General features: G+C 63.3%; 51 protein-coding genes (2 of these 51 only partly in view). 22 read left to right on the top strand and 29 right to left on the bottom strand.

Annotation, left to right across the window (positions count from 1 at the left end; translation table 11 throughout):
* Window positions 1–1,020: the 3' portion of a mannonate dehydratase gene (gene uxuA, locus RN347_RS06550; RefSeq protein WP_311960612.1), read on the top strand. Its footprint begins 159 nt before the window's first position; 1,020 of the gene's 1,179 nt are visible here — the last part of the coding sequence; its start codon lies off the left edge, out of view; the stop codon is at window positions 1,018–1,020.
* An 85-nt stretch (window positions 1,021–1,105) separates the two neighbouring features.
* Here uxuA and RN347_RS06555 read toward each other — a convergent pair whose 3' ends face one another.
* Genes RN347_RS06555 through RN347_RS06570 form a run of 4 tightly spaced genes read right to left on the bottom strand, consistent with a single transcriptional unit; the run spans window position 1,106 to window position 4,776 of the window.
* Window positions 1,106–1,780, bottom strand: coding sequence for an HAD-IA family hydrolase (locus RN347_RS06555; protein ID WP_311960613.1), 675 nt, complete (start codon window positions 1,778–1,780; stop codon window positions 1,106–1,108).
* Window positions 1,777–2,751, bottom strand: a complete 975-nt coding sequence (locus tag RN347_RS06560) for a D-glycerate dehydrogenase (RefSeq protein WP_311960614.1) — start codon at window positions 2,749–2,751, stop codon at window positions 1,777–1,779. The genes RN347_RS06555 and RN347_RS06560 overlap by 4 nt, the downstream gene beginning before the upstream one ends.
* A 31-nt stretch (window positions 2,752–2,782) precedes the next feature.
* Complete coding sequence (locus RN347_RS06565; RefSeq protein ID WP_311960615.1) at window positions 2,783–3,751, bottom strand: sugar kinase; 969 nt, start codon at window positions 3,749–3,751, stop codon at window positions 2,783–2,785.
* A 17-nt stretch (window positions 3,752–3,768) separates the two neighbouring features.
* On the bottom strand, window positions 3,769–4,776 hold the full coding sequence (locus tag RN347_RS06570; protein ID WP_311960616.1) for a substrate-binding domain-containing protein: 1,008 nt from the start codon (window positions 4,774–4,776) through the stop codon (window positions 3,769–3,771).
* Window positions 4,777–4,912: 136 nt separating this feature from the next.
* Here RN347_RS06570 and RN347_RS06575 point away from each other — a divergent pair, with 136 nt between their 5' ends.
* The 4 genes from RN347_RS06575 to RN347_RS06590 all read left to right on the top strand — a co-directional run bounded on the left by RN347_RS06575 (window position 4,913) and on the right by RN347_RS06590 (window position 9,091).
* Window positions 4,913–6,430: an amidase family protein gene (locus RN347_RS06575; RefSeq protein WP_311960617.1), complete on the top strand. Its 1,518-nt coding sequence runs from the start codon at window positions 4,913–4,915 to the stop codon at window positions 6,428–6,430.
* 45 nt (window positions 6,431–6,475) lie between these two features.
* Window positions 6,476–7,297, top strand: coding sequence for a methyltransferase domain-containing protein (locus RN347_RS06580; RefSeq protein ID WP_311960618.1), 822 nt, complete (start codon window positions 6,476–6,478; stop codon window positions 7,295–7,297).
* Window positions 7,294–8,280: a class I SAM-dependent methyltransferase gene (locus RN347_RS06585; protein ID WP_311960619.1), complete on the top strand. Its 987-nt coding sequence runs from the start codon at window positions 7,294–7,296 to the stop codon at window positions 8,278–8,280. Before RN347_RS06580 ends, RN347_RS06585 begins: the two co-directional genes overlap by 4 nt.
* A gap of 85 nt (window positions 8,281–8,365) precedes the next feature.
* Window positions 8,366–9,091 (top strand): SIMPL domain-containing protein, encoded by a 726-nt coding sequence (locus RN347_RS06590; protein ID WP_311960620.1) that lies wholly within the window; start codon window positions 8,366–8,368, stop codon window positions 9,089–9,091.
* Window positions 9,092–9,094: 3 nt separating this feature from the next.
* On the opposite strand, the gene RN347_RS06595 is transcribed toward RN347_RS06590, so the two are convergent.
* The 4 genes from RN347_RS06595 to greB form a co-directional block, all read right to left on the bottom strand.
* Window positions 9,095–10,402, bottom strand: coding sequence for an arsenic transporter (locus RN347_RS06595; RefSeq protein WP_311960621.1), 1,308 nt, complete (start codon window positions 10,400–10,402; stop codon window positions 9,095–9,097).
* A 4-nt stretch (window positions 10,403–10,406) separates the two neighbouring features.
* A complete protein-coding gene (gene arsC, locus RN347_RS06600) occupies window positions 10,407–10,823 on the bottom strand; it encodes an arsenate reductase (glutaredoxin) (protein ID WP_311960622.1) in 417 nt (138 codons plus the stop codon).
* Window positions 10,820–11,179 (bottom strand): helix-turn-helix transcriptional regulator, encoded by a 360-nt coding sequence (locus tag RN347_RS06605; protein ID WP_311960623.1) that lies wholly within the window; start codon window positions 11,177–11,179, stop codon window positions 10,820–10,822. The genes arsC and RN347_RS06605 overlap by 4 nt, the downstream gene beginning before the upstream one ends.
* Window positions 11,180–11,266: 87 nt before the next feature.
* Window positions 11,267–11,800 (bottom strand): transcription elongation factor GreB, encoded by a 534-nt coding sequence (gene greB, locus RN347_RS06610; protein ID WP_263584408.1) that lies wholly within the window; start codon window positions 11,798–11,800, stop codon window positions 11,267–11,269.
* 196 nt (window positions 11,801–11,996) lie between these two features.
* Here greB and RN347_RS06615 point away from each other — a divergent pair, with 196 nt between their 5' ends.
* From RN347_RS06615 to RN347_RS06655, 9 genes are all read left to right on the top strand, one after another.
* Window positions 11,997–12,638 carry a TRAP transporter TatT component family protein gene (locus RN347_RS06615; protein WP_311960624.1) on the top strand — a complete coding sequence of 214 codons (642 nt, stop codon included), beginning with the start codon at window positions 11,997–11,999 and terminating at the stop codon, window positions 12,636–12,638.
* A gap of 80 nt (window positions 12,639–12,718) precedes the next feature.
* Window positions 12,719–13,405 carry an NUDIX domain-containing protein gene (locus RN347_RS06620; protein WP_263584406.1) on the top strand — a complete coding sequence of 229 codons (687 nt, stop codon included), beginning with the start codon at window positions 12,719–12,721 and terminating at the stop codon, window positions 13,403–13,405.
* Entirely contained in the window at window positions 13,398–13,844 is a 447-nt protein-coding gene (locus tag RN347_RS06625; protein WP_263584405.1) for a DUF1249 domain-containing protein, read from the top strand. The genes RN347_RS06620 and RN347_RS06625 overlap by 8 nt, the downstream gene beginning before the upstream one ends.
* The gene (locus tag RN347_RS06630) at window positions 13,844–14,581 is read left to right on the top strand and encodes a metallophosphoesterase (RefSeq protein WP_311960625.1); all 738 of its coding nucleotides are present in this window, start codon (window positions 13,844–13,846) and stop codon (window positions 14,579–14,581) included. The genes RN347_RS06625 and RN347_RS06630 overlap by 1 nt, the downstream gene beginning before the upstream one ends.
* A gap of 204 nt (window positions 14,582–14,785) precedes the next feature.
* A complete protein-coding gene (cysD, locus tag RN347_RS06635; protein WP_263584403.1) occupies window positions 14,786–15,748 on the top strand; it encodes a sulfate adenylyltransferase subunit CysD in 963 nt (320 codons plus the stop codon).
* A 1-nt stretch (window position 15,749) separates the two neighbouring features.
* Window positions 15,750–17,183 (top strand): sulfate adenylyltransferase subunit CysN, encoded by a 1,434-nt coding sequence (gene cysN, locus RN347_RS06640; RefSeq protein ID WP_311960626.1) that lies wholly within the window; start codon window positions 15,750–15,752, stop codon window positions 17,181–17,183.
* Between the two features lie 209 nt (window positions 17,184–17,392).
* Entirely contained in the window at window positions 17,393–17,956 is a 564-nt protein-coding gene (locus RN347_RS06645; protein WP_263584401.1) for a type 1 glutamine amidotransferase domain-containing protein, read from the top strand.
* 62 nt (window positions 17,957–18,018) lie between these two features.
* Window positions 18,019–19,089, top strand: a complete 1,071-nt coding sequence (locus RN347_RS06650) for a phosphatase domain-containing protein (RefSeq protein ID WP_311960627.1) — start codon at window positions 18,019–18,021, stop codon at window positions 19,087–19,089.
* 86 nt (window positions 19,090–19,175) lie between these two features.
* Window positions 19,176–19,850: a zinc metallopeptidase gene (locus RN347_RS06655; RefSeq protein ID WP_311960628.1), complete on the top strand. Its 675-nt coding sequence runs from the start codon at window positions 19,176–19,178 to the stop codon at window positions 19,848–19,850.
* Between the two features lie 3 nt (window positions 19,851–19,853).
* On the opposite strand, the gene cmoB is transcribed toward RN347_RS06655, so the two are convergent.
* Window positions 19,854–20,867, bottom strand: coding sequence for a tRNA 5-methoxyuridine(34)/uridine 5-oxyacetic acid(34) synthase CmoB (gene cmoB / locus RN347_RS06660; protein WP_311960629.1), 1,014 nt, complete (start codon window positions 20,865–20,867; stop codon window positions 19,854–19,856).
* 1 nt (window position 20,868) lies between these two features.
* On the bottom strand, window positions 20,869–21,612 hold the full coding sequence (cmoA, locus tag RN347_RS06665; RefSeq protein ID WP_311960630.1) for a carboxy-S-adenosyl-L-methionine synthase CmoA: 744 nt from the start codon (window positions 21,610–21,612) through the stop codon (window positions 20,869–20,871).
* Window positions 21,613–21,715: 103 nt separating this feature from the next.
* Between cmoA and pgi the strand changes: the two genes are divergently transcribed.
* The 4 genes from pgi (at window position 21,716) to serB (ending at window position 28,643) form a co-directional block, all read left to right on the top strand.
* A complete protein-coding gene (gene pgi, locus RN347_RS06670; protein WP_311960631.1) occupies window positions 21,716–23,407 on the top strand; it encodes a glucose-6-phosphate isomerase in 1,692 nt (563 codons plus the stop codon).
* A 147-nt stretch (window positions 23,408–23,554) separates the two neighbouring features.
* Window positions 23,555–25,450, top strand: coding sequence for a DNA topoisomerase IV subunit B (parE, locus tag RN347_RS06675; RefSeq protein ID WP_311960632.1), 1,896 nt, complete (start codon window positions 23,555–23,557; stop codon window positions 25,448–25,450).
* Between the two features lie 6 nt (window positions 25,451–25,456).
* Window positions 25,457–27,709, top strand: a complete 2,253-nt coding sequence (gene parC / locus RN347_RS06680; protein WP_311960633.1) for a DNA topoisomerase IV subunit A — start codon at window positions 25,457–25,459, stop codon at window positions 27,707–27,709.
* 4 nt (window positions 27,710–27,713) lie between these two features.
* On the top strand, window positions 27,714–28,643 hold the full coding sequence (serB, locus tag RN347_RS06685) for a phosphoserine phosphatase SerB (RefSeq protein WP_311960634.1): 930 nt from the start codon (window positions 27,714–27,716) through the stop codon (window positions 28,641–28,643).
* A gap of 101 nt (window positions 28,644–28,744) precedes the next feature.
* Here the strand turns inward: serB and RN347_RS06690 are convergent, their stop codons facing one another.
* From RN347_RS06690 to RN347_RS06720, 7 genes are all read right to left on the bottom strand, one after another.
* Window positions 28,745–29,131 carry a Na+/H+ antiporter subunit G gene (locus RN347_RS06690; protein WP_263584391.1) on the bottom strand — a complete coding sequence of 129 codons (387 nt, stop codon included), beginning with the start codon at window positions 29,129–29,131 and terminating at the stop codon, window positions 28,745–28,747.
* 31 nt (window positions 29,132–29,162) lie between these two features.
* Window positions 29,163–29,432 (bottom strand): K+/H+ antiporter subunit F, encoded by a 270-nt coding sequence (locus RN347_RS06695; RefSeq protein WP_263584390.1) that lies wholly within the window; start codon window positions 29,430–29,432, stop codon window positions 29,163–29,165.
* Entirely contained in the window at window positions 29,426–29,923 is a 498-nt protein-coding gene (locus tag RN347_RS06700; protein WP_311960635.1) for a Na+/H+ antiporter subunit E, read from the bottom strand. The genes RN347_RS06695 and RN347_RS06700 overlap by 7 nt, the downstream gene beginning before the upstream one ends.
* Window positions 29,920–31,431 (bottom strand): monovalent cation/H+ antiporter subunit D, encoded by a 1,512-nt coding sequence (locus RN347_RS06705; protein ID WP_311960636.1) that lies wholly within the window; start codon window positions 31,429–31,431, stop codon window positions 29,920–29,922. The genes RN347_RS06700 and RN347_RS06705 overlap by 4 nt, the downstream gene beginning before the upstream one ends.
* Window positions 31,428–31,760, bottom strand: coding sequence for a Na+/H+ antiporter subunit C (locus RN347_RS06710; RefSeq protein ID WP_263584387.1), 333 nt, complete (start codon window positions 31,758–31,760; stop codon window positions 31,428–31,430). The genes RN347_RS06705 and RN347_RS06710 overlap by 4 nt, the downstream gene beginning before the upstream one ends.
* 1 nt (window position 31,761) lies before the next feature.
* On the bottom strand, window positions 31,762–34,587 hold the full coding sequence (locus RN347_RS06715) for a monovalent cation/H+ antiporter subunit A (RefSeq protein ID WP_311960637.1): 2,826 nt from the start codon (window positions 34,585–34,587) through the stop codon (window positions 31,762–31,764).
* A 208-nt stretch (window positions 34,588–34,795) separates the two neighbouring features.
* The gene (locus RN347_RS06720; protein WP_311960638.1) at window positions 34,796–35,011 is read right to left on the bottom strand and encodes a hypothetical protein; all 216 of its coding nucleotides are present in this window, start codon (window positions 35,009–35,011) and stop codon (window positions 34,796–34,798) included.
* A gap of 506 nt (window positions 35,012–35,517) precedes the next feature.
* Here RN347_RS06720 and RN347_RS06725 point away from each other — a divergent pair.
* Window positions 35,518–36,381: an ion transporter gene (locus RN347_RS06725; protein ID WP_263584384.1), complete on the top strand. Its 864-nt coding sequence runs from the start codon at window positions 35,518–35,520 to the stop codon at window positions 36,379–36,381.
* Between the two features lie 59 nt (window positions 36,382–36,440).
* Here the strand turns inward: RN347_RS06725 and RN347_RS06730 are convergent, their stop codons facing one another.
* From RN347_RS06730 to RN347_RS06745, 4 genes are all read right to left on the bottom strand, one after another.
* Window positions 36,441–37,343 (bottom strand): ParB/Srx family N-terminal domain-containing protein, encoded by a 903-nt coding sequence (locus RN347_RS06730; protein WP_311960639.1) that lies wholly within the window; start codon window positions 37,341–37,343, stop codon window positions 36,441–36,443.
* A gap of 154 nt (window positions 37,344–37,497) precedes the next feature.
* Window positions 37,498–39,519, bottom strand: coding sequence for a pyrroloquinoline quinone-dependent dehydrogenase (locus tag RN347_RS06735; protein WP_311960640.1), 2,022 nt, complete (start codon window positions 39,517–39,519; stop codon window positions 37,498–37,500).
* Window positions 39,520–39,527: 8 nt separating this feature from the next.
* On the bottom strand, window positions 39,528–39,893 hold the full coding sequence (locus RN347_RS06740) for a hypothetical protein (protein WP_311960641.1): 366 nt from the start codon (window positions 39,891–39,893) through the stop codon (window positions 39,528–39,530).
* A gap of 87 nt (window positions 39,894–39,980) precedes the next feature.
* A complete protein-coding gene (locus tag RN347_RS06745) occupies window positions 39,981–40,940 on the bottom strand; it encodes an AraC family transcriptional regulator (RefSeq protein WP_311960642.1) in 960 nt (319 codons plus the stop codon).
* Between the two features lie 239 nt (window positions 40,941–41,179).
* On the opposite strand from RN347_RS06745, the gene RN347_RS06750 reads away from it, so the two are divergent.
* A complete protein-coding gene (locus RN347_RS06750; protein ID WP_311960643.1) occupies window positions 41,180–43,342 on the top strand; it encodes a TonB-dependent siderophore receptor in 2,163 nt (720 codons plus the stop codon).
* Between the two features lie 103 nt (window positions 43,343–43,445).
* Window positions 43,446–44,525, top strand: a complete 1,080-nt coding sequence (locus RN347_RS06755; RefSeq protein ID WP_311960644.1) for a hypothetical protein — start codon at window positions 43,446–43,448, stop codon at window positions 44,523–44,525.
* On the opposite strand, the gene RN347_RS06760 is transcribed toward RN347_RS06755, so the two are convergent.
* The 6 genes from RN347_RS06760 to RN347_RS06785 are packed head-to-tail and all read right to left on the bottom strand — an operon-like array spanning window position 44,475 to window position 50,266.
* Window positions 44,475–45,692, bottom strand: a complete 1,218-nt coding sequence (locus tag RN347_RS06760; RefSeq protein ID WP_311960645.1) for a four-carbon acid sugar kinase family protein — start codon at window positions 45,690–45,692, stop codon at window positions 44,475–44,477. The two genes, RN347_RS06755 and RN347_RS06760, sit on opposite strands and share 51 nt — an antisense overlap.
* A gap of 2 nt (window positions 45,693–45,694) precedes the next feature.
* Window positions 45,695–46,942, bottom strand: a complete 1,248-nt coding sequence (locus RN347_RS06765; RefSeq protein ID WP_311960646.1) for a RuBisCO large subunit C-terminal-like domain-containing protein — start codon at window positions 46,940–46,942, stop codon at window positions 45,695–45,697.
* Complete coding sequence (locus tag RN347_RS06770; protein WP_311960647.1) at window positions 46,939–47,484, bottom strand: VOC family protein; 546 nt, start codon at window positions 47,482–47,484, stop codon at window positions 46,939–46,941. The genes RN347_RS06765 and RN347_RS06770 overlap by 4 nt, the downstream gene beginning before the upstream one ends.
* Before the next feature lie 8 nt (window positions 47,485–47,492).
* The gene (locus tag RN347_RS06775; RefSeq protein ID WP_311960648.1) at window positions 47,493–48,767 is read right to left on the bottom strand and encodes a TRAP transporter large permease; all 1,275 of its coding nucleotides are present in this window, start codon (window positions 48,765–48,767) and stop codon (window positions 47,493–47,495) included.
* Window positions 48,758–49,258 (bottom strand): TRAP transporter small permease, encoded by a 501-nt coding sequence (locus tag RN347_RS06780; RefSeq protein ID WP_263584373.1) that lies wholly within the window; start codon window positions 49,256–49,258, stop codon window positions 48,758–48,760. Before RN347_RS06780 ends, RN347_RS06775 begins: the two co-directional genes overlap by 10 nt.
* 3 nt (window positions 49,259–49,261) lie before the next feature.
* Window positions 49,262–50,266 (bottom strand): TRAP transporter substrate-binding protein, encoded by a 1,005-nt coding sequence (locus tag RN347_RS06785; RefSeq protein ID WP_311960649.1) that lies wholly within the window; start codon window positions 50,264–50,266, stop codon window positions 49,262–49,264.
* A gap of 108 nt (window positions 50,267–50,374) precedes the next feature.
* Here RN347_RS06785 and RN347_RS06790 point away from each other — a divergent pair, with 108 nt between their 5' ends.
* Window positions 50,375–51,406, top strand: a complete 1,032-nt coding sequence (locus RN347_RS06790) for a LacI family DNA-binding transcriptional regulator (protein ID WP_311960650.1) — start codon at window positions 50,375–50,377, stop codon at window positions 51,404–51,406.
* A 109-nt stretch (window positions 51,407–51,515) separates the two neighbouring features.
* Here RN347_RS06790 and atzF read toward each other — a convergent pair whose 3' ends face one another.
* Both atzF and uca read right to left on the bottom strand, forming a co-directional pair.
* Entirely contained in the window at window positions 51,516–53,336 is a 1,821-nt protein-coding gene (gene atzF, locus RN347_RS06795) for an allophanate hydrolase (protein WP_311960651.1), read from the bottom strand.
* Window positions 53,337–53,391: 55 nt separating this feature from the next.
* Window positions 53,392–56,401, bottom strand: the 3' portion of a protein-coding gene (gene uca, locus RN347_RS06800) for an urea carboxylase (RefSeq protein ID WP_311960652.1). 614 nt of this gene lie beyond the right edge of the window; the window shows 3,010 of its 3,624 coding nt (coding positions 615–3,624); its start codon lies beyond the right edge, outside the window — the gene reads right to left on this strand; the stop codon is at window positions 53,392–53,394.

The raw sequence follows: 56,401 nt of genomic DNA on the forward strand, positions 1-56,401 counted from the left end.
GCCGCGGGGCTTGGCTGGTCGGTGGTCGAAAGCGTGCCGGTGCCCGAGGCGGTCAAGAAGGGCCTGCCCGAGCGCGACGCGCTGATCGATACCTACTGTCAGACGCTGAGGAACCTGGCCGCCTGCGGGATCGACGTCGTTTGCTACAACTTCATGCCGATTCTCGATTGGACGCGCACCGACCTGACCTACGCGCTTGCCGACGGTGCCCGGGCACTGCGCTTCGACCAGACCGCTTTCGCCGCCTTCGATCTCTACCTGCTCGAGCGCCCCGGCGCACTCGACGAGTACTCCGAGGCCGACAAACTGGAGGCCAAGCGCTACCTCGAGACGCTCGATGACGCCGCACGTTCGAAACTTATCGACACGCTGATCGCCGGGCTTCCCGGCGCCGAGGAGCACTACACGCTGGCGCAGTTTCGTCAGGCGCTCGAAGGCTACGCGAAAATCGACGCCAAAACGCTGCGCGACAACCTCGGCTATTTCTTGCGTGCGATTATTCCCGTGGCGCAAGAGGTCGGCATTCGCATGGCGATCCACCCGGACGACCCGCCTCGCGGACTTCTGGGGCTTCCCCGGGTGGTATCGACCCGTGACGATGCCCAGTGGGTGATCGACTGCGCGCCGAGCCCGGCCAACGGCATCACCTTCTGCACCGGCTCGTTTGGGGTGCGCGAGGACAACGACCTGGTGGCCATGGCGCGCCACTTCGGCCCGCATATTCACTTCGCTCACCTGCGCTCGACAAGGCGCGAGAGTGACCCGCGCTCGTTTCACGAGGCGCCACACCTGGCCGGCGATGTCGATATGGTCGGCGTCATACAGGCACTGGTCGAGGAGGAGCGCCGGCGCGAAATGGATGGCGGCGCGCGCCTGCCGATCCGCCCGGACCACGGCCACCATATGCTCGACGACCAGCAGCGCCAGACAGCGCCGGGCTATCCGCTTTATGGGCGGCTGCGGGGGTTGGCCGAGCTTCGCGGCGTGGAGGTCGCGGTGAAAGCGCTCACGACACGCTAGGCTTCCCGGTACCATGGAAAAGCCCCGTCGGAACTCGCTCCGGCGGGGCTTTTATGTTTCTGCGCGCGGCTTTCAAGACGGCGTGCTAAACCGCGATGGCCTCGCGAAGTCGGTGAACGGCGTCGGCAAGCTCGCTGGCATGGCGAATCTCGACCGCGCCTTGCGGCGTTTTCTCCTCATCGGGAAAGTGGTTGAGGTGAATCACCTGCATGCCGGCGGCCAGGCCGGCCTCGACACCGACCGCTGCATCGTCGATCACGATGCAGTGCTGTGGGGCGAACCCCATGGCCGTGGCGGCCTGGCGGTAAAGCTCCGGGTCCGGCTTCCAGACGTTAAGGGTGTAGGCGCTGAAAAGTCGGCCTTCGAAGTGGTGCTCAAGGCCGGTGCTCTCCAGCGCGCAGCGGATCTTGCGCTCCGGACCGTTGGACACCACCGCCTTGGGGTAGCTTGCCAGCAAATCGAGCGCGGCCGGCATCCCGGCCACGGGCGCAAGCTCGGCGCGCATGCGCGCTTCCATGCGCGCGCGCATGTCCGCCTCGAGCGCCTCAAACCGGTCCGGGGTGAGCGGCGTAAAGCGCGTCTCCAGCTCGTTGACGATGGTCTGAAAGCGCACGCCGCGAAACTCCTCCATGTACTGGTTTGCGGAGAAGGGCAGGCCGAACTCGGGCAACAGCTCGCCCATGACCTCGGCCAGCAGAATCTCGCTATCCACCAGCGTGCCGTCGGAATCGAACAGCAGGCAAAGGGCCGACTCGCTCATGTCAGCACCTCTTCGTTGACTGGGCTCAGCGGGCGCTCGCCGGTCAGCGCCAGGCGCATATTGTCCACGGCGCGCTGGGCCATGGCGGTGCGCGTTTCATGGGTGGCGGAGCCGATGTGGGGCAGGGCGACGACGTTGGCCATGCCGGGTAGCGGCGAGGTGTCGCCAAGCGGCTCGCTTTCGAACACGTCGAGCCCGGCACCTCTGATAACACCGCGCTCCAGCGCGTCGATCAGCGCGCCTTCATCGACCACCTTGCCGCGGGCGATGTTGACCAGAATGGCCGACGACTTCATCTGCTCGAGCTCCCTGGTGCCGATCAGCTTTTCGGTCTGATCGGTCAACGGCACGGTGAGGCAAACGAAGTCGGATTCGCTCAGAAGTTGATCGAGCTCGCGGCGCTCGGCGCCGAGCTCACGTTCGACCTCGGGCTTGGGCGAGGCGTTGGAGTAGAGCACCTTCATGTTGAAACCGAGCGCCCCGCGCCGGGCTACGGCCTGGCCGATACGCCCAAAGCCCACCATGCCGAGCGTCTTGCCGTTGACGTCGCTGCCGTAAAGATCGGGGCCGATGCTCGCCTCCCAGGCGCCGGCCTTGACCCAGGTCGCCAGCTCCACCACCCGGCGGGCGGTCGCCATCAGCAGCGTGAAGCCGGTATCGGCGGTGGTTTCGGTCAGCACGTCCGGCGTGTTGCACAAAAGAATGCCGCGCCGGGTCAGCTCATCGACGGGCACAGTATCGTAACCGACCGAGATCAGCGCGATGACCTCAAGATTGGGCGCGGCATCGAGCAGCTCGCTTGAAATCGGCAGCCCCGAGCCGATGATGCCGTACGCCTGGCCCAGTGCGGTTTGCACATGCTCATCGGTAATGTCGAAAGATTTCAATGGGTCGAGCAGTTCGAAATGTTGCTCCAGCTCCGCGCGTTGGTCGGCGTTCAATCGGCCCTGTACGATGATGCGTTTTTTCATACTCTCTCTCCTGTCGTGCGTTCGTTATGGATTAGTTCTGCTCGAGGGTTTGCAGTCGCTCGCGAGAGGGTAGCCCCTCCATATCCCCGACCACCTGCACCGCTTGGGCGCCGACCAGGTTGCCGCGCGCCAGCGCCTTGGCCGGGGGCAAGCCCTCGAGCAGCGCGCTGATCAAACCCACGGCAAATCCATCCCCCGCGCCGACCGTATCGACCACGTGGGCTACCGGCTGGCTGGGCACGTCCAGGCTTTCGAGCGCCCCGCCCAGGCGGCCACGATAGTAGCTGCCCTGCGGCCCGAGCTTGATGACCACCGCGCTGGCGCCGCGCGCCAGGTAGAAATCCGCAATACCCTCCGGCGTCTGTTCACCGGTGAGGCGCTCGCCTTCGGCCAGGCCTGGCAGTATCCAGTCGGCCAGGCTCGCCAGCTCGTTGAGCGTATCACGCATCTGCGCCTCGCTTTGCCAAAGCGTTGGGCGCAAATTCGGGTCGAACGAGATGGTGGCGCCGTTGGCGCGAGCGCGCTCCATCAGCCGGCGGGTGAGTGACAGGGCGCTGTCCGAGAGCGCCGGGGTGATGCCGGTCACGTGTAGATGGTCGAGCTCTGCGAAATCCACCGCGTCGGCGTCGGCGGTGCTTAGATGACTTGCCGCACTGCCGCGGCGGAAGTACTCCACCCGCGGGTCGGCGCCGTGCTCGGCGCGCTCCTTGAACATCAGCCCGGTCGGGTGCTCCGGGTCGGTGACGATATAGCGATCGTCGATGCCCTCGGCGGTCAGCGTCTGGCGCACGAACTCGCCGACGCTGTCGCGGCCGACCCGGCTTAGCCAGCTGACCCGAAAGCCGAGCCGCGACAGGCCGATGGCGACGTTGTTATCGGCACCGGCCAGCCGGCGGTGAAACTGCTCGACACCGGCAAGCGGGCCGGGCGCGTCAGCCACGAGCATGCCCATGGCCTCGCCAAAGGTGAGAACACAGAGCGCAGAGGGTTGAGTCGACATGGGGGTTCTCCAAAGGATCAGATGAGAGGGAAATCGGGATGGATCGTGCTGCCTCGCGCGAGCAGATGCGGCGCGTGGCGGTCGGTAATGCGCGTGTCAGGCGGGTCGAGCAGGCGCGCGATCGCCGCCTCGCCGATGGCATCAAACGGCTGCGCGAGGGTCGTGACGCCTGGGCCGACCAGAGCGCACCAGTCGAGCTCGTCGATTCCCATCAGGCCCACGGCGCCCAGGGGGAGGCCTTGCGCCTGAAAGCCCTGCACTGCGCTGAGCGTGGCGGTGCCGTTGGCGCAAAGCACCGCGACGGGCGCGTGGAATGAAGGCGTTTTGAGCGCCTCCAGTGCCGGGTAAAGGCTTGCGGGATCGAGACTCGACTGAACGTGCGCGGTCAGCTGGCGCGCAGCGCTTTGGTCGATGAAACGCTCCAAGCGCTCTCGGCGGGCGCTGGCGGTGGCCGGGTCGTTGGTGACGTAGAGCACCTGGCGGTAGCCTCGCGCGACCAGGTGATCCAGGGCAGTGTCGATGGCAAGCGCGTTGTCCAGCCCGACCACGGCGCGGCTGACGCTGGGGATTTCCCGGTCCAGCAGCACCACCGGCACGCCGGTATGGGTGAGCGAGTCGAGCGCCTGGTGAGGGGCGCCCACGGCGTTGACCACCAAGCCTTCGACCTGGTAGGCCGTTAAAAGCGCCAGGTGGCGCTGCTCCTGGCTCGGGTCGTTTCCGGTATTGCAGACGATGAGCGAGTAGCCACGAGCGCGCGCGGCCTGCTCGACGGCGTGCACGGCGGCCACGGAAAACGGGTTTCGAATGTCCGCGACGAGCATGCCCAAAAGCTGAGTGCCGCCACCTTTTAGCCCGCGCGCCATCAGGTTGGGCTGATAGCCAAGCGTTCGCGCGGCGGTGTCGATACGCGCCTTGAGCGCTGGGGAAAGCTTGTCGCGCTCCGGGCCGAAAAAACGCGAAACGCTGGTTTTCGAGGTGTTCGCCTCTCGGGCGACTTCAATGAGCGTCGCGCGGGAAATCGTCATTAACGGGCCACCATAAGGTGTTTGGGAACGTTCCCATTGGGAGCGCTAACGTTATCGCGTTCGGCCGCCCTGGGCAATATCGCCAATGGTGGTAGAGTAGGCTTTCGTGAGAGTGGGCCGGTTGGGGAGGCGTTCGATGAAGGTGGAGGAGTACCAGACATTCGATGCCACGGGGCTTTCCGAGCTCGTGCGCCGGGGCGAGGTGAGCCGTGACGCGCTTTGTGAGGTAGCCATCGAGGCGATCGAGCGGTTCAATCCGGCGCTTCACGCGGTGGTGCGTACCCGCTTCGAGCAGGCGCGCCGCGAAAGCCGCGTCGTGGATCAGAACGCTTGTTTTGCGGGCGTGCCGACGCTTGCCAAGGATTTATTGATGGCGATCGCCGGTGAACCGCTGGCGGCGGGGAGCGCTTCGCTCGCCGAGTGGCGCCCCCTTGAAGATTCGCCGCTCATCACCCGAGCGCGGCAGGCGGGGCTCGTGGTATTGGGTCAAACCGCGACGCCGGAGTTTGGCTTGATGGCCATTACCGAGCCGAAAGCGTTTCCCCATCCGCACAATCCCTGGCGTTTGGGTCATTCGCCGGGCGGCTCCAGCGGTGGCGCCGCGGCGGCGGTGGCTGGTGGCCTGGTGCCGCTGGCGCTGGCCGCCGATGGCGGTGGCTCGATCCGCATTCCGGCAAGCTACTGCGGTCTGTTCGGTTTCAAGCCGACCCGCGGGCGCACGCCGCTCCCACCCGCTCAGGCCGAGGTGTGGCAGGGCGCAGTAGTCGAGCACGCTATCACCAAAAGCGTGCGCGATAGTGCCGCGCTGTTGGAGCACATCAACGGTGCCGGCCCCAGCGGCCCGTATCCGGTTGCTCGGGAAACCGGCTATCTGAGCGCGCTGTCATCACCGGGCCCAAAACGGCGCATCGCGGTGTCGCTTGGCGAGCCGCTAAGCCAAAGCCTTGGCACGACGCTCGATCCAGAAACGCGCAAGGCCGTCGAACACGCCGCGAAAACATTGGCCGATATGGGCCACGAGGTGAGCTGGTGCGACCCGCCGGTCGACGGTGCCCACCTGGCCAGCAGCTACCTGACGCTCTATCTCGGCCAGGTCGCCGCGGATCTTTCGTGGGTTAGCCGGAAAACCGGTATCTCTCGTCGCCGTCTCGATATCGAACCGGCCACGCGGGCCATCGGTCGACTCGGCGCCAGGCTTTCGGCCAGAGAGTACGAGCTGGGCCGGCGCGAATGGTTCGTGGCGGCAGAACAAATGAGCGCGTTTCATCGGCGGTTTGACGCACTGGTGATGCCGGTGACGGCGTCAAGCGCCCCGCGTATTGGTGAGCTATACCCTTGCCGTACCAGAGAGCGGCTTTTGTCGCTGCTGGCGGTGCCCGGGCTTTCCCGACTGGCGCTGCGGGCCGGGGCGTTGAAGCACCTGGCGATGGAGGCGCTCGCGCGCACACCCTTTACTCAGCTGGCGAATTTGACCGGCCAGCCCGCCATGTCGCTGCCGCTTCATCGCGATGCCGCGGGCCTGCCGATCGGCGTGCAAATCGTCGGGCGCTTTGGTGAGGACAGAGCACTTTTACAGCTCGCCCATGAGCTGGAGCAGCGCGACAACTGGCAGCATCATCTGCCATTGCAGGCGTTTTCGGCGCAACACGCGTAAACTACACCGCTTTGATTCGGCTCGTCGGACGTATGCACGCACACCATGCACTCACATTATGAATTGACCGGGGCGGGCGATCGCTACTTCGACGGCATGACCGAGAAGTTCTCCCGCGCGCTTTACCACGCCCCCCGCGGCGAGCTGCGCTTGAAAATGCTCGATTACCTGCTGCCGCAAATGCTCGCCCTCGAAGCCCAGCCGGTGCTCGATATCGGCGGCGGCCTGGGCCAGCAGGCGGCCTGGTTCGCCGAGCGCGGCCATGCGGTGACGCTGGCCGAGCCTTCCGGCGACATGCTCGACTACGCCCGGCGCTGGCACGCCGAGCGCGATGCGATTCCGGACGACGCCATTACGTACCTTCAGGCTCCGCTTCAGGCGCTGGCTTGTGAGGCCCCCGGCCCCTGGCCGTTGATTACCTGCCACGCCGTGCTCGAGTGGCTGGGCGAGCCGCGTGGCGCGGTCAAGACGCTGGCCGGGCTGCTTGCTCCGGGCGGCCAGCTGAGTCTCATGGTGTTCAACCGCGATGCGCTGCGCTTTTCCAACGCCGTAAAGGGGAACCTGGAAAAGGCGCTCAGCGACCGGCTCGAAGGCCAGGGCAGGCGCCAGCGGCTGACGCCGATCTCGCCGGTGACGCATGATCAGATCAGTGCCTGGGCCGAGGAGAACGGCCTTGCGCTCTCTCAGGCGGCGGGCATCCGCATTTTTCAGGACTACCTGCGCAAGCCCCCGGCGAGCGCGGCCGAAGAAGCCACACTCCTGGCGCTGGAAAAAGCCTACTGCCGCGCTGAGCCGCACTGGCGGCTGGGGCGCTACCTTCTGTACACCTTGACCAAACCATTGACCCAACCCGAGACTGATTCATGAGTGCCCAACTTCCCGCCTGCCAGCTGTTACAACGCTACTACGGCGATCACACCGCGCTGTGCCCGGTTGCCCCCGGGCGCGACGAGTGGCTCGTTCACCACAGCGCTAGCATGGTCAGCGACAGCGTCGCTCTGCGCGATGTTTGGCAGACCCACCAGAAGGCGGCGTTCAGCCCGTTCGAGCCGACCATCGAACTCGAAGGCCAGGTAGTGCTGTTCTGGCCCAAGGCACATCAGCTCGGCCTCTGGTGGCTCGACTGGCTCTGCCAGGTGCTGCCCGAAGGCACGAGTGTCGATATCGTCGGCGAGCATCAGGGCGGCATCAAGCGCGTGCCCAAGTGGCTCGACGAGCGCGGCCTTAAGTGGGACAAGCTCGACAACGCCCGGCGCTGCACGCTTTACTCTACGCGCACCCGGGCGCTTGGTGATCCGGACGCCGCCTGGACGACCTTCACCGCCGGTGAGCTGACGCTTGCCAGCCACCCGGGCGTATTCGGCCACGGCAAGGTGGACGAGGGCACCACGCTGCTGATCGAAGCCCTCGATTCGCGCGGTCTCAAAACGCCGCTGCGCGTGCTCGACATGGGCTGCGGTGACGGCATCATCAGCGCCTGGCTTGCCAAGCGCGGCCATGAGGTGAGTGCCGTCGATGTCAGCGCCTTCGCCGTCCAGGCGACCGAGCGGACGCTGGCGGCCAACGCGCTCTCGGCGCGGGTGCTCGAAAGCGACGTCTACTCGAAACTCGACGGCGAGCGTTTCGATCTGATCGTCAGCAACCCGCCGTTTCACCAGGAGCGTGATATCAGTTTTGGGCCGAGCGCGCGGCTGATCGAAAAGGCTCGCGAGCATCTGACCCCACGCGGTGAGCTCGTGCTGGTGGCCAACGGCTTTCTGCCCTACCCGGAGCTTTTAAAGCGCGCGATGGGCGAGTTCGAGACGCTGGCGGATAACCGTCGCTTCAGAGTCTACCGCGCGGGGGCGTGATTGTTTTAGCGCCTGCGCGGCGCTTTTGGATCGCGCCGCGGTCCAAAAGCGATCAAGACGTGTTGAATCCTGTGAGGAGAGACGTATGGCCGTGAAAACGCGCGGTATCGGGGCGCTGGCAAGCGCGGTGGCGCTGGGCGGGCTCGTGGCCCTGGGGCTTGGCTGGGGCGGAAGCTACCTGAAAAGCGCCGCCGAGGTGTGGCAGCACTCGTCGCGCAGCGTCACCGTGCGCGGGCTCGCCGAGCGGGAGGTGGCCGCCGACCTGGTGCTCTGGCCGCTCAACTATACGGTCACCGCCGACACGTTGGCCGAGCTTGAACGGCATCTTTCCGACGACGAAGCACGAGTGCGCGATTTTCTCGCCGAGCGCGGCTTCGAGGCCAGCGAGATCAGCATGACGCCGGCACGCATCACCGACCAGTACGCCAACACCTACGGCGGCGAGCGCCCGGACGAGCGCTTTCGCGCCGAGGCGACGCTTTTGCTGCGCACCGATCGGGTAGAAGAGGTCATCGAGGCGGTACCTCAGGCTACGCGGCTGGTGCGCGACGGCGTGCTGCTCTCGCCAAGCTACGAGTACCGCACCGAGTTCCTGTTTACCGGGCTCGATGCGATCAAGCCGGAGATGATCGCCGCGGCCACGGCGGATGCCAGAAGCGCCGCCCAGCAGTTTGCCGAGGACTCCCAAAGCGCGGTGGGCGGGATCACCAGCGCCACCCAGGGCTACTTTTCGATCGAGGATCTCGACAGCTACACGCCGCAGATCAAGCGTGTGCGGGTAGTCACCACCGTCGACTACGCTCTCGAGTAGGCGCTACGGCGATACCCGCGGCAGCCAAAAGACCAGCGCTAAAAGCGTTGCCAGCAAGACCGGTGGGGTGATCAGAAGCCCCACCTTCATGTACTGCCCCCAGCCGATGCGCACCCCCTTGCGTGCCAGTACGTGCAGCCAGAGAAGTGTGGCCAGACTGCCGATGGGCGTGAATTTCGGCCCCAGGTCGTTGCCGATGACGCTGGCGTAGATCATCAGCTCCCGGGTCAGCTCTGGAAGCTGGGCTTGGTCGATGGCCAGCGCCGCCACCAGCGTCGACGGCATGTTGTTCATGATCGAGGCGACCGCCGCAACGAGAAAGCCGGTGCCGACGGTGGCAACCACGCTCCCCTGGCCCGCAAGCCACTCAAGCGCCCGCGCCGCGTAGTCGGTGAGCCCGGCGTTGCCCAGCCCATACACCACCAGGTACATGCCCAGCGAGAACAGCACGATCTGCCAGGGCGCGCCGTGTAGCGCTTGAGAGACTGACACTTTGCTTTCGCGACCGCCGCGCCACCACCGCCCGGCGAGTGCCATCAGCGAAAGCGCGGCGGCGCCGGTGACCAGCGCGATGGGAACGCCCAGCGGAGCGGTCACGAAATAAGCCACCATCAGCAGCGCCAGAAGCGGAAAGGCGGCGCGAAATACCAGCGGGTCCTTTATCGCCGAACGCGGCGCTTCGAGCTTTTCAATCGGATAGCGGGCGGGGATGCGACGCCCGAACGCGAGCCAGAGCACGCCGAGCGTAGCGGCAAGCGATACCAGGTTGACCGGCACCATGACCTGGGCATAGCGGTCGAAACCGATGCCAAAGTAGTTGGCGGTGACGATATTGACCAGGTTGGAAATCACCAGCGGGAGGCTCGTGGTATCTGCAACGAACCCGGTGGCGATGATGAAGGCCAGCGCCGCTGGCGGCGTGAACTCCAGGCGCAGCAGAATGGCGAGCACGATCGGCGTGAGCAGAAGCGCAGCGCCGTCGTTGGCAAAAAAGGCGGCGATCACTGCGCCCAGCAAAACGACCAGCGGAAACAGCAGATGCCCGCGGCCGCCGCCCCAGCGTGCCACGTGCAGCGCCGCCCAGGCGAAGAAGCCCGCTTCATCCAGAATCAGCGAAATGACGATCAGCGCCACGAAGGTGAAGGTGGCGTCCCAAACGATATGCCACACCACCGCCACGTCCGCCAGCGCAACGACCCCAGTGACGAGCGCGACCAGTGCGCCGCCCAGCGCGCTCCAGCCAATGCCAAGCCCCCTGGGCTGCCAGATCACCAGCACTAGGGTAGCGATGAAAATCGACAGTGCCAGCATGGTGTCAGTTATTCGCCTGGGAGGCGGGCGCCACGCGTTCGCCATCCTCCTTGGTGAATGACGCCACTGGGTTGTCCAGCAGCTCGAACACCTGCTCCGAGGGCCGGCAAAGCCGCGCGCCCTTGTCGGTCACAACGATTGGGCGGTTGATCAGAATCGGGTGATCGAGCATGGCATCGATAATGGCCTGGTCATCCACGGTGGGGTCTTCAAGGCCGAGCTCGCGATAGGGCGCTTCCTTCTGGCGCAGCAGCGCCCGCGGCGTAATTTTCATCAGTTTGATCAATTCGATCAGCCGCTCCCGGCTCGGCGGGGTCTCCAGGTACTCGATCACCTCCGGCTCTTCACCCGAGGCGCGCAGGATGGCCAGCGTATTGCGCGAGGTGCCGCAGCGTGGGTTGTGATAGATCAATGGGGTCATGAGGAAGGCTCCTGCGGGGAGGATGAGTGGCAAGGGGAAAGCGTGTCGATCAGCGGCGCGCAGAGCGCGGGGTCGCCGTTACAACAGTCGCTGATCAAATAGGCGATGACCTGTTGCATGTGCCCGGGGCTTGCGTGATAGATGATCGAGCGGCTCTCGCGGTGCGAACTTACCCAGCCTGCTCGACCAAGTACCGCGAGGTGGGCCGATAGCGTGTTGTGAGGCACGTTCAGCCGCCGGGCCAGTTCTCCCGCCGCCAGCCCCTCGGGCTCGTGGCGTAGCAGCAGGCGTAAAGCCTCCAGGCGAGTGGGCTGGGCGAGCGCGCTAAAACTTAAGGTGGCATCGTTTATTTCCATATGTCTAGTATTATGGACATATTATTCGTTGGCAAGTGTTTCATTGAATGTTCATGAACTGGCGGCGGTGCGGATCGCGTTGTGCGGTCAGGGGTTGGCGTAGCGAACGTCAGTCACGGTATAGAAGGCCTCGCCGGTCGGCGTTTGTACGGTGATCTCGTCGTCCACTTCCTTACCCAGCAGCGCTTTCGCCATGGGCGCGTCGACGCTGATCCAGCGCTTGTCGGTGTCGATCTCATCGTGGCCGACGATACGAATGTCGAGCGCTTCGCCGTCGTCGTCCTCGAGGCTTACGAACGCGCCGAAAAAGATCTTGTCGGTATCCGCCGGCAGGCGGTCGACCACCTGCAGCTCGTCGAGCCGCTTGGTCAGGTAGCGGATGCGCGCGATCACCCGGTTGAGCTCTTTCTTGTTGTAGGTGTAGTCGGCGTTCTCCGAGCGGTCGCCAAGCGCGGCGGCTTCGCCCACTTTGGTCGAAAGCGCCGGGCGCTTTACCCGTGAAAGGTGGTCGAGAATGCCGCGCAGCCGCTCGGCACCCTGGGCGGTGATCAGGTTGCTCTTGGGCTCCTGGCGCGGGTCCTTGGCCGGGTCACGCCAGCGTGTCATATTGCGGCCTTTCATGCGGTGTCACTCCTTGCGTTCGAGTGCCCAAGCTTAATCGAAAGCGCCGGCGCGCCCAATGGCATTATTCTGGGCAAAGCGCTGGCGAGTCATTCAAACGTTCGTTACATTATTTGGCAGGGCCCCCGTTGGGCCGCCCGATGGCTGCCTCGATCGGGCAATAAAAACATTCACAAAAACAACCAAGGAGCTTTTCATGCGCACGTACACTTCTCGCTGGCTGTTGGCAGTGACCCTCGGCGGGGCGCTCGCGCTTTCGCCGCTCGCCGCTAGCGCCTACCAGGACGAACTCTTTTCGCTCAAAAACCGCTGGGAACATACGGTGACGGAGCTTCCGGCCAATCAGCGTCAGGGGACGCTTGAGGCGCTGAGTGATGAGGCCGAAGCGCTTGCAAGTCAAAACCCAAACGAGGCGGACGTGCTGGTGTGGCAGGGCATCATTTTAGCGTCTTACGCGCGCGAGCGCGGCGGGCTGGGGGCGCTGGCCAGCGCGAAAGAGGCGCGTGCCGTGCTCGAGCGCGCCATCGAGCTCGACCCGCAGGGCAGCAACGCCTCGGCCTACGTGACGCTGGGCGCGCTCTATGACCGCGCACCGGGCAGACCGCTCGGTTTCGGCAACAGCGATACCGCCGAGCGCATGTTTCAGCGCGCGCTCGAGATCCGCCCGAACGGGATCGACGTCAATTTCTACTACGCAGCGTTTCTGAAGGAGGAGGGCGATATCCAGGGCGCCCGCGAGTACGCCACCCGCGCCGTCGAGGGCACTGCGCGTGAAAACCGTCAGCTGTCAGACGAGGCGCTGCGCCGCGAAGCCCAGGCCTTTCTTCAGGCGCTCTAAGCCCGCGCTCAAGCGCTCAAATTGGCATTCCCGGCACCGAGCATTGATAATAGAGCGATTGTGCCAACCGGGAGTGCCTTATGGCGTCCAGCCTTACGTCGCCGCAGGCGAGCAAGCTTGCGGCCCCCGAACTCACGCGTGCCGATGTCGAGCTCGAGACGCGGGAAACGCTCTATCAGGGCTTTTTCCGGCTCGAGGCGCTGACGCTACGCCACCGTCTTTTCGAGGGCGGCTACAGCAGCTCCATGCGCCGCGAGATTCATAGCCGTTTCGACGCGGTGGGCGTGCTGCTTTATGACCCGCATCGCGATGCGCTGGTGCTGGTCGAGCAGTTTCGCGCCGGCGCCATCGATGACCCGCGCTCGCCCTGGAAGCTCGAACTGGTGGCGGGGCTGGTCGAGGAGAACGAATCCCTCGAGGACGTGGCCCGGCGTGAATCCCGGGAGGAGGCGGGTTGCAAAGTGGGCGCGCTGACCAAACTTCACACCTACTACCCGAGCCCCGGTGCCTGCAACGAGCGGGTAACGCTTTTTTGCGGGCTGGTCGACACCGCCGGCATGGGCGGTATTCATGGCCTCGATGAAGAGCACGAGGATATTCGCGTTCACGTGGTCAGCTTTACCGATGCCTTTGCGCTTTTGGAGCAGGGGCGCCTCGATAACGCCATGTGCTTGATCGGGCTTCACTGGTTGAACGGCCAGCGCGCCTCACTGCGCGCCACCGCCAGGGCCCCTGTTTCCCCATTCGAAAGGAGCGAAGATGGCTAGAGCCGCCTACGTCACCGACCTGAAATCCCTGCAAGGGGAGTGCAGCGCCAACTACGCGCGCCTGCTGCGGCTGGTGAGCGATATGGACGCCGGTCAGCAGCGCGATATCACCCTACACAGCAAAGGGCGGGAGCTTGGCGCGCTTCACCTGGCCGTGCTGGAGCAGGCGCCCTACACCACCATGGTCGAGGTCACCCAAAGTGGGCCGCTGGACGGCGTGCTGGAAGGACCCAAAATGCGCGTGCACCTGTATCACGATGTGCGCATGGCAGAGGTGACCGACTTTCAGCGCCAGCGCCACTTCAATGGCCGCTACCGCTATCCCAACGCCAAAATGCACCAGCCCGATGAAAAGCTGCAGCTCAATCGCTTTCTGGGCGAGTGGCTGGCTCATGGGTTGACCCACGGTCACGCCTACGATATTCCCGAGTATCCTTGATGCGCCTGATTCAGATCACCGACGCCCACCTCTACGCCGATAAACACGCGCGCTCGCGCACCGGCGTCCCCTGGCGTCAGTTCGAGCGCGTGCTGGAGGCGGTCATCCAGGAGCGCCCGGACGTGGTGCTGCTGAGTGGCGACGTTAGCCAGGACGAAACCCTGGTCTCCTATCAGCACGCCTGTCAGGCACTGGCGCGCCTGCCGTGCCCTTGGTTCTGGATTCCCGGCAACCACGATCAAGTCGAGTTCATGGCCGAGTGCCACCCGCTTTTGAGCGAAGTCGATCTCGGCGAGTGGCGCCTGCTCCTGCTCGATACCCGAGTCGAGGGCAAACCGCACGGGGAGTTGGGCGCTGAGCAGCTCGAAGCGCTCGTCGAGCGGCTCGAATCGAGCGAGCAGCCTACCGTCGTTGGCCTGCACCACCCGCCGGTCGACGTGGGCGCCGCGTGGATGGACGCTATTGGCCTGCTCGATCGCGACGCCTTTTGGCAGGTGCTCGAGCGCTTTCCCCTGGCTTGCGTCGTGCTGTTTGGCCATGCTCACCAGGCCTTCGCGCAGACGCTTGCTCTCGGCGATCATGAGGTGTCGGTATATGGCTGCCCGGCGCTGGCGGATCAGTTCATGCCCGGCGCCCTCGAGTTCGCCGTCGATCAAGCCTCAAGACCCGGGTATCGGGTAGTGGAGCTTCGCAGCGGCGGCGAGTGGCAGACCTGGATCGAGCGGGTCGGCATGTAGATCGCCTTTTTCGCGCTCCTCATTGCGTGCGCTCTGGTTCTTATAGAAGAACTTCTATAGTTTTTTAAAGAATAAAAAGATAGTTATTAATTCTTTCAGGTTATTACTTTTCGGCGTTACCCTACTTGCAGTGACGATCATCAGGCAAACACCGTTTGCAGGCACCGTTAGTCAGCACCCCGGTGCTTTGAGAGGGAGTAGGCAATGACCCAGATTACCGCTGCGCCGGTCGATGAACGGCGCGAGCCCACCGTGGCGATCGACGGTGCGCGCCAGACGCACCTCAAACAGCTCGAAGCCGAATCGATTCATATCATCCGTGAAGTCGCCGCCGAGTTCAGCAATCCGGTGATGATGTACTCCATCGGCAAGGACTCCTCGGTCATGCTGCACCTGGCGCGCAAGGCCTTCTACCCGGGGCCGCCGCCGTTCCCGCTTTTGCACGTCGATACTACCTGGAAGTTTCGCGAGATGATCGAGTTTCGCAACCGCATGGCGAGTGAAGCGGGCATGGAGCTTCTGGTGCACACCAACGAAGAGGGGCGCGCGGCGAACATCAATCCCTTCGATCACGGCAGCGCCAAGTACACCGATATCATGAAGACCCAAGCGCTCAAGCAGGCGCTGGACAAGTACGGCTTCGATGCCGCCTTCGGCGGGGCGCGCCGCGATGAAGAAGCGTCGCGCGCAAAAGAGCGAGTTTACTCCTTTCGCGACAAGTACCACCGCTGGGATCCCAAGAGCCAGCGCCCGGAGCTTTGGAACACTTATAACGCCAAGGTCAACAAGGGCGAGTCGATTCGCGTATTTCCGCTCTCCAACTGGACCGAACTCGATATCTGGCAGTACATCTATCTGGAGTCGATCCCGATCGTGCCGCTTTACTACTCCGCCCCGCGCCCGATCGTCGAGCGCGACGGCATGCAGGTAATGGTCGATGACGAGCGCCTGCCGCTGGCGCCCGGTGAGGTCCCGGAGCAAAAATCCGTGCGTTTCAGAACGCTTGGCTGTTACCCGCTTACGGGGGCTGTCGAGTCTACGGCGGCCACGCTCCCCGAGATCATCCAGGAGATGCTGCTGACGCGCACCAGTGAGCGTAGTGGGCGTGCCATCGACCGCGACCAGGTCGGGTCGATGGAGAAGAAAAAGCGCGAGGGGTACTTCTAACATGGCACACCAGTCGAATTTGATCGCCGACAACATCGAGCAGTACCTGCAGGAGCACGAAAACAAGGATCTTTTGCGCTTCATCACCTGCGGCAGCGTCGATGACGGCAAGTCCACGCTGATCGGGCGAATGCTTCACGACTCGAAGATGATTTTCGAGGACCAGCTCGCCGCGATCACCCAAGCGTCCAAAACCAGCGGCACCACCGGGGACACGGTTGATTTGGCGCTTCTGGTCGACGGGCTGCAGTCCGAGCGCGAGCAGGGCATTACCATCGACGTCGCGTACCGCTTTTTCTCCACCGACAAGCGCAAGTTCATCATCGCCGACACGCCGGGTCATGAGCAGTACACCCGCAACATGGCCACCGGCGCCTCCACGGCGAGCCTGGCGGTGATTTTGATCGACGCCCGCTATGGCGTGCAGACCCAGACCAAACGCCACAGCTTCATCGCCGACCTGCTCGGTATTCAGCATTTGGTGATCGCGGTCAACAAGATGGATCTGGTCGAGTTTTCAGAGGCGCGCTTCAACGAGATCAAGCGCGAGTACCAGCAGTTCGCCACCAATCTGAACGCGCCGGACATTCGTTTCGTGCCGCTGTCGGCGTTGACCGGCGACAACGTGGTCAATAAAAGCGAGCGTACGCCCTGGTACTTCGGCCCCGGCTATGAATCCCGCACGCTGATCGAGCTTCTTGAAAGCGTCGAGCTGACCCAGGACCAGAACCTCACTGATCTGCGCCTGCCGGTGCAGTACGTCAATCGGCCGAATCTCGATTTTCGCGGCTATTGTGGCACGCTCGCCGCGGGCATTCTGCGCCCGGGCCACCGCGTGAAGGTGCTGCCCTCGGGCAAGACCTCGACGGTCGAGCGCATCGTCACCTTCGATGGCGACCTGAGCGCCGCCTACCCGGGCCAGGCGATCACCGTGACGCTCGATGACGAGATCGATATCTCCCGCGGCGACTGGCTGGTCGATGCGCACGCCGATATCGCGCTTTCCAACGCCTTCAAGGCGGACATCGTGTGGATGCACGAAGACGCGCTCATGCCGGGCAAGCTTTATGACTTCAAGCTCGCCACCCGCGATCTCTCGGGGCAGGTGCGCGCCATCGATTACCAGGTCGATGTGAACACGCTGGCGCAGTATCCGGCCGAGCAGCTCGAGCTCAACGCGATCGCCCGCTGCGAGGTCGAACTTACCGCAAGCATCCCGCTGGACGACTACCGCTCAAGCCCGGGGACGGGGAGCTTCATCATCATCGACCGGCTGACCAACGTCACCGTGGGGGCCGGCATGATTCGCGGCGTCGCCGCTCAAGGCGAGCAGGAGCAGGGCACCGACTGGGCTGCCTTCGAGCGCGATTTGAACGCGCTGGTGCGTAAGCATTTCCCGCACTGGGACGCCCGCGACATCAGCAAGCTGTTCTAAAGCAAGCCTGCGCTCGTTTCAGGCGCTCGAGCCGGCCCCGTTTTCGGACGGGGCCGGCTTTTTTGTACAACTTATAACGAGATGGTAGCGGGGGTTTAAGTGGTTTGACTGCTTGACGATTGTACAGGATGAGCCACACTTGTTAGGCGTTGTAGGAGATGAAGCAACGTATGTTTAAAGCACATGTTCATCACGAAAAGGATAGCACGATGAGTCAAGCACTGAATGGTAAACGCGTTGCGATTCTGGCCGCGGACGGTTTTGAAGAGTCCGAGCTCAGCGTGCCGCGCGCGTCGCTGCAAAAAAATGGCGTCGAGGTTCACATCGTGACGCCCGATGGAAAGGGTATTCGTGCCTGGGCCGAAACCGAGTGGGGCGATACCTACGACGCCGACAAGGCGTTATCAGACGTATCCGAGTCCGACTACCATGCGCTAATGCTGCCGGGCGGTCTGTTCAACCCGGATGAGCTTCGCACCAACGACGATGCGCTGAGCTTCGTCAAGGCGTTCTTCCAGGCCGGTAAACCGGTCGGCGCAATCTGCCACGCGCCCTGGATTCTGATCAACGCAGGCGTGGTCGACGGTCGCAAGATGACCTCGGTACACAGCATCGCGCAGGATCTGAAAAACGCCGGCGTGAACTGGGTCGACGAAGCCGTGGTCTGCGACGAAGCGCTTGTCACCAGCCGTACGCCGAAAGACCTCGATGCTTTCTGCTCCAAGCTTCTTGAAGAAATTCAGGAAGGCAAGCACTCGGGTCAGCACGCCTGATGCCATGGTATAGCCCGTGGGCAAGCTTCGTTAAGCGGCTTGTCCACGTTGTCGCCAAGCCCATGAAGCGTGACAGCGGCCGCGGAGGGATGGTGGTGCATCCCTACCGCGGCTACGGGTCGCAAAAGGAAGTTTTCGTCATGGGCCGCGTCTTTCGACAGGCGGCACTCGGCCGCGCCATTCCCCGGCGCGGCATTTTACGTGATACCGCGGACGTGGCTCGACGCATCTTTCGCCGCGGCTTCAAGGAGGCGCAGGTCGAAATTCGTATCGGTGAAAACAAATTGTCGCTGATTACCGACCGTGACGGCTACTTCGACGCCCATATTCCCATCGAGCGCGATTTACCCATCGATGTGTCCTGGCATCGCGCCGATATTCTCGTGCGCGCCGACGGGCACCCGCCCATGCGTACCAACGCGGAGGTGTACGTGCCGCCGCCGGAGGCGGATCTGTTGGTGATCAGCGATATCGACGATACCGTCATGTTCACTGGCGTGGCGGAAAAGCTGAAAATGCTCTATCGGCTGTTCGTGCGCAAACCCCATCGTCGTACCGCGTTTCCAGGCGTCGCCTCGCTTTATCAGTCGCTTTACCGCGGCAAAAACGACAAGGCCGAGCGGCCCATCCTGTACGTTTCCCGCGGGCCCTGGGCGATTTACGAAATGCTCGAAACCTTTTTCCAGCTCAACCGCATTCCGGTCGGGCCGATTCTTTTTTTGCGTGAGTGGGGTATCTCCTGGCGCAAACCCTGGCCGCGCAAGGCCGAGGATCACAAGCGCGACTTGATCGACCGGATGCTGACACTCTACGACGACATGCCCTGTGTGCTGATCGGCGACAGCGGCCAGCACGACCCGGAGGTCTACACCGAGGTGGTCAAGGCTTATCCCGGGCGCATCAAGGCGGTCTATATTCGTCGGGTGGACAAGGACCCCAAGCGTCAGGAGGCCATTCAGCGTTTGCGCGACGAGCTCAAGGGCAGCGACTGCGACCTGATTCTCGCCGCCGATAGCGTGCTGATGGCCGAACACGCTTACGAGCAGGGCCGCATTTCTGCCCGCGGGCTCGAAGCGGTCAAGCGCGACGTGCGAGAGCATCGCCAGGAAGAGGCGCAAGAAGCGAGTCTCTAACCCTCATCAGTCACCCCGCCAGTGCACGCAAGGTGCGGTCGTGGTACAACGGTCAGTCATCCGGCGACTGCCCTGGACACTTGACCATGATCGTACTGCTGATCGCGCTGGCGCTGGCTATTTTTCTTCTGCCCAATCTCTGGGCGCAGTGGGTATTGAAGCGCCACACCAAAGGGCGTGACGACTACCCCGGCACCGGGGCCGAGCTGGCAAGTCACTTGCTGCGCCGCTTCGATTTGAAAAATGTCGGTGTGGAAGTGAGCGAGCAGGGCGACCACTACGATCCGATCGACCGCGTGGTGCGACTCTCGCCGGATCACTTCAACGGCCGCTCGCTCACCGCCGTAACGGTGGCCGCGCACGAAGTGGGACACGCTCTCCAGCACGCTGAAGGCTACGCGCCGCTGATTGCCCGAAGCCGCATGGTGGGCGTGGCGCAAAAAGCCGAGAAACTCGGCGCGCTTTTGATGATGGCCGCGCCGTTTCTGTTCCTTCTCACCCGCCTACCTGGCGGGCTGGCCGCGGTGATCGCCGTGGCGGTGATCAGCTTTGGTACCGCTGCGGTGGTTCATCTGGTCACGCTACCGGTGGAGTTCGATGCCAGCTTCAACCGGGCACTGCCGCTTTTAAAAGAGTACGTACCGCCTTCTGACATGACCGGCGCCCGCCACGTGCTCACTGCCTGCGCGTTCACCTACGTGGCGGCTTCGCTTGCCAGCATCCTAAATCTGGGCCGTTGGCTAATGATTCTGCGCCGCTGAGCGTTAACCCGGTTTGTTCGCTATCACCACCGCGCGGCGCGGCGCCGGGTAGCCTTCGATGGTGCGCGACCTGTCCTCGGGGTCGAGAAAATCCGCAAGCGACTGATAGGTCATCCACTCGGTGGAGCGCTGCTCATCGAGCGTCGTTGGGGCTTCATCGACCACGCGCACATTGGTGAACCCGCAGCGTTCCAGCCAGTGGCAAAGCGCTTTCGAGGAGGGCAGAAAATAGACGTTGGGCATTGCCGCGTAGCGCTCGCCGGGGACGAACACCGTCTGCTCGTCGCCTTCGACCACCAGCGTTTCCAGCACCAGCTCGCCGCCGGGTGCCAGCGCGGCTTTTAGCTGATTAAAGTGCTCGAAAGGCGAGGCGCGGTGATACAGCACGCCCATGGAAAACACGGTGTCGAAAAACCCCAGGTTCTCCGGCACGTCCTCGATGCCCACCGGTAGAAAGTGGGTGCGGTTGCCATCGGCGTCGCCAACGAAGTGGCGCACCGCCTGAAACTGCCAGTAAAACCGCGGTGACGGGTCGATCACCAGCACAAACGCCGCCCCCGCGCCGGCCATGCGCCAGGCGTGGTAGCCGCTGCCGCCGCCCACATCGAGTACCTTGCGATATTTCAAATCGGACAGGTGCGGCGCCACGCGCTGCCACTTCCAGTCCGAGCGCCACTCGGTATCGATCTCGATGCCGCTCAGGTTGAATGGACCCTTGCGCCAGGGCGCGAGTTTTTTGAGCAGGTTAAAACACTGGCGGCGCTGGCTCTCATCGAGTGCGACGTCCACGCGAACGGTGTCACTTTCAAGCTCGACCGTTCGTGACTGGGGCAGAGTCGGCAGCTTTCTCGCCGCTTTTTCCCAAGCGGAGAGGTCGCCGTGGCGTTTTTTATCCAGGCCCTGGTTGAGCTGCTCGGGCAGGCGCGCAAGCCAGGCAAGCAGGGCGTCGTTGTGTGCGGCCTGATCGAGAAACGCACGGTAGAGCGCCTGATGGTCGTCGGGTAGCTGGGTCGCCACGTTAGCTCTCCTTGAACGCGATCAAGGAGGCGAAGTTCAGGTACTGAAACCAGGTCATCGCGCGGGGAAAGCCGGCACCGCTCAGCCGCTCGTGCAGGCCGTCGAGGCTGTCGGGAATCAGCACGTTTTCGAGTGCGGTGCGCTTTTGACTGATTTCCAGATCCGAGTAGCCGTTGGCGCGCTTGAAGTCATGATAGCGCTCGACCCGCCAGGCGTTGTCGCGCTCGTCCGGGTCCACGGTTTTTTCGGACAGTATGAGCACGCCGCCGGGTTCGAGCGCCGAATAGAGGCGCGCCAGCAGCGCGTCGCGATCCCTGGGCGGCAGAAACTGCAGCGTGAAGTTCAGGATGATCATGCCTGAGCCTGTATACTCGAGGGTTCGAATATCCGCTTCAATCACCGACATGGCGTGCTCGGGGCATTCGGTAGTGAGTGTTTGGCGCGCTTGTTCCACCATCGCCGGCGATACGTCGACGCCGGTATAGCGAAACGCATCGGCGGGCAGGGCGCCGGCGAGCGCCAGGCCCGAGGCGCCCAGCGAGCAGCCCAGATCATATACGTGGGCGCCGTGACGCAGGTGGCGCTTTGCAATCACGCCCATCATTCCCAGAATCTGGCCGTACCCCGGCACTGACCGGCGAATCATGTCGGGAAAACAGGCCACTACCTGTTCGTCGAAAGAGAAGCGCGCCACGCGGTCAAGGGGTGTCGAAAAGATGGCGTCACGGTAAGATGCGGTACTCATGGGCAAGCCAGGATCAAAAGTGGAAGGGGCGTAGTTTACGCCCCCGCGCTTTGAGGCGACAGTCCTGGGCTTTCGGATACCCGCCAAAAAGAGGGAAACGGCTTTGGCACAACACGACACACCCGATACGCTGCCCGCCTGGCAAACGCTCCAGCAGCACGCGCAAACGCTGAAAACGATGCACCTGAAGGACCTTTTCGGCGACCCGGACCGCTTCGAGACGTTTAGCCACGAGGTGCACGGGCTCACGCTCGATCTCTCGAAACAGCGCTTTGACGACGATACGCTGGTGCACCTGCTGGCGTTGGCCGAGGAGGCGGGCGTACCCGGTGCCATCGAGGCGCTGTTGAGCGGCAAGCGGGTCAACATCAGCGAAAATCGCCCGGCGCTTCATACCGCGCTGCGCCTGCCGGTGGAGGCCACGCTCGACGTCGAGGGCGAAGACGTCGTGGCCTGTGTTCATGAAAGCCTGAATCAGATGGAGCGACTGGTAGAGCGTCTGCACGCCGGCCAGTGGCGCGGGGCAACCGGCAAGCCGATTCGCCACGTGGTGAACCTGGGCGTGGGCGGCTCGGATCTCGGCCCCTTGATGGTCACCCACGCGCTGGCGGATTACCGGCCCGCGGACATCCATCCGATGGACGTGCACTTCGCCTCCACCATGGACGGCTCGCAGCTGGCCGACTACCTGGCGCGCTTCAATCCGGAAACCACGCTGTTCATTCTGTCGTCGAAATCGTTCACCACCATCGATACGCTTTCCAACGCCAATACGGCGAAGGATTGGCTACTAGGGCGGCTCTCCGAGCACGATGATATGGCCGGTGCCAAACCGGTGAGCGCAAAGCTCATCGTTCGCCAGCACTTCATCGGCGTGTCGGCGAGCCCGGAGAAGATGTGCGAGTGGGGGATCGCCCCGGATCATCAGCTGATGTTCTGGGAGTGGGTGGGTGGGCGCTATTCCCTTTGGGGCACCATTGGCCTGCCGATCGCGCTGATCGTCGGCATGAAGCACTTTCGCGCGCTGCTGGCCGGGGCGCATGCGATGGACAACCACTTTCGCCAGGCGCCGCTCGAGCAGAACCTGCCGGTGCTGCTGGGTCTGGCCGGCATCTGGAACGTCAATTTTCTCGACATTCGCGCCCACTCGATTCTGCCCTACGACGGGCGCCTTGAGTACTTCGCCGCGTATCTCGAGCAGCTCGAAATGGAGTCCAACGGCAAGTCGGTCACCGGGCGGGGCGAGCGCGTGAACTACTCGACCTGCCCGGTGCTTTGGGGGCAGCTCGGACCTAACGCTCAGCACGCGTTTTATCAGCTTCTCCATCAGGGCACTCAGCCGGTGGTGTGCGACTTTATCGCCCCGCTCAAACGCTACGACGATGTCGAGGACCCGGACACCCAGCGCCATCTCAAGGCGCAGCACCGGCTGTCGCTGGCTAACTGCTTTGCCCAGTCGCGGGTGCTTATGCTTGGCGATGACGCCGTCGACGAAGAGGGCGCGCCGCCGGCACACAAGCGCTATCGCGGTAACCAGCCTTCGACCACGGTGCTGATGGACGAGCTCACTCCGCATACCCTCGGTGCGCTGATCGCGCTATACGAGCACAAGGTGTTCGTGCAGGCAGTGATCTGGGACATCAACCCGTTCGATCAGTGGGGGGTGGAGCTTGGCAAGGAGATCGCCAAGGAGACCCGCGCGCTGATGGAAGGCAAGGGGGACGTGAGCCGTCTGGACGCCTCGAGCCAGGGGTTGATTCGCGCGTTCTGGGCCGCCGAGCAGAGCGAACCCTGATCCATTTTATCGCGAACGTGGCCGGCGAGGTGTCGGTCACTCATGGCTGGATATACAGTAGTTTGCATTTGCGCTATCCTGTGCCTTTTTCGCCGCGCCGTTCACCCTTGCGCGGCCCAAGTACCGTTTTCCAGGAATTGATGCACCATGACCCAGTTTGACGGCTCCCAGTACGGCGCGAGTTCGATCGAGGTTCTCTCCGGACTCGAGCCGGTACGCAAGCGCCCCGGTATGTACACCGATACCTCGCGACCCAACCACCTGGCCCAGGAAGTCATCGACAATAGCGTCGACGAGGCGCTGGCGGGTCACGCCACGGCCATCGAAGTGGTGCTTTCAGGCGACGGCGCCATCGAGGTCAAGGATAACGGCCGCGGTATGCCCATCGACATCCACCCGGAGCACGGCGTCTCCGGGGTCGAGCTGATCCTCACCAAGCTCCACGCCGGCGGCAAATTCTCGGCGTCGAGCTACCGCTTTTCCGGCGGTTTGCACGGCGTTGGGGTGTCGGTGGTCAACGCGCTATCGCGCCGTTTGGAGGTCGAGGTCACCCGCGACGGCGCCCGCCACGCCATCGCTTTCGAACACGGCGAAAAGGCCGAAGAGCTTCATGAGATCGGCAAGGCCGCCAAGCGCGCTACCGGCACGCTCGTGCGCTTCTGGCCCGACGAGAGCTATTTCGATAGCCCCAAGCTCGCGCTTGGCCGCTTGAAACATCTTTTACGTGCCAAGGCGGTGCTCTGCCCGGGGCTTGCAGTGACGCTGGTCGAGCCCGACGGTACCAAAACCGAGTGGGCCTACGCCGACGGGCTGCGTGATTATCTTGCCCAGGCCACCGACGGCTATGACGTGCTGCCGTCCGAGCCCTTCGTCGGCCACTTCAGCGACGACGAACACGGCGTCGACTGGGCGATCCAGTGGCTGCCGGAAGGCGGCGAGGCGCTGCTGGAAAGCTACGTCAACCTGATTCCCACGCCCCAGGGTGGCACCCACGTCAACGGCTTTCGTTCCGGGCTGCTGGACGCGCTGCGCGAGTTCTGCGAGTACCGAAGCCTCTTGCCTCGCGGCATCAAGCTCACCGCCGACGATCTCTGGGAGCGCGCCTCGTTCGTGCTGTCAGTCAAGATGCTCGACCCGCAGTTCGCCGGGCAGACCAAGGAGCGGCTCTCCTCGCGCACCATCGCAGCCTTCGTCTCCAACGTGCTCAAGGACGCCTTCTCACTGTGGCTCAACCACCACGTCGACCAGGCCGAGCAGCTCGCGGAACTCGTCATCAGCGCGGCGCAAAGCCGCCAGAAAAAGGCCAAGAAGGTCGCGCGCAAGAAGGTCACCTCGGGCCCGGCGCTGCCCGGCAAGCTCGCCGACTGCTCCGGCCAGGACCCCTCTCAAAGCGAGCTGTTTCTGGTCGAGGGTGACTCCGCCGGCGGCAGCGCCAAACAGGCGCGCAACCGCGAAACCCAGGCGATCCTACCGCTGCGCGGCAAGATCCTGAACACCTGGGAGGTCGAAACCCACGACATCTACGGCTCCCAGGAGGTGCACGACATTGCGGTCGCGATCGGCGCCGACCCGGGCAGCGCCGATCTCGAGAAGCTGCGCTACCACAAGATCTGCATTCTCGCCGACGCCGACTCCGACGGCCTGCATATCGCCACGCTCCTGTGCGCGCTGTTCGTTCGGCACTTCCCGTCCCTGGTGGACGCCGGTCACGTCTTCGTTGCCATGCCGCCGCTTTACCGTATCGACTTGGGCAAGGAGGTACACTACGCCCTGGACGAGAGCGAAAAGGCGGCCATTCTCAAAAGCCTCGCCAAAAAGCGCGGCACCCCCAACGTTCAGCGCTTCAAGGGCCTGGGTGAAATGAGCCCCTTGCAGCTCAGGGAAACCACCATGGCGGTGGAGACGCGCCGGCTAGTGCAGCTCACTTTGAATGATGGCGACGGCACCATGGAAATGATGGACATGCTGCTGGCCAAGAAACGCGCCGGCGACCGCAAGAAGTGGCTGGAAGATTACGGCAACCTCGCAGACATTGAGGTATAACCCCCGATGACCATGGATATTCAGGTAGCGGAAGGCGACGTCGAGCGCCTCTCCCTTCGCGACTACACCGAAAAGGCGTACCTCGACTACTCGATGTACGTCATTCTTGACCGCGCGCTGCCCAACATCGGCGACGGCATGAAGCCCGTGCAGCGGCGCATCATCTATGCCATGCGCGAGCTATCTCTCAACGCCAATGCCAAGTACAAGAAGTCCGCGCGCACCGTCGGCGACGTACTGGGCAAGTTCCACCCCCACGGCGACAGCGCCTGTTACGAAGCCATGGTGCTCATGGCGCAGTCGTTCAGCTACCGCTACCCGCTGGTGGACGGCCAGGGTAACTGGGGTAGCCCCGATGACCCCAAATCCTTCGCCGCGATGCGCTACACCGAGGCGAAGCTTTCGAAATTCGCCGACGTGCTGCTGTCAGAGCTTGGCCAGGGCACCGTCGAGTGGGCGCCGAACTTCGATGGCACCATGCAAGAGCCGGTGGTGCTCCCGGCGCGCCTGCCCCACGTGCTGTTAAATGGCGGCACCGGCATCGCCGTGGGCATGGCCACCGACATTCCGCCGCATAACGTTAGTGAAGTGGTCGAGGCGACTTGCCATCTGCTGCGCAATCCGAAAGCGACTACGACGGATTTGATGGAATTCATCCCCGCGCCGGATTTTCCCACCGACGCCGAGATCATCACCCCGGCGGCGGATTTGCGAAAGCTTTATGAGGCCGGCCGGGGCTCGGTGAAGCTGCGCGCCCGTTATGTGCGTGAAGAGGCCAATATCGTCATCACCGCGGTGCCGTATCAGGTCAGCGGCGCCAAGGTGCTCGAGCAGATTGCCGCCCAGATGCAGGCCAAAAAACTGCCCATGGTGGCGGATCTGCGCGATGAGTCGACCCACGAGGAACCCACGCGCCTGGTGATCGAGCCGCGCTCGAGCCGGGTCGACGTCGAATCCTTGATGGCGCACCTGTTCGCCACCACGGATCTCGAGAAGAACGTGCGGGTGAACATGAACGTGATCGGCTTGGATGGCCGCCCGCGGGTGATGCCGCTGCCGGACATGCTTGGCGAGTGGCTGACCTTTCGCCGCGCCACCGTGAGACGGCGCCTCGAGCACCGTCTGGGCAAGGTGGAAGAGCGCCTGCATATTCTCGAAGGGCTTTTGACCGCGTATCTGAACCTGGACGAAGTGATTCGTATCATCCGCGAGGAGGACGAGCCCAAGGCCGCGCTGATCGAGGCGTTCGCGCTTTCTGAGCGCCAGGCCGAGGCGATTCTGGAGCTTCGCCTGCGCCACCTGGCCAAGCTCGAGGAGATGAAGATTCGCGGCGAGCAGGACGCGCTTGAAAAAGAGCGCAAGACGCTCACCGGCGTGCTGGGTAGCGACGCCAGAATGACCACGCTGATCGAAAAGGAGATTCGCGCCGCTGGCAAGGAGCACGGCGACGCCCGCCGATCAACGCTGGTCGAGCGAGCCGAGGCGAAAGCGCTCTCGGAGGTGGAGCTTTTGGGCGCTGACCCGATCACCGTGGTGGTGTCCGAGAAGGGCTGGATTCGCGCCGCCAAGGGCCACGACATCGACCCCGCCGGGCTCTCGTTCAAGGCCGGCGACCGCTACCAGCTGGCAAGCCGCGGTAAGACCAACCAGCCGCTGGTGCTGCTCGACGATACCGGGCGCGCCTATACGCTATCCGCCCACAACCTGCCAAGCGCTCGCGGTCAGGGCGAGCCGATCACCGGGCGCGCCAACGTCGCCGCCGGCGCGCAAATGGCCGGCATGATGCTCGCCCCGCCGAGCCAGCGCTACGTGCTCGCAAGCGACGGCGGCTATGGCTTCGTGGCAACGCTTGGTGATCTCACCGGCAAGAACAAGGCCGGTAAGGCGGTGCTCAGCCTGCCCAAGGGCTGCGCCGTCATGCCGCCGGTCGCGGTGCCGGAAGGCGAGGCGCTGTGGGTGGCGCTGGTGTCCAATGAAGGGCGGCTGCTGCTGTTCCCGCTGGAGCAGCTGCCACAGATGAGCAAGGGCAAGGGCAATAAGCTCCTTGATATTCCCGGCGCCCGCGCCGCGCGGCGCGAAGAGTTCGTGCGCGATATGGTGGTGCTTGCCGAGTCCGCCGAGCTCGTCATCCACGCCGGCAAGCGCAAGCTCACCCTGAAGAGCGCCGATCTGGCATACTACCGCGGCGAACGCGGGCGCCGGGGCAGCAAGCTCCCGCGCGGTTTTCAGAAAGTGGATCGGCTAGAGGCTGGAGAGTAGCCACATGGCACGTAGCGAAAAACGCCTGACCGTACTGGCGCCGGTACTGACACCGGCCATCGAATCGGAAGTGGCCGCACTGATGGGGCGCTTCGACCTTACCGAGCAGCGCGCCACCCGCCTGGCAAGCCGCGGCGAGGGCGCGGCGCTGGACGCCATCGAATACGTGGTGAGCGCCCCGGTTGCGCAGGACGACCCGCAGTGGCAGGCGCTTCGTCACGCCGCGCTCGAGGTCAGCGAAGCGCACCCGGTGGATATCGTTTTGATGGAGGCCGGCGAGCGCGCGTTCGAGCTCGTCTGCTTCGATATGGATTCGACCCTGATCAAGGCCGAGGTGATCGATGAGCTGGCCAAGCGCCACGGCGTGGGTGAGCTGGTCGCCGAGGTCACCGAGCGCGCCATGCGCGGCGAGCTCGACTTCAAGGCGAGCTTTCGCGAGCGCATGGCCAAGCTCGAGGGGCTGTCCGAAACCGTGCTCGAAAGCATCGCGTTGGAGCTTCCGCTCATGGACGGCGCCGAGCGGCTGATGAAGAACTTGAAGCGCCTGGGCTATCGTACCGCGATTCTCTCCGGCGGCTTTACGTACTTCGCCCGTCATCTGCAAACGCGCTTGGGCTTTGACGAGATTCACGCCAACGAGCTGGTGATCCGCGATGGCCTGGTTACGGGCGAGACGAGCGAGCCGATCGTCGATGCCGAACGCAAAGCGCTGCTTCTGGAGGAGATCGCCCACCGCGAAGGGCTATCGCTTGCCCACACCGTGGCGGTAGGGGATGGCGCCAACGACCTGAAGATGCTCGCCAAAGCCGGCATGGGCGTGGCCTATCATGCCAAACCGTTGGTGCGCGCGAAGGCGCAGCTGGCGGTGTCGACTGTGGGTCTCGACGGGCTTTTATACCTTCTGGGCCACGCGGAAGACGCGCTTTCGCGCTAAAACGTGGATCGACTCATGAAAAAAGCGGCGCCTAGAGCGCCGCTTTTTCGTATCTGTCGTTTTCGTACCTGTCTTTTCCGTAACGGTGAAAGGGAAAGGCTCTAGCCGTGGCCCTTGTCCGGGTGCGGTACCGGCTTTTTGCCCACTTCCTCGTCGCGCAGCTCGAAAGGCACGCCGCCGGTCTTTTTGGCGTGCTTCAAGCGCAGGTGCAGGCCGGTCTTGGCCAGCAGGTGGGCGCTGACCGGCGCGGTGATGAACAGGAACAGCGTAATCAGCATCTCCTGAATGTCGATGTGGCCATCCACGCTCCAGAAGTAGCCCATCGAGGCGACCAGCATACACCCGATACCCAGCGTCGAGGCCTTGGTCGGCCCGTGCAGGCGCATGTAGAAGTCTCGCAGGTGCGCCATGCCAAGCGAGCCAATGAACACGAACACGCCGCCGGTCACCAGCATGAGCGACACCAGCGCTTCGATTAGAAAGGCCATGGCCGCGCTCCTTGTAACGTCGAAAGAAGACTCATTCGATGATATCCCCCCGCAGAATGTATTTGCACACCGCGACGGTGCTGATGAAGCCGAGCATGGCGATCAATAGCGCCGACTCGAAGTAGGTCTTGCCGCCGAGCCACAGCCCGAGTAGCACGATCAGCGCGATGGAGTTGACGTACATGGTGTCCAGCGCCAGCACGCGATCCGGCAAATCCGGCCCTATCACCAAACGGTACAGGTTCAAAATCAGGGCGATCACCACCAGCGTCGAGGTGATGTACAAGGCCACGCTCAGCATTCGTAAATCTCCTTGAGAGGGCGCTCGTAGCGCTCGCGAATCTGCTCGATCAGCGCCTGCTCGTCCTCCACGTCCAGCACATGGATCAACAGCGACTTGCCGTCCAGGCGCAGGTTGGCGGACACCGTGCCCGGCGTCAGGCTGATGGTGCTGGCCAGCACCGTGATGGTGAAGCGCTCCTCCAGCATCAAGGGGTACTCGATGAAGTGCGGGTTGAGCCGCTTCCACGGGTTGATCAGAAGCTTGGCCACCTCGAAGTTGGCGATCACGATGTCCTTGAGTACGCGCAGGATAAAGCGCGCCAGAAGCCGCGGCTTCTTGATCTGCATGTGGCCATCCCAGAAGCGGTAGGTCACCAGAGGTATGAGGATGGCCAGCGTACCTCCGAGCAGTATCTGCCCCGGGGCGTAGCTGCGCGCCATCAACAGCCACACGATCAGCAGTAGAAGTGACAGAACCGGCGTGGGCAGCCATTTACGCGGGGTAATCATAGTTGGCCTCGCGACGGTGAAAGAAGCGTTTCGGTCAAGCGCTCGGGGTTGGCGAGCTGCTCGGCGGTGGCCTGGGTATAGACGCTGACCGGGTGGGCGAACACCACCAGCAGGGGGGCGGCGCTCAAAAGCCAGATCACACCGAACCACTGCAGCGCCGGAAGCCTGGTGCCGGAAGGGTTACCGTGGGCGCTGCGCCAGAAAAGCGTCGAGCCCGCCCGGGAAAGCGCGATCATCGACGCAAGACTTGCAAGCAAAAGCGTTGGCCAGAGCCACAGCCTCTGGGTGCTGTCGGCGGCGGCCAGCACCAGCGCCTTGCCGATCGCCCCGGAAAGCGGTGGCACGCCGACCACGGCAATCGCGCCGATAAAGAACAGAAGCGCCAGTGCCTTGCCCTGTACCAGCGGGCGCGCCTTGACCAGCCGCGTGCCTGCCTTGCCGCGCTGCACGCCGATCATCTCGGCGAGCAAAAAGAGCCCGCCGGTGATCAGGGTGGTGTGAACCAGATAATAGAGCAGCGCCGAGGCGGACACCTCGCTTCGCATGCCGGCGCTCACCAGTAATGTGCCCACCGACAAAAGCACCAGATAGGCGATGAGCATACGCAGATCGCGCGACGACAGAATGCCCACGGCGGAGGCGGCCAGTGTGGCCAAACCCAGCCACCACACCCAGGCCTGTTCGAGGGCGGCCAGAGGGCCGGCGGCGTCGCCAAAGATCAACAGATAAACGCGCAGGATGGCGTAGATGCCCACCTTGGTCATGATCGCAAAAAGCGCCGCCACCGGCGCAGGCGCTGCGGCGTAGGCCCGCGGCAGCCAGAAATAGAGCGGCAGGATCGCGGATTTGAGCCCGAACACCACCAGCAGAATCAGCCCTCCGGCGGTCACCAGCCCCTGACGGTCGGCGGGAAGCTCGGCCACGCGAAGCGCCATGTCCGCCATGTTCAGGGTGCCCAACGCGCCGTAGAGAATGCCCGCGGCGATCAAAAACAGCGACGAGCCGGCCAGGTTCATCACCACGTAGTAGACGCCGGACTGAATGCGTGCCTTGCCGCCGCCGTGAAGCAGCAGGGCGTAGGAGGCGAGCAGCAGCACCTCGAAGAAAACGAACAGGTTGAACAAATCGCCGGTCAAAAAGGCGCCGTTGATCCCTAACAGCTGCCACTGAAAAAGCCCGTGAAAGTTGCTGCCCTTTTCGTCGTCGCCGGCGCAGGCGAACACCACCGCGCCCAGGGCAAGCACGGAAGTGAGCAGCAGCATCAGCGCGGAGAGGCGGTCCAGCACCAGCACGATGCCGAACGGCGGCTGCCAGTCGCCCAGCGCGTAATAGAGAATCTCGCCGCTTGACGCGCGCCCGACCAGCGCCATGGACACCGCCAAAAGCATGAGCGTAGCCACGACGCTGACCGCACGCTTGAAACGGACCAAGCCTTCACGGCGGTAGAGCAGCAGAATACCAGCGACCAGCGGTACCACGATGGGAAAAACTACAAGGTGTTGCATCATTCGCGGTCTTCCTTCTTGCCGTCGACCTGGTCGTTACCCAGCTCGCTTCGCGCGCGCATGGCGAGAATCACCACGAAGGCCGTCATGGCGAAGCCGATGACGATGGCGGTCAGCACCAGCGCCTGGGGCAGCGGGTCGGCGTAGACCCCTTCACCGTGCACCAGCGCTGCGCCGTCGGTGGTGAGCCCGCCCATCGAAAACAGAAACAGATTCACTGCATAAGAGAGTAACGTTAGCCCCACTACTACCGGGAAGGTGCGCCCCCTGAGTGTGAGATAGAGACCGCAGGCGCTGAGCACGCCGGTGGTCACAGCGTAAAGCGTTTCCATGTCAGAGGCTCTCCTTGTTCGTGCCGGCGTCGTCGGATTTGGTCGCGTTCACCACCGGGCGGTGGGCGGTCGTGACCTTACCCAGGTTCGCGAGAATCATCAGCGTGGCGCCGACCACGGCCAGATACACCCCGAGATCGAACAACAGCGCCGTGGCCAGCTCGAACTTGCCCACCACCGGCAGGCTAAAGTAGCCAAACGCCGAGGTCAGGAAGGGATGGCCGAAGAGCCAGCTGCCAAGCCCGGTCAGCGTGGCCACGGCCACACCTACGACGGCTATCGGCTGGAAAGGGAAGTCCAGTCGGCTTTGGGCCCACTCCACGCCACGGGCCATATAAAGAAGAATCAGGGCCACCGCGGTGATCAGCCCGGCAATGAAGCCGCCGCCGGGTTCGTTGTGCCCGCGCAGGAAGATGAACGCCGACACCAGCAGCGCCAGCGGCAAAAGCGCCAGCGAGATCGAGGTGAGAATCGCCGGGTAACGGTCCGGCGACCAGATCCGGCCTTCACTGTCGCTGTGAGGGATGAACAGCCGTAGCCGGTTCAGAAGCTTGAAGATGGCAAGCCCGGCCAGCGCCAGCACGGTAATCTCGCCCAGCGTATCGAAGCCGCGGAAGTCGACCAGAATGACGTTGACCACGTTATGGCCACCACCGCCGGGCACGCTGTTGTCCATGAAAAACTGCGAAATCGAAAACGATTCGCGGGTCATGACGGCGTAGTTGAGACTCGCCACCACGCCGCCGAGCCCGCCGGCCAGTACGATATCGCGCAAGTTACGCTTGGCGCTCGACTCCGGCGGGGTCTTTTGCGGCAGGAAAAACAGCGCCAGCATCAGCAGAATCATCGTGACGACCTCGACCGAAAGCTGAGTCAGGGCCAGATCCGGCGCCGAGAAGCGCGCGAAGGTCAGCGCCACGAAAAGCCCCACCACCGACAGCATTAAAAGCGAGATCAGACGGTAGCGGTGGGTGATGGCCGTGGCCAAGCCCCCGAAGATCAGCATGACCGCGCCCAGCACCACGATGCCATCCACCGGCTGATTGCCAAGCTCCCCGGTCAGCTCGGTCATTTGGGCAAGGCCGATGGCGCCCATGACAAACGTCGCCAGCAGCAGCCAGCCCATGTAGCGCTGCAGCGACTGGCCATCCCAGACGGCGATCAGCTGCTCGCAGCGCTGACCCAGACTCACCAGCGCGCGTTCGAACACGCGGGTGGCATCGACCGGCGCGAAGGACTCCTTGAAGCGGCGCAGGTGCGCGTGCTGCCAGTAAAGCGCGCCGCCGATGACGAAGGCGACCACGCTCATCAGTAGTGGCAGATTGAAGCCGTGCCAGATCGAAAGATAGAAATCGAACGGCTCCTGCAGTACTGCCTGGCTTGCAAGCGATAAAAGGCCCGTTGCCATGAACGCGGGAAGAATGCCGATCAGCAAGCACAGCCCCACCAGAATCTCCACCGGAAGACGCATCATCCGCGGTGGCTCGTGGGGCGCCTTGGGCGACGGCTGGCGAGGCTCTTTGACGCACACCGCGATGACCAGACGCACGGAGTAGCCGACCGACAGGATGCTGGCGATGGTCGCCAGCACCGGTATCAGCCAGCTCAACCCGCCCAGCAGCGATGATTCGAGCGTTTCGGTGAGAAACATCTCCTTGGAGAGAAAGCCGTTGAACAGCGGCACCCCGGCCATGGATGCGGCGGCCAGTGTCAGCAGAAGGGCGGTGATCGGCATGCTCTTTCTGAGCCGGCCGAGCATTTTGAGTTCGCGAGTGCCCGCTTCGTGATCGATGATGCCGGAAATCATGAACAGCGCCGCCTTGAAGGTGGCGTGGTTGAGAATATGGAAAAGCGCTGCCAGCACCGCCATGGGGGTGCCTATGCCCAACAGAACCGTGATCAGCCCCAGGTGACTCACGGTCGAAAACGCGAGAATGCCCTTGAGGTCGGTCTTCAAGAACGCGAACCAGGCGCCGTAAAGCAGCGTGATCATGCCAACGATGGGCACCACGAGCTGCCAAAGCGCGCTATCGGAAAGTGCCGGATGCAGGCGCGCCATCAAAAAAATGCCCGCCTTGACCATGGTCGCCGAGTGCAGATACGCGGACACCGGCGTGGGGGCGGCCATGGCGTTGGGTAGCCAGAACTGAAACGGAAACTGGGCGGATTTCGTGAACGCGCCCAACAGCACCAACGTGAGCATGACCGGGTAGCGTGCATCCTCGACGATCAGCGCTCCGCTTGCCAGCACCTGGTCCATGTCGAAGCTGCCGACGATATCGCCTAACAGCAAAACCCCCGCCAATAGCGCAAGGCCGCCGGCGCCGGTCACGGTCAGCGCCATGCGCGCGCCCTTGCGCGCGTCGTTCTGGTGCGACCAAAAGCCGATCAGCAGAAACGACGAAAGGCTCGTCAGTTCCCAGAAAAGCCACAGCAAGAGCAGGTTGTTGGACAGCGATATACCGACCATGGAAGCCATGAACAGCATCAAAAAGCTGTAAAAACGCCCCACCGGCTCCTCTTCGGAGAGATAGAAGTGGGCGTAAAGCAGAATCAAAAGCCCGATGCCGAGAATCAAGAGGTTGAACAGCAGCGACAGGCCGTCCAGGCGAAAGGCCAGCGCAAGGCCAAGCTCAGGTAGCCAGTCGGCGAAAAACCGAAGCGACTCCCCCGCGTTGAGCGAAGGAATCTGCCAGAGCGTCAGGCCCAGGGCGATCGCGGGCGCGACCATGGTGGCGAGCGAACACGTCAAGCGGGAGCGCCGTCCCGCCATGAGAGGCACCAACACTCCCAAAAGCGGAAGTAAAGCAATCCAGAGCAATGTCATCGGGGCATCCAGCACAGGTGTAATCGTGGCGAGCGCCTTTAGCGCTTTCGAACGAATTCGGGCTTTAAAGCCAGCTCAGCGTAAACAAACCGAAAGAGGATACCACTAACGGGAAGGCTTGCGGCTTTGGTCTGAGACGCACACTTAAAATGACCGCCTACGTTGGTGTCAATTTCGTCCATTCAACCGCGGCGGGGACAAGAGCGCTTTAAAGCGTGCCGATGACTCTGAATCTGTAGTCGCTTTCGTCGACCTCGAGTACTTCGACGGAGTAGCCGCCGCAGCCGTGGGCACGGTCGACGGGGAAAAGCCCGGTGGGAATCGCCACGACATCGCCCATGCTTATACGGTCGTTGACGAGAACTTCGAGATCCTTGCGAGGTATTCGTTGCGTGGTATCGATCACGTCGCGGTGCCTGGTCATGGGGCTTTCCTTAGCCAAAGCATGATGTTAGATGAACGGATGAGCATCATTTAAACGATCGAGGCGGATTATAGTAATCGAACGCCCATTCGCCAACGCGTTTTTTACGCCATTCGTTTGCACATTTTCTTGCATTCTGTACATGGCTGGTATAACTTTAAGTCGTTCGCGGCAGGACGCCGCTTCTGGATACGGATATCGCGTTCACGGATGAATGCATGATGCCATGATGGCAGCCCGTCGCCCCCGCAAGGGGGCTTTTTTTTGCCCGCTTCAAGGCCATTTCAGCGGCTACTGAACGCCGCCGCCTGCACGCCTTACGCTCCTGTTTCTTCTCTGCCCCATTCTGGCGCTTTTTCGTTGCGTTTTTGCGACACGAAAAGCCGTAACTTCCAACGTCGGATCAATATCGTCTGCTCTATCGAACGCGTATTTTAGGGTAGAATGCCAGCGCTCGCGCCCGGCGCGTGCTCTTTCTTCCCTGGCTTAAAGGCGTATAGGTTTAGATGAGTGCTTCCCTGAGTACCTGGCAGGCGCGCTTCGAGAAGCTGCGCAGTAACAAGGTCTTCGAAACCTTCGTGATCTCGATCATCGTGCTGTCGGCACTGGTGATCGGTGCGCGCACCTACGACGAGGTGAGCCGATTCGAGCGGTGGCTGGGCTATCTGGACGTAGCGGTCACGCTGTTCTTTCTGGTCGAGGTGCTGATTCGCATGGCCGCCGAGCCGCGCTTGCGCGACTTCTTCAAAAAGGGCTGGAACGTCTTCGACTTTTTGATCGTCACGGCAAGTTTGATCCCGATGGATGAGTCGGAGATGGTGCTGCTGGCCAGGCTTCTGCGCATTTTCCGCGTGCTGCGACTGGTGTCGATGATTCCCGAGCTTCAAATGCTGCTCTCGGCGCTGGTGAAGTCGATTCCACGAATGGGCTACGTCGCGCTTTTGATGTTCATCATCTTCTACATCTACGCCGCGATCGGAAGCTTTCTGTTTCATACGGTGGACGAGCAGCTTTGGGGCAACATTGCGCTGGCCATGCTCACGCTTTTCCAGGTCGCCACCTTCGAGAGCTGGGCGACGGCCGTGCTGTATCCCACCATGGAGCAGTTTCCCTACGCCTGGATCTACTTTCTGACGTTCATCTTCCTCAACGCCTTCGTATTTCTGAACATGATGATCGGCATCGTGCTGGATGTGATGCAAAAGGAGAGCGCCCAGATGGCGCTGGATAACGGCGAGGGCGAAGAGGCGGAGATATCGATGCTACGCGGCGACGTCAAAAAACTTCAGGCGCAGCTCGACCGTATGGAGGCGGCGATGACTGGCCAGCGCGACGGCTCGAATGCCGACCGGCCGGTGTCCGGGCAGTAACGCCGTTCATTTTGCGTCACCGATGCGCCGCGCCTCGGCACCCGCCGAGGCGCGGCTTTTTACTCGGTAAAAAACGCGTAGGTGAGCTTGCCACGAGGGGAGAGCAGCTTGTCGAGCGCCGGCTGGTCGAAGGCGTCGAGCCGGCCCATCTGCTCGGCGGTCAGGGGGCCGCTGGCCGTCTCGGCGATAACCGTGTCTGCAGGGGCGTTCACCATCAGGCGCGCCGCGTGCTCCACCGCCTCGGCGTAGCCATCAAGGCTCTCCAGATCAAAATTCGCCAGCGCCATGCGCTCTTCGAGCCACTGCCCCCAGTAGAATTCGAGAAACGGCGGCGGCGTCTCCGGCTTGTCGTAACCCACACCGCGAGTGAAATAGACCAGCGACCGGTAAGCGTCGTCGACCTGATGCGCGCGACCGAGCCGTTTGGGCAGCTCATCGACGGTAATAGGGCCAGAGGGGCTTTCGAGCCATACCTGGCGCTCGGCCTGCAGGGTGTTCCAGAACGTCTGCCTATCCGCAAGGTCGCTGTAGTCGTCGGTGATCAGCACTGGCATGCGAAAGGCATCGCCCTGCAAGGTAATGAAGTTGCTGAACGTGTGGTGGCCATCGGTCAGGTAGAACTCGCCGCCTGGGGCGATCACGGCCGTCTTCATGTCTTCGGGGTGGCTGCCTGGCGCGTCGACGCAGTCGAAGCTCGCGAGATCTTCAAGCGTTGAGGCGTCGTCGAAGCGCGCGATTTCGCTCTGGCCGGCGGTTTCGCAGTACTCGTCGAAGAGTTTTTCCCGGTCCTGGGCGAAGCGGCCCTGCTTGTAATCCATCTGGCGGTAGCCAAGCGCCGGCTGGGTAGGGCGCAGCTCGCCCAGGGTGACTGTTTCGATACGCACGGCCTCATTTTGTGCAAGGGCCGAGGCGGCTATCGGGGCAAGAGCGACGAGGGCCAGAAGTGGCAGCGTTGTCTTCATTTTTTCTCCACGTGAAAGGCGATGCGCGCCCATTGTGGTGATCGAAGATGACACTGCGTTGACGGTCAGCCGTTTTATCCTGTTTTGGCTGGTTTTTTTGGCGTTCTTATAAAAAAAGGGCGACCCGCAGGCCGCCCTTTGATGAATGCCGGCGTTACTCCGGCAGCGCGTAAACCACGACCTGGTCGCCCACGTGATCCTTCAGGATGGTGTTACCGCCGGCCACGAAGGCCACGTACTGGCGGCCCTCATACTCGTAGACCGCCGGGTTGGCGACCACGGGGGCCTGCGCCTGGTCGGACCAGAGCTGCTCGCCGGTCTCGAGCGAGTAGGCACGCACCTTGGCATCCATGGAGGCACCGATGAAGATCAGGCCACCGGCGGTGACCGCCGGGCCGCCAATGGTCGGCGAGCCCCAGCTTTCGGGCATGAAGAAGCCGAACTGCTGAGAGGCGCCGACCGGGCCGCGCCATTTCACCTCACCGGTGGTCATGTCGATGGCCACCAGTTCGCCGAAGGGCGGCTCCCAGCAGGGCATGCCCAGCCAGTTGCGCGCTACTTCAAGACGCATACCGTAGGGTGCGCCCTGTTGAGGCGCGAAGCCGCTCTCGTTACCCGAGCCGCTGTCGGCTTCTTCATACGCCTCGCGATCGAAGAGCTTGACGTACTGCACGATGTGCGAGGTGTTGACCACCGCTGTCTGGCTTGCCGGGTCGAAGGCCACGCCGCCCCACTGAACGCCGCCGGCGCTGTCCGGGTAGGCAAGCGTGCCTTCGCCCTCGGTGGTCGGTGGGGTATACATGCCCTCGTACCAGAGATCGTCCCAGAGCGCGGAGCACTGTCCGAAACTCACCGCGTCCGCCAGCGCCCAGATGTCGGGCTTCTCGGACTGATCGAGCAGTGGGGCGGGCAGCGTCGGGAAGGGCTGGGTAGGCGCGTAGACTTCGCCTTCCACGTTGCCATCGCCGCGGGGCACCTCGCGCTCCTCGATCGGCCAGACGTCCTCGCCGGTTTCGCGGTTGACCACGAACAGAAAGCCCATCTTGGTGGCCTGCACCAGCGCGGGAATCTCTTCGCCGTCGACGGTGATGTCCATCAGCGTGGGGGCAGAGTTGATGTCGTAGTCCCAGATGTCGTGGTGCACCCACTGGCGCGACCAGACCACTTCGCCGGTGTCGATATCGAGCGCGGTGGTCGAGGTGGCAAGCGGCACTTCCTCGGTGCGGTTGCCGCCCCAGAAGTTGGGCGAAGGCGAGGCCACGGGCAGATACACGAGCCCCAGCTCCTCGTCGGCGCTCATGTGCGTCCAGACATTGGTGGTGCCACTTCGCTCGCGCATTTCATCAGAAAGTGCCTCAAACGTCCATTCGCGCTCGCCGGTGCGCGCGTTGATGCCAAACACCGTGCCCGCAGGCGCCACGCTCTCGGCCCAATCCTTGCCCGCCCAGCCGAGAATCAGCCGGTCACCCACCACCGTGGGTGGCTGCAGTAGCGACAGCGGCCAGTTTTCCGGCATGTTGTTCCAGCTGTTGACGTTCAATACGCCGCCGTCGGCGAAATCCTCGCACAGCTCGCCGGTATCGGCATCGAGGGCGAAGAGCTGAGCATCCATGGTGCCAAAATAAACGATCTTCTGGCAGGCCTCGCCTTCGGCCGGGTCGTCGGCCTCCCAGTAGGCCACGCCGCGGCTTTTCAGCGCCGGCTGGGTCAGCGCCTCTTGAGACGACTGGGTGTCGAACTGCCAGCGCTCTTCGCCGGTGGCCGGGTCCAGGGCAAAGACGCGATACATGGGCGTGCCGATGTAAACCGTGTCGTTGGCGAACACCGGCGTGGCGGACCAGACCGAGGGCGCGGTATCGCCGGAGCCGTCCGAGACGTCGCCGGTATGAAACTCCCAGGCCTTTTCGAGATCACCCACGTTTTCGACGTTGATCTGGTCCAGCGGGCTGTATTTCTGGGCGTTTAGCTGGCCGTGAAAGCCATCCCACACCGCACCTTCTGGTACCAGAGGAATCGGAGAGGCGGCAGCTTCACTGGCCTGTGCTTCACCGTCGGCGGGCGGCGACGGCTGGGCGAACAGCGGGAGTGGCAGCAAAAGGGTGGCAAGGCCGAGCCGGGGCAGGCTTTTCGATAACGCGTCGGTCGGGCGCAAACGATGACTATTCGTGGTCGACATAAAGCGGCTCACCGGCGGTCAGAAGTGGAAGATGACGATCGAGAAAACGTGTCGATCAAAAGCCCCAGAAGGCCCAGAATCAGCACCGCGCAGAGCCACCACTGATGTAGCAGCAGCGCGGCGAACCCGGTGCCTAAAAGCCCGATCAGCGCCAGCACGCGAAGCGCGATGGCACCGGCTCCCCGGCGCCACTTGAAAAGTAAAAGCGCGGCCACGGCAAGTGCAATACAGCCAAAAAGCGCTGTCAGCGCCCCCAGCGTTCCGGTCACGCCGGTCAGCGGCGTCAGGTAGGCGTACAGGGCAAGGCCCGCGCCCACCAGGCTTGCCACCAGTAAAATTCTAACGCCCGGGCGGCGTTTCGATGCGTCATCCATCGCGCGTGCAACTCCTGAATTGATCAATGGGTAGGCCCATGAGGCTGCCTTAGCTTAGCAAAGGTCTGGTCGAGTGTTCGGAAAAAATCAGCGGCCGCGTTGCGCCATGGCAAGCGCGCGGCGTCGATAGCCGTTCGGGGAGGCGCCGAATTCGCGCTTGAATGCCGTGGCGAAGTTGGTGGCGCTGCTGTAGCCGGCAAGGGTCGCGGCCGCTTCCACATCCGCGGCACCGCGCTCCAGCGCCTCGCGGGCAAGCGTCAGATGGTGGCGGCGCAGAAACTGCCCCAGTGCCTCGCCGTGGGCTTGATAAAAGCGCCGCTGCAGAGTGCTCAGGCTCATGCCAAGGCGTTTGGCCAGGGCTTTTTGATCGAGCCCGCGCGCCTCGCCCCGGTCGATGAGGGCCATGAGGGGGTCGAGCCGGCGCTGACGCGGCGCGGGGGCCTCGACAGGCGCAAGCGAAAGCGCCTCACCGGCCAGAAGCCGGGCAAACCCGCCAAGCATCAAACGCGTCGCCGGCGTCATGGCATCGAACCGTTGGGCGAAGAGCGCATCGCCCAGCGCCAGAAGCCCCGGTGAGGGCGTCCAGCGGCGAAGCTCGCAGGTGACCGACGACGACGCGTAGCCGTGGCGGGAAAGCCAGTGAGGTGAGAGCGACAGTGTCAAGGTGCGCTCGCGCGCGCCCACACGCCCGGACCGCGTGAAGGCGGTTTTATCCGGCAACGCGACGATGAGCGCGCGCTGGGGCTCATCAGGCCCAAGGCGTGCATCGCACTCGCCGTAGCGCACCTGGGCGCCCCCCTCCATGACCAGCGCGATCTTCACGCCCGCCGGTAGCAGCGCCTGGCTCTTGAGACCGAAGCGGTCCTCGACATCCGCCAGGCGCAGCTTCATGCCTGGCTCAAGCTCGCTGATCCACAGGCGCCCGAGTAGCGGCGGCGCGCGCTGGTCCCAGCTGGGCGCTTCGAAGCGCGGGCGTTTGACGAGCTGCACCGAGTGTTCGTGCAGCTCGGTGGTGCTGATTTGTCCTTTATCGCCTTCGCTATCCACGTCCCTGGTCCTGTTGGTAAGCCCGCTTACCGGGTTGGCTGTTTCTGCATGGCACCGTTTACGCGTAGCAACGTTTATGCATAGCAACGTTTTCGCATAGCAATGTGACGCGCCTGCAAAGGTTAAAGGCGTTGCGAGCTGCCATAATCCGCTGCCTCGAATTTTATTGCAACGTATTCTCATTCGCAAAGAAAGCGCCGGTTGCGTGACCAATTTCAAGGGATCAAGAGAGAGCTGACATGACGTTCGATAGAGCGCGTATTTATCAAGGTGTGGCCGCCGCGGGCAGCGCTGCGCTGCTGCTGGGATGGGCACCGAATGCACTGGCCCAGGCGAGCGCCGAAGCCACACGGCTTGAGACCGTCACGGTTCAGGGCAATCACCTTTACCAGATGCTGCCCTCGGAAGTGACCGGCGGTTATAGCGTCGATGCCGCCACGGTAGGCACCAAAACGCCGGCATCGCTGCGCGACATTCCGCAGTCGGTCAGCGTCGTCACCCGTGAGGCGATCGAGGATCAGAACTTCACCACCCTCGATGAGCTTGGCCGGCGCACGCCAGGGCTTCGCGTGCTCTCCAACGACAACGGCCGCTCTTCGATCTATGCCCGCGGCTTCGAGTATGACGAGTACAACATCGATGGGCTGCCCGCGCCGATGACCAGCATTACAGGGTCGGTGCCAACGCTTGCGGCGTTTGACCGGGTCGAGATCATGCGCGGGCCGTCCGGGCTTTTCAACAGCACCAGCGAGATGGGCGGGATCGTCAACCTGGTGCGCAAGCGGCCCACCCATGACCCGCAAGGGCGTATCAGCGTCGGCGCCGGCACCGACCAGCAGCGCGCCGCCCAGGTGGACGTCTCCGGCCCCATCGACGGCGATGACGGCCGCGTGCGCGGGCGGCTGGTGATCGATCGGACCCACCACGGCGAGTTCGTCGACCGCAACACCAATCGCCAGAACGATATCTACGCGGCGATCGATGTCGACCTGGATGACGCGACCACTTTCGGGCTTGGCTACATTCACAACAGCAAGGACATCCGCGTCAACAACGGCCACCCGGTCGGGCCCAGCGGCGAACTGCTCTACGGCTCGCGTTCGGATTTCTATGGCGCAAACTGGAATGATTTCGACAGCTATGCCAACGACTGGATCGCCGAGCTGACCCACCGCTTCGACGGCGGCGGCTTCGGGCGCTTCGCGGCGCGCTACTCCGATCGTAACGCCGGCTATAACTACGCCTTCGGCGGCAGCGCCCTGGACCAGAACGAGCGCCTGACGGTCGCCGGCATCGGCAGTCGTATCGACCAGCAGGCGGTCGCGCTGGACGCCAGCTACAGCCAACCCTTCGCCGCTTTCGATAGCGTCAGCGAGTTCGTGCTCGGCGCCGACTACAAGCGCTTCGATACCGATACCGAATCCGGGCGTTCGCGTAGCCTGACCGGCAGCCGCGTGACCCGAGGCGAGCTCAACGAGATAAGCTACGTCGACGTGCTGGGCGCCGCGCGTGCCACCGGCAGAGGCTACGCCCATACCGATACCCGGCTGGAGGAGAGCGGCCTCTACGGCAAGCTGACGCTGCGCCCGGTGGACCCGCTCGCGCTGATCGCCGGCACCCGAGTGAGCCACTACGCCGTCGATTTCGAAGACCTGGCCGCCGACAATGACCAGGATCGCAGCGGCACCGAAGCCACGCCCTACGCCGGGGTGGTGTTCGACGTCGACGCCAATCACTCGCTCTACGCCAGCTACTCCCAGGTGTTCAAGCCGCAGACCGCCGAGGGCCCGGACGGCAACCTGATCGAGCCGCGCGAAGGCGATCAGTACGAAGTCGGCGTAAAGGGTAGCTACCTGGGCGGCGATCTCAACGCCCGACTCAGCGCCTTCCGGCTGTATGACGACAACCGCGCAGGCACCCCGCCAGATACCGGCGCAAGCTACGCAGTGCCGATCGGCAAGATGCGCATCCAGGGCGCCGAGTTCGAAGTCACCGGCAGCGTCACCGACCAGTGGGATGTGATCGCCGGCTACACCTATCTCGACACCGAGGTGCAGCAAAGCGGTGATGACCGCGAGGACGCCATCTTTCTGCTGATGCCGCAAAACGTCGTCAACCTCTGGACCCAGTACGATTTTGCCGGCGAGACGCTTGGCGGACTGCGCGTGGGCGCCGGCATGACGGCGATGAGCGACTTCAACTCGAGCAGCGGCGTCGAGGCGCCGGGCTACGCCGTGTTCGACGCGATGATTGGCTACGATTTCAACGACAACGTCAGCGGCCAGCTGAACTTCAACAATATCTTCGATCGCGAGTACTACAACCGGGTCGGCGGCGTGAACACCTTCAACATGCCGGGCGCGCCCGCCAACGTCATGGCGACCCTGAGCTACGACTTCTAACGCCCGCCCGTCAAGGCGGCTCGCTCCCGCGCGCCGCCTTTCATCTTGAGTTTTCGCCGCGTTCGTCTTTAATGGGCGCTTTGGCCACCCTGGAGGAGCGCCCATGAACCCGGCACGCATCACTCTTGCACTGGCCGTGGGGCTTGCCGGGTTTCTGACCGCGCTGGCCTCGAGTGAGGCCTTCGAACCGCGCCTGGTACGGCTGGAGGCGCAGCGCGCGCTGCCCTCGATCGACTCGTCACTCGTCCAGGAGAGCGCCGAGATCAACGCGGTGTTTCTGCACTACGCCGACACCCCCGCGCTCTGGATGAACGCGCACCTGGCGCTGGAGCGTTTTGGCTCCGCCGCCCGTGAGGCGCTGCTCGCCTATGCCTATCTTCCCGCTTTTCAGGACGTGCTGGCACGTTTCGGGGCGCAGGCGCTGTTGCCGATTGCCTACTATCGCGAACACGATGTCGCAACGCTCAAAGCCCGGCACTGGCTGGGCGAGCGCTACCGCGAGGCGAGCCGCTGGTGGAACGAAGCCGATGACACGCCGGTCGAGACCGCCGAGTGGAGCGCGGATCAGCGCGGACTGATGGGCATTGCGCTACTTGGTGAAGATGGCCACGCGCTGTTGAACCAGTTCGCGGTGGACTCGAGCGGTGACATCCACTGGCTGCAAGGCGAGCGTATCGTCACCGGAGTGGGGGACTTCTTCACTGGCGGCGTGCGCGGGCTGGAAGGGCAGTGGCGCCGCGATGAGGCGATCGGCGCGGCGGACGTCGGCTGGGCCGGGGTCGATCTCTTGCTGATGGCGAGCACGGTGAAGGTGCTGCGCGCCGGTCGCTTGGCCCGCGGTGCCCGGGTAGGCAGCGTGGAAGCCCGCGGCGCCCAAGTGGGCGCGCGCTCCGGCGCGTTTGCCGGCACCGCCCGCTTTGCCACGCTCCCACGAGTGGCGAAAGTAGCTGCCTTCACCGCCACCGCCGTGGTGGTGATCCGCCACCCGTCGCTGGTCAGCGCGCTGGGCGCCAACCTGGCGAAATGGCTGGGCCTGCCCGCCTGGCTTGGACAGTTCGCGATCTGGCTGGTCGTGCTGCTGCCTTTATTGATCGCGGTGCGGTTTGTGTGGCGGTGGGTGCTGGCGCCGCTTTTATGGAGCCTCGCCCTGCTGATGCGTCATTCGAAACGCCCGATCAAATAGCTTCACCGCGCCCATCTGGCCGCCTTTCATGATGACGGGAAGCGTACGCCCGTCCGCCAGGTTCGCCACGCAGATGGGAACGCCGGTATCGAAAGGGCCGAGATAATCGATGCTTTTCGGCGCTATCTGGCGAAGCGCCAAACTCGAGGTATCGCCCCCGGCAATCAGCAGCGTGCCGACCGGCGTGGCCGCCACCAGCGAGGCGATCAGTTCGGCGCAGCGCTTTGCTACCTCAAGCGGGCTCATGGCGTGGGTGGTGTCGGCGTCCAGGGCGACCAGCACGCTTTGGCCTTCCTGCAAACGGCGCGCGATGCGTTCGCGATCGGGCTTTTCATTATCTGCCAGGCTGCGCGTCGAAATCGAAAGGCATTCAAACTGCCGAACGGCGGCGACCTGCTCGGCGGTCACGGCGGAGCGGCTGCCGGCAAATACGAGCAGCGGGCCGGGCAGCTGGGTGGGGGAAGGCAGCGTCCGTTGCTCGGGGTACAACGCCTGGGCGACGCTACTTGCCCCGACCCAGAGCTGGGGCATGGGCTCGGAGCTAAAACGTTGGCCGATCCGCTCGAGATCCCGCTGCTCCAGAGCGTCGCAAAGAAGTGGGCCGGCGGGCAGCGCCTGATCGCTTTCAAGGCTCGCGCGATCGAGCAGCGTGACATTTGCAAGCCCCATGGCGTCGAAATGACGGCGCAGGTCCGCCTCGTTCATGGGCGTGACCGGATGGCGGTGCATGACCGGGTGACGGTCGATGCGGTAGGTGTGGCCGTCGCTTGCCCTGGCGAAAAGAGTCCCGAAGACGCAATAGCGTCCCAGGCTCGGCTGGCCGCCGATGATCAGCGTCGTCGCGGGCTTGAGCTCGGCGCTCAGCACTCTGATCGCAACGGCGATGTTGCCGGTCGTTTCGCTGCTGTCGAAGGTGGAGCACACCTTCAGATGAAGAATATCCGGGCGGTGAGGACGCAGCTGTTCGCCCAAACGGCGCATCTTTTGGGCAAGGCGCGATTGATCCATGCTGCGTGCCGAGGTGGCGATGCCGAAGGCGTCCAGGTCGGCCACCTCGTCCACTGTGGGGGGGGCGAGATAGAGCCGTGCTCGCAGCCCCGCGCGGCACAGAGTGGCCAGCGTATCCGAGGCGCCGGTAAAGTCATCGGCGATGAAGACGTAGCGCATGGCTAGCGGCTGCCGAAAAAGTCGAGCGCCTCGGCCAGCGCCGGACGGTGAGTGTAGGACAGCGGCTCACCGGCCTCGATGCTCTGCCAGGCTTCTTTAAGGCTTGCGACTCCCGCCGCCGCACCGCCGGGGTGGGCTAGAATGCCGCCACCGGCAAGAAACATGAAGTCGGCACTTTGGGTCTTGTCGACGGTGAAGGGCAGCGTGCCCGCCCACTGGCCCGAGGAGAACACCGGCATCACGCGATCGTCGGTGGCACCGAGAGGCATGAGCGACAGTTTGGCCGCTTGGGCTACCTCCTCGGTGGCGTCGGCGAACTTGCCGTTCATGCCGTGCACGTGCATGTGATCGATCCCGGTCAGGCGGTAAAGCGTCTGGTAGGCGTTGAAGTCGATGCCCAGCGCCGGGTGGCGGGCGAAAGCGCCGAAACCGTTGCGGTGGCCGTGAATGGCGAGCTCCGTCGAGGCGCGCAGGGTCTGCATCGCCGAGAGCCCGCACCAGTTGAGGCTCGCCATCACGCAGTGGCCGCCCTCTCTTTGGACGTGGTCGGCGTGGCGGCGCATGGCGTCTAGCTCGTCGGTGATGTTGAACGCCACCATGACGTTGCGCCCGCTGCGCTCCTGGTAGCGTTTGAGGCGCGGCATCACCGCGCTAACCCGCGCCTCGACCGGGGCGTGAGGAAGATTGCCGGCGATTTCGTCATCCTTGATGAAATCCACCCCCGCTTCGCAAAGCCGCTCGACCAGATCGGCGGTCTCCTCCGGGGTCATGCCGATATTGGGCTTGAGGATGGTGCCAAAGAGCGGGCGCTCGAACGCCCCCACGGCCTCGCGAGTACCCGCCACCCCCAGCACCGGCCGCGGGTAGCGGTCGCGGTACTCAGGGGTGAGCGCAATCGCCATCAGACGAAGCCCGGTCAGCTCGCCCAGATCGAACAGATTGCCGGCCACCGTTGCCGCCAGGGTCGGCAGGTTCACCCCGACGTTGTCCTCGGGGTACTCGATGTCGACCGCTACCTTCTTCCAGGGGCCGCGCACGTTTTTGCGCGCCAGATAGGCGCTGTAAAGCGTGGGCGCCTCCCGTTCCTCGAGCACTTCGAGCCTCGTCACGCGCGCCCGGAAGCGTTCACGTAGGGCGTCGGTTTCGCTCTCGAGCCTGACGAAAGTGGCGCAGCTCTGTTCGCCGGCCATCATGTCTGCCACCTGGTGCGGGTCGAGGGGCGTTTCCAGATGATAGGTGGCGCGAATCATTTCCGGGGCTCCGAAAGATCGGGGAAAGGACGTATTGGGTCGCTACCGTCCCAGTTTTCTGACGCCTCACGAATCATCTCGAACATCCGTCCCTTGGGGCCGAGCACTTCGGAAAGCTCGATGACGGTGCCCGGGTGGTACTCGCGGTCGAAATAGACGAAACGGCCGTTACGGCCCACTTCGCCGCTCATCTTGACGCGATAGCCGCGAGCCTGCATGGCGGCCAGATCCGCATCAAAGGTTTCGGTCCAGAACGCAACGTGCTGCAGGCCCGTGTTACCCGCTTCAAGAAAATCGCGGTACATCGAGGGGGCATCGTTGCGCGCCTGGATCAGCTCTACCTGAATGAAGCCGGCGTTGGCCAACGCCACCGAGTTGTGCACCTCGTAATGTTCTCCTTCGTAGAGATAGTTTTCGATGGGCACGCGAGGGTTGTAGAAGAAGGGCCCCACGCCCATCACATCGGTCCAGTAGGCCATGGCTTTTTCGATATCGGTGACCACGTAACCCAGTTGGCGAAGCGCTCCAAGATATTGGCTCATGACGTTTCCTACATGACAAGGTTGGGCAACCAGGTGGACAGGGCGGGCACCAGAGTGACCAGCGCCAGGGCTGCGAAAAGTGAGAGATAAAAGGGGGCCACGCCGCGAATGATCTCCGAAAGCGGCATTTTGGTGATGATCGACACCATGTAGAGGCTCATGCCCACCGGCGGCGTCAAGAGTCCGAGCATCAGGTTGAGCACGAACACCACCCCAAGCTGCTCTGGCGCCACCCCCGCCTGCAAAAGTGCCGGGGTGACGATCGGTGCGATGATCAATATGGCCACGATCGCCTCCAGAAACATGCCCACGACCAGCAGTAGAAGATTCAATAGCAGCAGCAAGACGAGCGGGTTATCCGATACGTTCAAAAGCCACTCGCCGGCCAGGGCCGGGATGCGGTCCATGGTCAGCACCCAGGCAAACAGCGCCGCCGAGGCCACCACGAACAGCACGTTCGCCGTCGACAGCACGGTTTCACGGGTACATTCCAGAAACGAGCGCACACTTAACGAGCGGTAGACGAGCACGCCGATCAGCAGGGCATAGGCCGTCGTGACTCCCGCCGCTTCCGTTGGCCCGAAGTAGCCGCTGATCATGCCGCCCACCAGCAGCACCGGTGCCAGAAGCGCAGGCAGCGAAATCAGCGTTTTTCTACCCAGCGCCTCGAGACTCGGCTGCACGTCGTCCCGGGGGAGCTTGTAGTGCCTTGCCATGAGGCCGATCTGCACCATCAGCGCGATCGCCACGACAATGGCCGGAAGCACCCCGGCCAGCAGCGCCCGAATGGTCGATACCTCCGCTGCCGTTGCGAAGATGATCAGCGGTATCGAGGGTGGAAAGATCGGGCCAATCGTCGCCGCGGCGATGGTCAGGCCCGCAGCGAACCGTTTGGTATAGCCCTGTTGCTCCATCTGGCGAATCTGGATGCCGCCAAGCGCGCCGATGTCCGCCAGCGCCGCGCCGGACATGCCGGAAAAGATCAGGCTGGTGAGCACGTTGACGTGGGCCATTCCGCCGCGAATGCGCCCGACCACCATGCGCATCAGCTCGAATAGATGCGTAGTGACGCCGGTCGCGCCCAATAGAGACGCTGCAAGTATGAATAGCGGTACCGCCAGAAGCGGCGTGCTGTCCAGGGTATTGATCGCTCGCTGAGCCATCACCGTGAACGGCAGGTCATAGAGAAAAATGACCGCGCCGGCGGAGAGCCCCAGGCTGACTGCCACCGGCGCGCCGAACAGCAGGCTGGCTGCAAAGATCAGCAGTAGCGTCAGGGACATGAGGGTGTCTCCCGGTGAGCCAGCCGCGAAAGGCGATGAAGCGAGACCACTGCCAGCAGTGCGATGCTGACCAGCGCCGGCATGTAGAGCCACAGGTTTGGAATGCTCAGCGCCGGTGAGGCGAAGCGCCCGGCGCGTAGCAAAAACCGGTAGAAGCCGTAGAGCGTCAGCGCGCAGAAGCCGAGGGTGGCAAGTTCACCTAATGCCAGGCATAACCTGCGTTTTACCCCCGACAGGGCGTCCGCCAGCATCGTTACCGCCACGTGCTGGCCGTGAAAGAGCAAGTAAGGTGTGGCCAGATACACCATCGAGATGCCCGCAAAGCGCGCCGCCTCGTCCGCCCAGGGAAGTCCCGTGTTGAACAGGTTGCGAGCAATGACCTGGGCGACTACCAGTACTGTGATGATGACGAGTAGCGTCATCGCGATCCCCAGACAGAGCTCGGTCAGCCGGCCAAGGCTTCGCGTCGATAGAGTGTTTTCGGTGCTCATGGCTTAGCGCGTTTCGCGAATCAGCTGGTAGAGATCGCCGTACTGCTCGTCAAACTCTTCGGCAATGCGCGCTTGAACGCGGCTTTTAAAGGCCTCTACGTCAAGCCCCTGCTCCGGCCCGACGATCTGCATGCCCGCCTCGGCAAGCGTTGCAAGGTCACTGGCTTCGGCCTCCAGCATGGCGTCGGTGGCGCGCTGGCGTACTTCCTGAGCGGCTTCGGCGATCGCCGCCTGGTTTTCCGGCGACAGCGACTGCCAGGTATCGTCACTGATCACGACGACTTGGGCGGCGCTGATGTGGCCGGTCAGCATCAGATGACTCTGCACTTCGTTGAGCTTGGCGGTGACCACGACGTTGACCGGATTCTCCTGCCCCTCGACCACGCCGGTGGCAAGCGCAGTGGGCACTTCCGACCAGTCGACGGGCACCGGAATGGCACCCATGCCTTCGACGGTGGCCATATAGATGGGGAAGGGGATCGAGCGAATCTTGACGCCGTCGAGATCCTCGGACGTCAGAATTTCCTGATTCGCCGTCAGGTGACGGGTGCCGAAATAGAAGGCGTAAAGAAGGCGCACGCCGGAGGCCGCGGCGAGCTCCTCGTTGAGCTCGCTCATGACCGGCGAGTCGACATCCATCACCGCCATCAGGTGATCGACATCACGATAAAGGTAGGGTGTATCAAAGGCGGCGAAGGGGGCATAGAGCGAGCCAATAGCGCCGGCGGTGTTATGGGAGAGCGCAATTGACCCCGTCGAGACCGCCTCGGCAAGCTCTTGAAGCCGACCAAGCTGGGAGTTCGGGTACATTTCGACGCTCACCTCGCCGCCTGTTTTCTCCTCGATGGCCTCTGCCAGCCATTCGGCCTGCATGCCGGCGATGGAGGTGGGCGTGTGCATGTGCCCGTAGCGCAGCGTGACTTCCTGAGCCGAGGCAGTGGCAACGCTCAATCCGAGAGCGCCGGCCAGTAACGTGAGATGGCTAGTGCGTACCAGTTTGGCTAGCATTGTTATTCTCCTGCTGATGGTTTTTTATTGTTTTGCAGTCAGGCGTTTTTCACCCACCCGCAGGTTTGAGGCTAGGGCAGCTCGGGGTGCTTGGGCAATGAGGAATTCATGATGGTTTTTGATGTAAAACGCCCGCTGATTCCTGATATCGCCTCTGCCGCCGGGGTGTCGACGGCGACCGTGGATCGCGTGCTCAATCGTCGCCCTGGCGTGCGAAAGGTGACGCTGACCCGAGTACTCAAGGCCGCCGTCGAGGTGGGCTATCTGGACGCAGCGGACATGAACCGGCGGCTCGGACCCACTTTCGCCAAGGTGGTATTTCTATTGCCTCAGGGCAGCAACCCCTATCTTACTGGGCTCAACCGCTACGTTCGCGAAATGGCCAAGCTCTCCGTCGAACCGTTGAAAGTCAGCAGCCACTTCATCGAAAGCTTCGATCCCGAAGCGCTGGTGCAGGCACTGCGCCGCTACGGAAAACCCTCGGATGTGGTGGTTTTCATGGCCATTGAACACCCCAGAGTGCGCCAGGTGATCGACGAGTTGACCAGTCTTGGTAAGCGGGTAGTGACCATCATTTCCGACTTGCCTACCTCGAGTCGAAACGCCTACATCGGCATCGATAACTTCGCCGCCGGGCGCACGGCCGCCAAAGTGATGGGGCGTTTTTGCCGCGCCGCCTCGGGAAAGGTGGCGCTGGTGGCCGCAAGCCGTGCCTACCGCGCTCACATGGAGCGCGAAATGGGCTTTCTGGCGCTGATCGAAGAGAGCTTTCCCCACCTGACGGTGATCGGCCCCCAGGAAGGCCACGACAATCGGGATGAAAACTACGTTAACGCAAGCCGCCTGTTGGCCAGGCATTCGGATATCGTGGGTATCTACAACGTGGGCGGCTCCTCCGACGGTATCGGCCGCGCCCTGCGAGAATCGAGACGAGACAAGGCGGTCTGCTTCATGGGCCACGGGCTCACGCCGGATACGCGCACCATGCTGGTGGACGGGACAATGGACATGGTCATCACCCAAAGCCCCAGCGCCATCTACGCCCGCGCGATGGAGATCGCCAGCGGCGAAATGGCTGAAACCACCGGCACCGTGGCCATGGAAATCTATTTTTCGGAGAATTTGCCCGCCGTGCGCTAGCCGGTAAGCAGCCCATGACTCCACTACAGTCGCTTACCGGTAGGTTAGAAAGGCTCGTTATACAGTGAAAGGGACAGTGAAAAGGTATCGCTGCAACTGTATCCAGTGTTTATTTCGCTTGCTTCAACCACCCCCGCCAGCCGCCGTAATCACTCACGTCCCTGGCGGGGCCGGGCTCGTTGAGCGCGCCGGCGCTGCAGATGAAGCCGCACTTCCAGCTTCCGTCCGCGAGCTCGACCTGGCCAAGGCCCAGCGGGACGGGGATGCCCGCCAGGAAACTGCCTACGGTATCGATGGGCAGGCGCCATACTTCCACCTCGATCGCTTGGCCCTGCTCATCGCGCACCATCGCCGGGCGCGCGGGTGGCCCGCCGGCAAGGGCATAGAGCTTGTAACGCGGTGCGCTTTGGGTGCTCTCCACCTTGATACCGCCGCGCTCGGTCAACTGATGATTGAGCGGCAGCCCTTCCAGGTGCGCGCCGCAGACCACGATCTCCATGGTGCCGTTTTGAGCCGGTGTCGCCAGTGGCTCGATGGCGGGTCTCTCGATTCCGCTGGCGCCCAGCGGAAGCCGAGAGCGCGCCTCGAGTGCGCGCGCCAGCGACAAAAGCTGCAGGTCGGCGAAGGCCGGACCGAAGAGCGTCACGCCTACCGGCAACTCGCGCTCGGTAAAACCGATCGGCACGGCCAGCGCGCTGTAGTCCAGAAGATTCATGAAGTTGGTCCAAATACCCAGGCGCGAATTGGCGCCGATCGGATCCTTGGCGACCTCGGCCTTACTCGGATGCGTGACGGTCGTCGGTGAGAGCATGACGTCTACTTGCTGGATCAACGCATCGGCCTGACGTTTGTATTCGGCGAGCTTGTAGCGAGCATCGAAGGCGTCCACCGCCAGCGGCGTTGCTCCGCCCTGGGTGATCTGAAACGTCACTGGATGCACGGCCTTTGGGCTTTCGGCCATGAGCTTTTGGATCACATGGTAGCGCTCGGCGACCCAAGGTCCTTCGTAGAGTAGGCGGGCAGCGGCCAGAAGCGGAGTACAGTCGAGCTCGACCTTTTCACCGCCCAGCGCTTCAAGCTTTGTAATCGCCTGGTGCATGCCTTGGGTATAGGCCGCATCGGTCTGCCACTGTGATTCTAGCGGCACCCCGAAACGAAACGCCGCAGGCGGCTGACCGTAGCGTTGGCCCTGCACGGCGAAATCGAAGCGACGCGACCAAGCGCACTGCTCGTCGTACACCGCAGTTAGCGCCAGCAGAGCGGCGGCGTCGTCGCAGGTCAGGGTAAACAGGCTAATGGTATCGAGCGTGGCGCAGGCAGGGACGACGCCGCGGGTGCTCAGAAGCCCAAGGCTCGGCTTGACGCCGTAAAGGTTGTTGAAACAGGCGGGCACGCGCCCCGAGCCCGCGGTATCGGTGCCCAGCGCAAAGCTCACCATACCCGCCGCGGTCACCACCGCCGAACCACTACTGGAGCCACCGGGAATGAATGTCGGGTCGAAGGCGTTGGCCGGTGTGCCGTACACATCCAGCGCCCGTTCACCCACCAGCCCTGTGGCAAACTGGTCCAGGTTGGTCTTGCCCAGGGGAAGGGCCCCGGCATCGATCAACTGTTGGACCACGAAGGCGTGCTCGTCAGGCGTGTAGGCGTAGGCAGGGCTTCCCGCCGTAGTGGGTACGCCCGCCAGATCGATATTATCCTTGATGGCAAACGGAACGCCGTAAAGCGGCAACGTAGCGGGAGACTCTTCCTCTAGCTTCTGAAGGTAGGGCGTTAACTGCTCGCGGGTTAGGCGAGTGATCCAGGCGGAATTTGGACCGAGACGTTCAGCCTGGTCCAACAACTCGTCGATCAAGCTGGCAGGCGTCAGCTCACCGCTTGAATAGGCTTGATGAAGACTTTTGATGTCCAGCGGGCGCAAGGCGGTCATGAGCGGCTCCTTGGGTGATGGAGTGGGTGTCGAGGCGGTGTTGCATGCGTAACGCTTATGAGTCGACATCCACCGGGTCCTCGAGAACGATCAACGGCTGGCCCGGCGCCACCGCGCCTCCTTCGGCCAGGGGTAAGCGAGCCACGCGTCCGGCGCTTTGAGCGCTGATCTCTACTTCCATCTTCATGGATTCGACCAGTGCCACGGGCTGGCCCGCTTCCACCAGGTCGCCCTGTTTCACCAGCAGTCTCCATAGGCTGCCCGTCACCGGGCTTTCGACGCCCCGCTCATTTTCATCGAGCGCTCCCACCTCGGCGCTGGCGGGCACCTGATCCTCGAAGGTGAACTGTCCGTTGGCGCGCCAGGCGGCCATTTCGGCCTGGAACGCTTCGTCGCGCTTGCGGCGAAACGCCTCGATGGCCTCGACGTTCTTTTCGATTTCGGCCTGGTAGTCGGCCAAGCGAAAGCGAGTGGTTTCGATGGAAAGATCAAAGCGGCCATGGGGGAAATCGCGACGAATTTGCATCAGTTCGTCATGGCTAACGTCGTAAAAGCTCAACTGATCAAAAAAGCGCAGCAGCCACGGGTTCGTAAAGTGCTCGGTCGTGCGGTAACGATTCCACATCTGAAGCGTTCGGCCGACGAACTGATAGCCCCCGGGCCCTTCCATGCCGTAGACGCATAGATAGGCGCCGCCGATGCCGACGGAGTTTTCCGCCGTCCAGGTGCGCGCCGGGTTGTACTTGGTGGTTACCAGACGCTGGCGCGGGTCGAGCGGCGTGGCGACCGGCGCGCCCAGATAGACATCCCCCAGCCCCATGACCAGATAGCGGGCGTTGAAGACGATGTCGCGCACCTGCTGCTCGCTGTCGAGCGCGTTGATGCGGCGGATGAAATCCAGGTTACTCGGACACCAGGGTGCGTCAGGGCGCACGCTGCGCTGATACTTGTCGATCGCCTCTTGGCAGGCCGGGTCGTCCCAGGAGAGCGGCAGATGCACCACGCGGGATTCGACCTCGAGCGATTCGATGTCGGCAAGTTCGTGCTCGGCGCGGGCCAGGTGCGCAAGTAGCGCTGCAAGGCTCAGGGTATTTGGATCGTAGTGAACCTGCAGCGAGCGGATGCCGGGCGTCAGCTCCATGAGTCCGGGCAGGGTATGTTCGCGCAGCCAGAGCATCCAGGCATGGGCGCGAAAGCGCAGGGCGATGTCCAGCGTCATGGGGCCAAACTCGATCAGCAGGAAGTCATCTCCCGCGCGACGGTAGACGATGCGCTCGCCGGCCTGCTCGGCGCCAACCTCGCGCAGGATCGGGCTCGAGGCGTCGCGCTCGATATCGATCTGGCCGGCGGCGCTGAGCGAGGCGAGCTGCTCGCACTGGCGTTCATCGAGTGCGCGGGCGCTTTCGAGCGTGACCGGCACGAAGCGTACCTTGCTTCCGGCGGTGAGCTGGCCCAGCTTCCAGCGCTCGGCGCGCACGACGGTCGCCGGGCAGACGAAGCCGCCAAGCGATGGGCCATCCGGGCCCAGAATTACGGGCATGTCGCCGGTGAAGTCGATGGTGCCAAAGGCATAGGCGTTGTCGTGAATGTTGGAGGGGTGTAGACCCGCCTCGCCGCCGTCCGTACGCGCCCACTCCGGACGCGGGCCAATCAGGCGCACGCCGGTGCGGCTCGAGTTGTAGTGCACTTCCCACTCGTGAGCGAAGAACTGCTCGATATCCTGGTCGGTAAAAAAGTCCGGCGCGCCGTGGGGGCCGTAAAGCACCGCGATTTCGACCACGCTGGCCGGGTCGTCGATGGCAGGTATCAGTGCGGGGTCCAGCGTCTGGTGAGACGTGGGTTCGAGTGCAGGCAGATCCAGCAGGTCGCCGCTGCGTAGTGCCCGCCCGCCGTGGCCGCCGAACTGGCCCAGGGTGAAAGTGCTGCGCGAGCCCAGATAGCGTGGGCAGTCGATGCCTCCGCGCACCAGCACGTAGGCGCGTGCGCCGGCACTGGCCTTGCCAAGGGCCAGGGTGGCGCCGGCCGGTACGTCCAGTACCTGCCAGAAATCTACCGGGTTGCCGTCGAGCGAGGCGGAAAGCGGTGCGCCGGCCAGCACGATTTGCGTGGCGCGATGAAAGCGCAGGGTCGGGCCGTTGAGAGTAATCTCGAGCCCGGCGGCTTCGGCTGGGTTGTCGAGCAGGCGGTTGCCCAGGCGAAACGACCAGTCATCGAAGGGACCTGAGGGTGGCACGCCCACGTCCCAGTGGCCCTGGCGGCCCGGGTGGTCCTGAATCGTGGTCAGCGTTCCCGGCGCCAGCACCTCGATGGCCGGCGGCGCCCAGTCCAGCGTGGTCAGCCAGTGGGTGTCGATGGCAGCCGTCTTGAAGCGCTCGGCGCGCAGCACGTGAGAGAGCCAAGTGCGGTTGGTAGCGATGCCATACACTGACGATGCTTCGAGGGTGGCGGCGAGCTCCTTGATGGCGTGTTCGCGACTGTCGGTGTGCACCATCACCTTGGCGAGCATCGGATCGAATAGCGCTGAGACCTCCAGCCCCGATTCGATGGCGTGATCGACCCGGAGCCCGGCGCGCTCTGGGAAGTGAACCTCGGTAAGAAGCCCTGCACTTGGGCGGAAGTCGTGGGCCGGGTCTTCGGCGTAGAGGCGTACTTGCATGGCGTGGCCGAGAGGGGCGAGCGCGGCGGCCAGTGCTTTCAAGTCGAGCGCTTCGCCCGCGCCCAGCCGCACCATCCACTCTACGATGTCGACGCCGTACACCAGCTCGGTGACGCCGTGCTCGACCTGCAGGCGGGTGTTGACCTCGAGAAAGTAGAAGGCTTCAAGGTCGGTATCGTAGATGAACTCGACAGTGCCGGCGCTACGGTAGGCGACGGCTTCGCCCAGTTTGACTGCGGTGGCGTGCAGCGCCTGACGCACAGACTCGGGCAGGTTGGGTGCCGGGCACTCTTCGATTACCTTCTGATGGCGGCGCTGAGTGGAGCAGTCGCGCTCGCCGAGTGCGATGACCGTACCCCTGCCATCGCCAAAAAGCTGCACCTCCAAGTGGCGGGCGCTGGCGATATAG

The organism is Halomonas sp. PAMB 3264 (genome assembly GCF_031954245.1).
Taxonomy (GTDB): domain Bacteria; phylum Pseudomonadota; class Gammaproteobacteria; order Pseudomonadales; family Halomonadaceae; genus Vreelandella.

What these genes read in the sequence shown, in the direction of transcription:
- RN347_RS06555 (WP_311960613.1), bottom strand. Translation starts at nt 1,780, where the DNA reads ATGAGCGAGTCGGCCCTTTGCCTGCTGTTCGATTCCGACGGCACGCTG.
- RN347_RS06560 (WP_311960614.1), bottom strand. Translation starts at nt 2,751, where the DNA reads ATGAAAAAACGCATCATCGTACAGGGCCGATTGAACGCCGACCAACGC.
- RN347_RS06565 (WP_311960615.1), bottom strand. Translation starts at nt 3,751, where the DNA reads ATGTCGACTCAACCCTCTGCGCTCTGTGTTCTCACCTTTGGCGAGGCC.
- RN347_RS06570 (WP_311960616.1), bottom strand. Translation starts at nt 4,776, where the DNA reads ATGACGATTTCCCGCGCGACGCTCATTGAAGTCGCCCGAGAGGCGAAC.
- RN347_RS06575 (WP_311960617.1), top strand. Translation starts at nt 4,913, where the DNA reads ATGAAGGTGGAGGAGTACCAGACATTCGATGCCACGGGGCTTTCCGAG.
- RN347_RS06580 (WP_311960618.1), top strand. Translation starts at nt 6,476, where the DNA reads ATGCACTCACATTATGAATTGACCGGGGCGGGCGATCGCTACTTCGAC.
- RN347_RS06585 (WP_311960619.1), top strand. Translation starts at nt 7,294, where the DNA reads ATGAGTGCCCAACTTCCCGCCTGCCAGCTGTTACAACGCTACTACGGC.
- RN347_RS06590 (WP_311960620.1), top strand. Translation starts at nt 8,366, where the DNA reads ATGGCCGTGAAAACGCGCGGTATCGGGGCGCTGGCAAGCGCGGTGGCG.
- RN347_RS06595 (WP_311960621.1), bottom strand. Translation starts at nt 10,402, where the DNA reads ATGCTGGCACTGTCGATTTTCATCGCTACCCTAGTGCTGGTGATCTGG.
- arsC (WP_311960622.1), bottom strand. Translation starts at nt 10,823, where the DNA reads ATGACCCCATTGATCTATCACAACCCACGCTGCGGCACCTCGCGCAAT.
- RN347_RS06605 (WP_311960623.1), bottom strand. Translation starts at nt 11,179, where the DNA reads ATGGAAATAAACGATGCCACCTTAAGTTTTAGCGCGCTCGCCCAGCCC.
- greB (WP_263584408.1), bottom strand. Translation starts at nt 11,800, where the DNA reads ATGAAAGGCCGCAATATGACACGCTGGCGTGACCCGGCCAAGGACCCG.
- RN347_RS06615 (WP_311960624.1), top strand. Translation starts at nt 11,997, where the DNA reads ATGCGCACGTACACTTCTCGCTGGCTGTTGGCAGTGACCCTCGGCGGG.
- RN347_RS06620 (WP_263584406.1), top strand. Translation starts at nt 12,719, where the DNA reads ATGGCGTCCAGCCTTACGTCGCCGCAGGCGAGCAAGCTTGCGGCCCCC.
- RN347_RS06625 (WP_263584405.1), top strand. Translation starts at nt 13,398, where the DNA reads ATGGCTAGAGCCGCCTACGTCACCGACCTGAAATCCCTGCAAGGGGAG.
- RN347_RS06630 (WP_311960625.1), top strand. Translation starts at nt 13,844, where the DNA reads ATGCGCCTGATTCAGATCACCGACGCCCACCTCTACGCCGATAAACAC.
- cysD (WP_263584403.1), top strand. Translation starts at nt 14,786, where the DNA reads ATGACCCAGATTACCGCTGCGCCGGTCGATGAACGGCGCGAGCCCACC.
- cysN (WP_311960626.1), top strand. Translation starts at nt 15,750, where the DNA reads ATGGCACACCAGTCGAATTTGATCGCCGACAACATCGAGCAGTACCTG.
- RN347_RS06645 (WP_263584401.1), top strand. Translation starts at nt 17,393, where the DNA reads ATGAGTCAAGCACTGAATGGTAAACGCGTTGCGATTCTGGCCGCGGAC.
- RN347_RS06650 (WP_311960627.1), top strand. Translation starts at nt 18,019, where the DNA reads ATGAAGCGTGACAGCGGCCGCGGAGGGATGGTGGTGCATCCCTACCGC.
- RN347_RS06655 (WP_311960628.1), top strand. Translation starts at nt 19,176, where the DNA reads ATGATCGTACTGCTGATCGCGCTGGCGCTGGCTATTTTTCTTCTGCCC.
- cmoA (WP_311960630.1), bottom strand. Translation starts at nt 21,612, where the DNA reads ATGAGTACCGCATCTTACCGTGACGCCATCTTTTCGACACCCCTTGAC.
- parE (WP_311960632.1), top strand. Translation starts at nt 23,555, where the DNA reads ATGACCCAGTTTGACGGCTCCCAGTACGGCGCGAGTTCGATCGAGGTT.
- parC (WP_311960633.1), top strand. Translation starts at nt 25,457, where the DNA reads ATGACCATGGATATTCAGGTAGCGGAAGGCGACGTCGAGCGCCTCTCC.
- serB (WP_311960634.1), top strand. Translation starts at nt 27,714, where the DNA reads ATGGCACGTAGCGAAAAACGCCTGACCGTACTGGCGCCGGTACTGACA.
- RN347_RS06690 (WP_263584391.1), bottom strand. Translation starts at nt 29,131, where the DNA reads ATGGCCTTTCTAATCGAAGCGCTGGTGTCGCTCATGCTGGTGACCGGC.
- RN347_RS06695 (WP_263584390.1), bottom strand. Translation starts at nt 29,432, where the DNA reads ATGCTGAGCGTGGCCTTGTACATCACCTCGACGCTGGTGGTGATCGCC.
- RN347_RS06700 (WP_311960635.1), bottom strand. Translation starts at nt 29,923, where the DNA reads ATGATTACCCCGCGTAAATGGCTGCCCACGCCGGTTCTGTCACTTCTA.
- RN347_RS06705 (WP_311960636.1), bottom strand. Translation starts at nt 31,431, where the DNA reads ATGATGCAACACCTTGTAGTTTTTCCCATCGTGGTACCGCTGGTCGCT.
- RN347_RS06710 (WP_263584387.1), bottom strand. Translation starts at nt 31,760, where the DNA reads ATGGAAACGCTTTACGCTGTGACCACCGGCGTGCTCAGCGCCTGCGGT.
- RN347_RS06715 (WP_311960637.1), bottom strand. Translation starts at nt 34,587, where the DNA reads ATGACATTGCTCTGGATTGCTTTACTTCCGCTTTTGGGAGTGTTGGTG.
- RN347_RS06720 (WP_311960638.1), bottom strand. Translation starts at nt 35,011, where the DNA reads ATGACCAGGCACCGCGACGTGATCGATACCACGCAACGAATACCTCGC.
- RN347_RS06725 (WP_263584384.1), top strand. Translation starts at nt 35,518, where the DNA reads ATGAGTGCTTCCCTGAGTACCTGGCAGGCGCGCTTCGAGAAGCTGCGC.
- RN347_RS06730 (WP_311960639.1), bottom strand. Translation starts at nt 37,343, where the DNA reads ATGAAGACAACGCTGCCACTTCTGGCCCTCGTCGCTCTTGCCCCGATA.
- RN347_RS06735 (WP_311960640.1), bottom strand. Translation starts at nt 39,519, where the DNA reads ATGTCGACCACGAATAGTCATCGTTTGCGCCCGACCGACGCGTTATCG.
- RN347_RS06740 (WP_311960641.1), bottom strand. Translation starts at nt 39,893, where the DNA reads ATGGATGACGCATCGAAACGCCGCCCGGGCGTTAGAATTTTACTGGTG.
- RN347_RS06750 (WP_311960643.1), top strand. Translation starts at nt 41,180, where the DNA reads ATGACGTTCGATAGAGCGCGTATTTATCAAGGTGTGGCCGCCGCGGGC.
- RN347_RS06755 (WP_311960644.1), top strand. Translation starts at nt 43,446, where the DNA reads ATGAACCCGGCACGCATCACTCTTGCACTGGCCGTGGGGCTTGCCGGG.
- RN347_RS06760 (WP_311960645.1), bottom strand. Translation starts at nt 45,692, where the DNA reads ATGCGCTACGTCTTCATCGCCGATGACTTTACCGGCGCCTCGGATACG.
- RN347_RS06765 (WP_311960646.1), bottom strand. Translation starts at nt 46,942, where the DNA reads ATGATTCGCGCCACCTATCATCTGGAAACGCCCCTCGACCCGCACCAG.
- RN347_RS06770 (WP_311960647.1), bottom strand. Translation starts at nt 47,484, where the DNA reads ATGAGCCAATATCTTGGAGCGCTTCGCCAACTGGGTTACGTGGTCACC.
- RN347_RS06775 (WP_311960648.1), bottom strand. Translation starts at nt 48,767, where the DNA reads ATGTCCCTGACGCTACTGCTGATCTTTGCAGCCAGCCTGCTGTTCGGC.
- RN347_RS06780 (WP_263584373.1), bottom strand. Translation starts at nt 49,258, where the DNA reads ATGAGCACCGAAAACACTCTATCGACGCGAAGCCTTGGCCGGCTGACC.
- RN347_RS06785 (WP_311960649.1), bottom strand. Translation starts at nt 50,266, where the DNA reads ATGCTAGCCAAACTGGTACGCACTAGCCATCTCACGTTACTGGCCGGC.
- RN347_RS06790 (WP_311960650.1), top strand. Translation starts at nt 50,375, where the DNA reads ATGATGGTTTTTGATGTAAAACGCCCGCTGATTCCTGATATCGCCTCT.
- atzF (WP_311960651.1), bottom strand. Translation starts at nt 53,336, where the DNA reads ATGACCGCCTTGCGCCCGCTGGACATCAAAAGTCTTCATCAAGCCTAT.